This window comes from Streptomyces sp. MUM 203J (assembly GCF_022414595.1).
Classification (GTDB): Bacteria; Actinomycetota; Actinomycetes; order Streptomycetales; family Streptomycetaceae; genus Streptomyces.
The window spans coordinates 1-57192 of sequence record NZ_JADWYO010000022.1 but is presented as its reverse complement, the minus strand read 5'-3'; the positions used below and the strand labels follow the sequence as shown (position 1 = coordinate 57192).

Here is a 57192-nt window from a genome sequence, read left to right as displayed (position 1 = left end):
ACGGCCCGCGCACCGACCTGCGGACCTAGGACCAGCGGGGCATGGCGCCCGGCCGGGCGGGGCGACCAGACTGAGGGCATGGAGACACTGCCGCACAAGCGGCTCGACGCGTATCTGGGACGCATCGGGGCCGACCGGTCCGCCCCCGCCGACGAGGCCCTGCGGGAGCTTCAGACACGGCATCTGCGCACCGTGCCGTTCGAGAACCTCTCCATCCATCTGGGCGAGGACGTCTCGCTCGACGTCCCGGAGATCCTGCGCAAGCTCGTGGACCGGCGGCGCGGCGGGTTCTGCTTCGAACTCAACGGCGCGTTCGCGGCGCTGCTGCACACGCTCGGGTACGAGGTGGAGCTGCTTCAGGCCCGCGTCTACGACCGGGAGGGCCGCCTCGGCATCCCGTACGACCATCTCGCGCTGCGCGTGCGTGTCCCCGGGGGCGACGGCCGCGCCTGGCTCGCGGACGTGGGGTTCGGGGACCACAGTCACCATCCGCTCGACCTGGACGGACGCGACGACCAGAAGGACCCGGCCGGGGTGTTCCGGTTCGTGGAGAGCGGCGCCGACGGGGATCTGGACCTGCTCCGGGACGGAAGGCCGCGGCTCCGGCTGGAGCCACGGCCCCGTGCCCTGTCCGACTTCGCCGCCGCCTCCTGGTGGCACCGCACCTCGCCCGAGTCCCGCTTCACGCACGCGCCGGTCTGTTCGCTGCTCACCGCGCGGGGCCGGGTCACGCTCAGCGGGCGCCGCCTCGTCGTCACCGAGGACGGGGAGCGCACCGAGAGCGAACCGCACGACGACCGGGATCTCCTCGCCGTCTACCGCGACCGCTTCGGCGTTCACCTGGACCGGGTGCCGGTGGCCCTCCATCCTCGGGGGTGACCACCCCGCGCCCGCCGGCGCACGAACGACACGACACATGAAGGAGCGGGCCCCACGTGACACGGACCCCGACAGCCCCGACGGTCCCGGCCGTCCTGACCGTCCTCACCACCACCGACAGCGCGGCGAAGGCCGAGGCACTGGCCCGCGGCGCGGTCGAGGCGCGGGTCGCCGCGTGTGCGCAGGTCTCCGCGCCCGTGACCTCCGTCTACCGCTGGCAGGGCGCGATCGAGACCGCCGAGGAGTGGCAGGTGCTGTTCAAGACGAGCCAGGCGCGGTACGCGGCGCTGGAGGCGCACATCAGGGCCCGCCACGACTACGGCACACCCGAGATCATCGCCACGCCCGTGGTGCGCGGCAGCGCGGACTACCTGGAATGGGTCGGCCGGGAGACGACCGAGGCGTGACCGGGCTGCCGTTCTTCGTCTACGGAACGCTCCGGCCGGGCCTGACCAACCACGACGCATTCCTGCAGGGCCGCACCGCCGCCGAGGAGCCCGCACGGCTGCCGGGCGCCCGGCTCTACGACGGGCCCGGCTACCCCTACCTCCGCCTGGGCGGTACGGGCGAGGTGCGCGGCGAGCTGGTGTACCCGGCGCCCGGGCGGTACGGCGAGCTGCTCGCCGCACTGGACGGGCTGGAGGAGTACCTGGGGCCGCGCCATCCGCGCAACCTGTACGAACGGGAGGCCTGCGAGGCGGTCCGCCTCCGGGACGGGGGCACCGTGCGGGCCTGGGTGTACGTGGCGGCCGAGCGGGTGCCTCTCGGGCCGCCCGTCCCGGACGGCGACTGGCTCAGTCACCGACGGCGGACTCCAGACGGACCGCGCACACCTTGAACTCGGGCATCCGGGACGTCGGGTCCAGCGCCGGGTTCGTCAGGGTGTTGGCCCGCCCCTCCCCGTACCAGTGGAACGGCATGAAGACCGTGTCCGGCCGGATGCCGGACGTGATCCTGGCCGGGGCCACCGCCCGGCCGCGCCGGGACACGACCGCGACCGGCTCGCCCTCGGCCACGCCCACCCGCTCCGCGAGCCTCGGGTGCAGCTCGACGAACGGGCCTGGCGCGGCGGCGTTCAGTTCGTCGACCCGGCGGGTCTGAGCGCCCGACTGGTAGTGGGAGACGACCCGGCCCGTCGTCAGGACGACCGGGAACTCCTCGTCCGGTTCCTCCCCCGCCGGGCGGTGGGTGACCGGCACGAACCGGGCCCGCCCGTCGGGAGTGGCGAACCGGTCCAGGAAGAGGCGCGGCGTACCGGGGTGGCCCGGGCCGGGACAGGGCCAGAACACCCCGTCCTCCTCCGCGATGCGCCGGTAGCTGATCCCGGAGTAGTCGGCCAGGCCGCCCTCCGAGGCGCGGCGCAGCTCCTCGAAGACCTCCTCCGGGTCGGTCGGGAAGCCCTTCTCCCAGCCGAGCAGCCCGGCGAGCCCGTTCATCACCTCCAGGTCACTGCGGACGCCGTCCGGCGGGGTGATCGCCCGGCGGCGCAGCAGCACCCTGCCCTCCAGGTTGGTCATGGTGCCGGTCTCCTCCGCCCACTGCGTCACCGGCAGCACCACATCGGCCAGCGCCGCCGTCTCGGACAGCACCACGTCGGCCACCGCCAGGAAGTCCAGCGACCTCAGCCGCTCCTCCACATGCGCGGCGCGCGGCGCGGACACGACCGGGTTGGAGCCCATGAGCAGCAGGGCCTTCACGTCCCGGCCGAGCGCGTCGAGCAGTTCGTACGCGCTGCGCCCCGGCCCGGGCAGGATGCCGGGGTCGACGCCCCAGACGGCGGCCACGTGGGCGCGGGCCGCCGGGTCGTCGAGCTTGCGGTATCCGGGCAGCTGGTCGGCCTTCTGGCCGTGCTCGCGCCCGCCCTGGCCGTTGCCCTGGCCGGTGAGGCAGCCGTAGCCGGAGTGCGGCCGGCCCGGGCGGCCGGTGGCCAGGCACAGGTTGATCCAGGCACCGACGGTGTCGGTGCCCTTGGCCTGCTGCTCGGGGCCGCGCGCGGTGAGGACCATGGCGCTGTCGGCCTCGCAGAAGCGCCGTACCGTCTCGCGCAGCTGCGGCACCGGTACGCCGGTGATCCGTTCGACGAGCGCCGGCCAGTGGGACATGGCGGCGGCCCGCGCGTCCTCCCAGCCGGTGGTGCGCTCCCGCACGTACTCCTCGTCGACCCGCCCCTCCGCGACGACCAGGTGCAGCAGCCCGAGCGCCAGCGCCAGGTCGGTGCCGGGGCGAGGGGCGAGGTGCAGGTCGGCCTGCTCGGCGGTGCGGGTGCGTCGCGGGTCGACGACGATGAGCGTGCCGCCGTTCTCCTTCAGTTCGGTGAGGTAGCGCAGCGCCGGTGGCATGGTCTCGGCCAGGTTCGAGCCGACCAGGATCACGCAGCCCGCGCGTGGAACGTCCTCCAGCGGGAACGGCAGGCCACGGTCGACACCGAAGGCCTTCGTGTGCGCGGCGGCGGCGGACGACATGCAGAAGCGGCCGTTGTAGTCGATCTGCGAGGTGCCGAGGACCAGCCGGGCGAACTTGCCGAGGCTGTACGCCTTCTCGTTGGTGAGCCCGCCGCCGCCGAACACCCCGACCCCGTCGGGCCCGTACGTGTCCCGGGTGCGCCGCAGTCCGTCGGCGACGGCCCGCAGTGCCTCCTCCCAGGTCGCCGGTTCGAGCGCGCCTGTGGCATGGGATCGGATGAGCGGCCCGGTGAGCCGGACACGGGAGGAGAGCACGGCGGGCGCGGTGCGCCCCTTTCCGCACAGGGCGCCCCGGTTGACGGGGAAGTCCGTACGCTCCACGACCTCCACGCCGCCCTGCGGGTCCTGGACGGGCCTGAGGTTCATCCCGCACTGAAGCGCGCAGTACGGGCAGTGAGTGGGGGTGGGGGCCGGGGAGTTGTTGGCGGCGGCGAGCATGCCCCCGAGCGTGCGACGCGCGTGTTACGGCCACGGTCACCGCGTATTACGCGGCTGGTACGTCGCGCTCCGGCGGGGCGGCGTGGGCCGGTGAGCCCGGGGCTGCGCTCCCGGACCGGCGGTTCCCGGCCACCAGCGCCTCCCTCACCCCCGGCTCGCCGGGGCCCAGGAACACCGGGTCCCGCCGGACCGCGGCGTCCACCGCCGCCTTGCCCGCCGCGGCCAGCTCGCGGACCGCCCCGTAGTACCAGACGGAGTCGTGCGGCTCGGCGACCCCGACCCCGTACGAGTCGACGCCCGCCGCCTCGCAGAGGGTGACCGCCCGCTTGATGTGAAAGCCCTGGGTGACGAGGACCGCCCGGTCCACGCCGAAGATCCGCTTCGCACGGACACAGGAGTCCCAGGTGTCGAACCCGGCGTAGTCGCTGACGATCCGGCCGTCCGGGACACCCCGCCCGACGAGGTACGCGCGCATCGCGTCCGGCTCGTCGTACCCGGACCGCGAGTTGTCGCCCGTCACCAGGACGACCTTCGCCTTGCCCGTCCGGTACAGCTCGGCGGCCGTGTCGAGCCGGTGCGCCAGGTACGGGGTCGGGCGGCCGTCCCACAGTCCGGCGCCGAACACGACGGCGACGTCCCGGGCGGGCACGTCCGCGACGGTACGGAGGCGGGGCTCGGCGGTGAGATGTGTCCAGGTGGCGGGGGCGAGCGCCAGCGCGGACCCCAGCATGACGGCCTGCGTCAGGCGCCGCCGGGCGCGCCGGGTGCGCGGCACGAGCCGCCGTATGCCGTCCGGTACGCCCCGGGCCCTGTTCTCCCGCCGCATCGCGCTGCCCCCTCCTCCGTCGGGACGATGATCCCACCTGGTGTGTCACCCGTTCGGAACGCCCCGTCACGGGCCGCCCGTCACTGCTGTGAGCTGGGACGTTGGCGACGGGAGCGGCGGTTCCTGACATCACGTCAGCAGGCGGGGTGCGGCGTCGGCGCCTTTCCTCGGAGACACGGGCTCGCCAGTCGCGAGCCAGGAACAGCAGCACCCGTCCGGAGGAACCCCATGCGCTTCACTGCCCGCCCGCTGACCGGTACCGCGCTGGCGGTGCTGTGCCTCGGTGCCCTCGCCGTGCCGTCGGCGTACGCCGGTGACCACGAGTCTCTGGAGGTGTCCCCCGCCACCGCCTCACCGGGCACCACCGTCACCGTCAGCACCCGGGCGTGCGGGCCCAAGGGGCACGGCGTCGGTGACGCGCAGTCACTGGGCGCGGGCGACTTCAAGCTGCGGCCCGGCTCCCACAAGGAACTGGCGGTCGGCCGGTTCAAGGTGCCGGATCACGCCAAGCCCGGCACGTACGCGATCGGGGTGGCCTGCGACAACGGCAAGACAGCCAGCGGCGACCTGACGGTGGCCAAGCACCACGGAGGCGGCCACCAGCCCACCCGGGAGCCGGAGCGCGACTGGGGCCACGACCAGGGGCGGGACCAGGAACACGACGGGCCGCGCGGCCATGTGAAGACCGGCGTGGGCGGCAGCGTCGGTCCCGACACCACCAGGATCGCGGCAGGCGTCGCCCTGCTGGCCGCGGCGGCGGGCGGCGGCGTCTGGCTGCTGCGGCGTCGGACGACCGGCGGCTGAGGCGCCCGTCCGCTGCCCCCACACTCCCCGCCCCGCCGTGTGACCCCGAGACCGCGGCGGGGCGGGGGGACCCTCTCCCGAAGGACCCCTGGACGAGAAGGCCCGCCGTATGACCGGCTCCACCGACGCCCAGAGCAGGAGCAACAAGGGCTGGGGCATAGCCGTCGCGGCGTGCCTCGGCCTGTGGATGGTGCAGAGCGGGTCCGGTGAGGTGACCCCGCCGGCCCCGTCCGCCGCCGAGGCGTTCGCCGCCGGGCCGGGCTGGCACACGACGGCTGCCGCGGACCCACTGCCCGCGTCCGTGCCCGTACGGATCCGCATCCCGCGCATCGGTGTGGACGCCCCCGTCATCGGGCTCGGCCTGGGGCGCGACGGCAGTCTGGACGTCCCGCCCGCCGGGAACCGCAATGTGGCCGGCTGGTACGCGGACGGCACCCCGCCGGGCGCCGAGGGCACGGCGATCACGGCCGGGCACGTGGACGACGCGCGGGGTCCGGCCGTCTTCTACGCACTGGGCTCCCTGAAGAAGGGCGACCGGATCGAGGTGGACCGGCGCGACGGCCGCACCGCCGTGTTCACGGTGGACGCGGTGGAGGTGTACGACAACGACGCGTTCCCCGACCAGAAGGTGTACGGCCGGGCCCAGCGGGCGGAGCTGCGGGTCATCACGTGCGGGGGCGTGTACGCGCCGGGCGCGGGGTACCAGGGGAACGTCGTCGTGTACGCGCACCTGATCGGCGCGCGGTAGGGGTGGTCCCGCCGGGGACTCCTCCCCCGCCCCGTCCCTCCCGGAGCGGGTGCCCTCCCCGGGCCCTCACCGCGTCGGCGCCAGGGCGGCCGTAGGCCCCTCACCGGCCCCCGTCCGCTCCGCTGAGGTCAGCTTTCCCCCCGTGAAACACACCCGCACTCCCCGGGTAACACCGCCGACGCACGCTGCTGGGCATGAGCGAACGGATCGTGGTGGTGGGCGGAGGCACGGCAGGCGCACGCCTGGCCGAGCGGCTGCCTGTCACCCTGCTCGGCGAGGAGCCGCACGCCCCCTACAACAGGGTGCTGCTCGCGGACGTGCTGGCCGGCCGGTACGGGCCCGACGTGATCACGCTGCCGGCAGCCCGCGACGGGGCGGCCCGCCGCGGTGTGCGGGTGACCGGCATCGACCGGGAGACCCGCGAGGTGCGCTGCGCGGACGGGACGCGGGTCGCATACGACCGGCTGGTCCTGGCGACCGGGTCCAACCCGGTGCTGCCGCCGCTGCGCGGGCTGGCCGGGCAGCAGAGCCTCCCGGCCGGGGTGCAGGCGTTCCGGACGCTCGACGACTGTCTGGCGCTGGACGCGCTGGTGCGTCCCGGGGCGCGGGCCGCCGTGATCGGCGGCGGGCTGCTCGGGGTGTCCGCGGCACGGGCGCTGGCGGCGCGGGGCGCCGAGGTGGTGCTGGCCCAGCAGGGCGAGCACCTGATGGAGCGCCAGCTGGACCCGGACGCCTCGGAACTGCTGCGCGCGCATCTGGCGGGCCTCGGGGTGGAGGTGCACACCGAGTGCCGGGTGCGCGGGCTGAAGGTGGCCGACGGGGCGGTGACCGCCGTGGAGCTGGCCGACGGTTTCGTGCTGGACGCGGACCTGGTCGTGCTGGCCTGCGGGGTGCGCCCCCGGGTGGGTCTGGCCCTGGAGGCGGGGCTGGACGTGCGGCGCGGGATCGTCGTCGACGACGAGCTGCGCACCTCGGATCCGTACATCCACGCCGTCGGCGACTGCGCCGAGCACGACGGCCGGCTCTACGGGCTGGCGGGCGCCGCCCTGGAGCAGGCCGACGTCCTCGCCGAGCTGCTCCAGAGCCGCCCCGCCGCCTACCGGGGCACCCGCGCCCTGACCCGGCTCAGCCTGGACACCCTGGAACTGGCGGCGTTCGGGGAGGCCGTGCCGCAGCCGGGCGACGACACCGTACGACTGGCCGACGCGACCAGCGGGGCGTACCGGAAGGTCGTCGTCCGGGGGGACCGGCTGGTCGGCGGGGTCCTGCTCGGGGACCTCGGCGCGGTCGGCACCCTCGCCCGGGCGTGGGAGGGCGACGAGGCCCTCCCGGACGCTCCCCTGCTCCACCTGCTCACCCACGACGGAGGCTCCTGACATGCCGCACACGCCCGGGGCTGCGGACCCGAACCAGCCCACCATCGTCCTCGTCGGCCACGGCATGGTCGGCCAGCGCTTCCTGGAGGCCCTCGCGGAGCGCGGGGTGACCGCGCGGGCGCGGGTGGTCGTGCTGTGCGAGGAGCCGCGTCCCGCGTACGACCGTGTCCAGCTGACCTCGTACTTCTCGGGCAAGACGCCCGACGACCTGTCGCTGGTGCCCGAGGGGTTCATGACGGAGCACGGCATCGAGCTGTACACCGGCGACCCGGCGGTGAGCGTCGACCGTGAGGCCCGCACGGTCACCGCACGGTCCGGCGCGATCTTCCCGTACGACTCCCTCGTCCTCGCCACCGGCTCGTATCCGTTCGTGCCGCCCGTGCCGGGGAAGGAGGCGACGGGCTGCTTCGTGTACCGGACCATCGAGGATCTGCTGGCGATCGAGGAGTACGCGAAGGGCGCGAGGACCGGCGCGGTCGTCGGCGGCGGGCTGCTCGGTCTGGAGGCGGCGGGCGCGCTTAAGGGCCTCGGCCTGGAGACGCACATCGTGGAGTTCGCGCCCCGGCTGATGCCGGTGCAGGTGGACGAGGGCGGCGGCGCGGCGCTGCTGCGCACCATCGAGGGCATGGGCCTGTCCGTCCACACGGGCGTCGGCACCCAGGAGGTCGTCGCCGGGGACGGCGGGGCCGTGTCCGGGATGAAGCTGTCGGACGGCTCCGAACTGGCCACCGACCTGGTGGTGTTCTCGGCCGGTGTCCGCCCCCGCGACCAGCTGGGCCGGGACTGCGGTCTGGAGATCGGGGAGCGCGGCGGCATCGTCGTCGACGAGCGGTGCCGTACCTCCGACCCGGCCGTGTTCGCGATCGGAGAGTGCGCCCTCGCCGCCGACGGGAGGGTGTACGGGCTGGTGGCACCGGGGTACGAGATGGCGCTGACGGCAGCCGACACGATCACCGGGCAGGAGGCGTCCTTCACCGGGGCCGACACCTCCACGAAGCTGAAACTGCTGGGGGTGGACGTGGCGTCGTTCGGTGACGCGCACGGCACGGCCGAAGGCTGCCTGGACGTCGTCTACTCGGACTCGCGGTCGGGGATCTACAAGAAGCTGGTGGTGGCCGCGGACGGGGCACTGCTGGGCGGTGTCCTGGTGGGTGACGCGGACTCCTACGGGATGCTGCGTCCGCTGACCGGCTCGGTGCCGCCGGTGTCGCCCGAGCAGCTGGTGCTGCCCGCCGGGGCGGGCGCGCCGGCGGCACTGGGGCCGGAGTCGCTGCCGGACGACGCGGTGATCTGTTCCTGCCACAACGTCAGCAAGGGCGCGATCTGCGAGCACACGACGCTGCCCGAGGTGAAGAAGTGCACCAAGGCCGGTACCGGCTGCGGCAGTTGCGTGAAGGTGATCCAGCAGCTGCTGCCGAAGACCGGGGACGGCGGGCTGTGCGGCTGTTTCCCGAAGACGCGGCAGGAGCTGTACGAGATCGTGCAGGTGCTGCGCATCACCTCGTACGCCGAACTCCTCGACCGCTACGGGCGGGAGGAGGCGAAGGGCGGCGAGGGATGCGAGGTCTGCAAGCCGACGGTCGCCTCGATCCTGGCGTCCCTGTCGAACGGCTACATCCTGGACGGCGAGCAGTCGGCGCTCCAGGACACCAACGACCACTTCCTCGCCAACATCCAGAAGAACGGCTCGTACTCGATCGTGCCGCGCATTCCCGGTGGCGAGATCACCCCGGAGAAGCTGATCGTCATCGGTGAGGTGGCGAAGGACTTCGGGCTCTACACGAAGATCACGGGCGCGCAGCGGATCGACATGTTCGGCGCGCGGGTGGAGCAGCTCCCGGCGATCTGGGCGCGGCTGGTCGAGGCGGGCTTCGAGTCGGGGCACGCCTACGGCAAGGCGCTGCGGACCGTGAAGTCGTGCGTGGGCCAGACCTGGTGCCGCTACGGCGTACAGGACTCGGTGCGCATGGCGATCGACCTGGAGCTGCGCTACCGGGGCCTGCGGGCGCCGCACAAGCTGAAGTCGGCGGTGTCCGGCTGCCAGCGGGAGTGTGCGGAGGCCCAGGGCAAGGACTTCGGGATCATCGCCACCGCCAACGGCTGGAACCTGTACGTCGGCGGCAACGGCGGTGCCACGCCGCGCCACGCGGACCTGCTGGCCAAGGACCTGTCGGACGCCGAACTGATCCGTCTGATCGACCGGTTCCTCATGTACTACATCCGTACCGCCGAGCGGCTGGAGCGTACGGCTCCGTGGATCGAGCGGGTCGGCTTCGACCATGTCCGGGAGGTCGTGGTCGAGGACTCGCTGGGCATCGGTGAGGAGCTGGACGCGCTGATGGCCCGCCATGTGGCGGACTTCCGCGACGAGTGGGCGGAGACGCTGAACGACCCGGAGCGGCTGCGCCGGTTCGTGTCCTTCGTGAACGCCCCGGAGACCCCGGACCCGACGGTCCAGTTCGTGCCGGAGCGGGACCAGATGAAGCCGAACCTGACGATCCTCACCCTGGAAGGGGTCAGCGCCCGATGAAGCTCGAACTCTCCGCGCGGCCGGATGCCGACGAGTGGCTGCCGGTCTGCGACGTGGACGCGCTCACGCCCGGCAGGGGCATGGCGGCGCTGCTGCCGGACGGGCGGCAGGCGGCACTGTTCCGGGACCGGGCGGGACGGCTGTACGCGATCGACAACCGGGACCCGTTCACCGGAGCCCAGGTGCTGGCACGGGGGCTGATCGGGACGGTCGGCGGGCGGCCGTTCGTGGCGTCGCCGCTGCTGAAACAGCGCTTCGACCTGGAGACGGGGCGCTGCCTGGACGACGACGAGGTGACGGTCGCGGTGTTCCCGGTGCGGGCCGCCTGAGGGGGCGCGGACCGCGCGGGACCGGCGAGGCGGGCCGGGCGGGGGGCGCCCCGCCCGGTCGCTCGCGTGTCCGGCCCGTCCTGCGGCGGTCCCGGCGCGGTCAGCCCTGGGCCTGGCCGGCCTCCCGCATCTTCTCGACGTCCATCCAGACGATCTCCCAGATGTGGTGGTCCGGGTCCTGGAAGGAGCGGCTGTACATCCACTCCCCCATCTCCTGGGTCTGGTTGGCCGGGGAGCCGCCGGAGGCCAGAGCGGTGTCGACCAGTTCGTCGACCCGGGCGCGGCTGCCGGCGCTCAGCGCGATCATGGTCTCGCTGGTGGCGGCGTCCGCGATCCGCTTCTCGGTGAAGCTGCTGTAGAACGCCTCGGTCAGCAGCATCGCGAAGATCGTGTCGCTGAACACCAGGCAGGCGGCGTTCTCGTCGGTGAACTCGGGGTTGAAGGAGTAGCCGAGCTTGCCCCAGAACGCCTTGGTGGCCTCCAGGTCCTTCACCGGCAGGTTCACGAAGATCATCTGGTCGGTCATGGTGGTGCCCTTCCGTCGCTGTCGCGGTGGCTTACGGAGGGGTAGACCGGAGGCTGGACGGAAACTCATCGCGGCGGCCGAGGTTTTTCTCTCCGCCCGTACCACGGGTCAGCGGACCGTCCCGGGCGCCACCGGGGCCCGGTCCCGCGCCCGCGGGCGCCGCTGCTCGCGCATCAGTGACTGGGCGCCCCCGTGCAGCAGGGCCGCCCCCAGGGGCGTCAGGGTGTGCAGTACGGAGCTGCCCTGCCGCAGGGTGACGACCAGCCCCGCGTCCCGCAGCACACCCGCGTGCTGGCTGGCGGAGGCGAGCGAGACCCCGGCGCGGCGCGCCAGTTCACTGGTCGTACCGCCGTGGCCGATGGCCTTGAGCACGGCGGACCGCGTGTGGCCGACCAGCCGCCCCAGCGACCCGTCGGGTTCGACGGGCGCGGCCGGCGCCTCGGTGTGGGTCACCGGGTAGACGAGGACCGGCGGCAGTTCCGGGTCCCGGTACATCACCGCGGAGCCCCGGCAGAAGTACGAGGGCTGGAGCAGCAGCCCGCGCCCGTCCAGGTGGACGTCGCGGTCGACGGGGTAGTCCGCCTCCAGCACGGGCGACCGCCAGCGGAGCATCGGCGGCAGGGAGGCGAGCAGTTCCTCGGCGCCCCCGTCGAGCAGGGCCCGTCCGCGCACGGCCCGGTCGGCTTCGACGCGGGCCTGGATATACGTCCAGTAGGGCTCGACGGCGGCGCGGTGGTAGCCGCGCAGCGCCCCGAGGAGGCGGCTGAAGCCCTCTGGGCGCCCGTTCGCGAGCGCGGCCGTCCAGGAGGGCAGCGGGGCCGCCGCGGGACGCTCGGCGGCGAGCAGGGCCAGTTCGCCGTGTATCCGGTCGGACGGAGTGGCCCGCAGCGCCTCCAGGGCCGTGTCGAGGCCGTGCAGGCCCTGGGGCGGCGTCAGGAAGTCCGGGAAATAGCCGCGGGCCGGGACGAGCCCTCCCAGCAGCCGCGTTTCGCCGTTCAGCCGTGCACGGGTTTGGGAGCGCCATTCCCCGTAGACCAGCGCGCCCCGGCGGTCCCGCAAACGGTGAAAGCTGAGGACGGTTTCCCACAGCACGTCGGGCCGGGCAGCCATCCGGACCCCGGCGAGATCGGCACCGGTGAAATGTATACGAAGCACTGAACCCCCACCTGTTGCATCCGCAATCACCCCCCACCGATGAGTATGCATACCATCACAGGTTGTTACCACGGCATTTCAGCCACACTTGAAACCCATGGCCACAGGTGGGCCGGAACCGAAAAGCTGTACGGCGTCGGACAGGAAACCTTCAGGACCGAGGTGGCGTGTCGGAAGACCGTGGGGGGCTTCTCGCGCCCGGCGGCGGGCCTGAAAGGTTGCGGCTCTCCTGTCTGGCAGGGGTAATGGGGCGCGGTCGGCGGGTGGGGATCCGGTGGCCGCGCTCCGCCCATGTTTGCGGGCACCAAGACGGAGAATTGACGCGAAGTCACCCGTCGGTAAAAAGTCCGGTCTTCAACTTGCGAGAATTCAACCGGTCTTGTTTCAACAGGAACCTACAATTCCTGAAGTCCCGGCCCGGACGAAACAGCACGGGGCGGACACCTCCGCACAAGGTGTCCGCCCCGTCTTGGTGGAACCGGAGCCGCCGCCGATCGGTGAGGGTCGGGTGACAGACGGCGGCCCCGGTGGCCAAGGGGATGGCCGCCGGGTCGACCGGCGGCCCCGGGTGGGTCAGCGGCTGTCGCTGCCGGTGGCCTGGGCCGCGGCACGGCCGGCCTCCAGCCGGGCGACCGGGATCCGGAACGGCGAGCAGGAGACGTAGTCCAGGCCCACCTCGTGGAAGAAGTGCACCGACTCCGGGTCGCCGCCGTGCTCGCCGCAGACGCCGAGCTTGATGTCCGGGCGAGTGGCCCGCCCGGCCTCGACAGCCTGCCGTACGAGCGCGCCGACGCCGTCCTTGTCGATGGTCTCGAACGGGCTGACCCCGAAGATGCCCTTCTCCAGGTACGCGGTGAAGAAGCTGGCCTCCACGTCGTCCCGGGAGAAGCCCCACACGGTCTGGGTGAGGTCGTTCGTACCGAACGAGAAGAACTCGGCGGCCTCCGCGATCTGACCGGCGGTGACGGCGGCGCGCGGCAGCTCGATCATGGTGCCGAGGGCCAGCTTCAGCTCGACGCCGGTACGCCGCTGGACCTCCTCGATGACCTGCTCGGCCTCCTCGCGGACCAGCTCCAGCTCCTGCACGGTGCCGACCAGCGGGATCATGATCTCGGCGCGCGGGTCGCCCTTGGCGTCGATGCGCTCGGCGGCGGCCTCCGCGATGGCCCGCACCTGCATGGTGAACAGGCCGGGGATGACCAGTCCGAGGCGGACACCGCGCAGGCCCAGCATCGGGTTCTGCTCGTGCAGCCGGTGCACGGCCTGGAGCAGCCGCAGCTCGTTCTCGTGCGGCTCCTTCCGGGACTCCGCGAGGGCGACGCGCACGGACAGCTCGGTGATGTCGGGCAGGAACTCGTGCAGCGGCGGGTCCAGCAGGCGGACGGTCACGGGCAGGCCGTCCATGGCCTCGAACAGCTCGACGAAGTCCTTCTTCTGGAGCGGCAGCAGCGCCTGGAGGGCGTCCTCGCGCTCCTCCTCCGTGTCGGCCAGGATCAGCCGCTCGACGTACTGGCGGCGGTCGCCGAGGAACATGTGCTCGGTGCGGCACAGCCCGATGCCCTGAGCGCCGAACCGGCGGGCGCGCAGGGCGTCCTCGGCGTTGTCGGCGTTGGCGCGGACGCGCAGCCGGCGGCGGCGGTCCGCGTAGGCCATCATGCGGTGCACGGCCTCGACCAGCTCGTCGGCGTCGTCGGCACCGGCGTGCATCCGCCCCTCGAAGTACTCGACGACCGGCGACGGGACCACGGGTACCTCACCGAGGTACACGGTGCCGCTGGAGCCGTCGATGGAGATGACGTCGCCCTCTTCGACGACGTGCCCGCCGGGCACGGTCATCCGGCGGCGCTTGGTGTCGACCTCCAGCTCCTCGGCGCCGCAGACACAGGTCTTGCCCATGCCGCGGGCGACGACGGCGGCGTGCGAGGTCTTGCCGCCACGCGAGGTGAGGATGCCCTCCGCGGCGATCATGCCGTCCAGGTCGTCTGGGTTGGTCTCCCGACGGATCAGGATGACCTTCTCACCGGACCGCGACCACTTGACGGCGGTGTACGAGTCGAAGACCGCCTTGCCGACGGCCGCGCCCGGCGAGGCGGCGATGCCGCGGGCGACCTTCTCGCTCTTCGCCTTGTCGTCGAAGCGCGGGAACATCAGCTGCGCGAGCTGGGCGCCGGTGACCCGCTGGAGGGCCTCGGCCTCGTCGATGAGCCCCTGGTCGACCAGCTGGGTGGCGATCCGGAAGGCGGCGCCCGCGGTGCGCTTGCCGACGCGGGTCTGGAGCATCCACAGCTGGCCGCGCTCGATGGTGAACTCGATGTCGCAGAGATCCTTGTAGTGGTTCTCCAGCGTCTCCATGATCCCCATGAGCTGGTCGTACGACTTCTTGTCGATCGACTCCAGCTCCGCGAGCGGGACGGTGTTGCGGATACCGGCGACGACGTCCTCGCCCTGGGCGTTCTGCAGGTAGTCGCCGTAGACGCCCTGGTGACCGGAGGCGGGGTCACGGGTGAAGGCGACGCCGGTGCCGGAGTCCGGGCCGAGGTTGCCGAAGACCATGGAGCAGACGTTGACCGCGGTGCCCAGGTCGTGCGGGATGCGCTCCTGGCGGCGGTACAGCTTGGCGCGGTCGCCGTTCCAGGAGTCGAACACGGCCTTGATGGCCAGGTCCATCTGCTCGCGCGGGTCCTGCGGGAAGTCGCGGCCGGCCTCGGCCTTGACGATCTTCTTGAACCTGGTGACGAGCTTCTTGAGGTCCGCGGCCTCCAGGTCGGTGTCGACCGTGACCTTCTTGGCCTCCTTGGCCTTGTCCAGCGCCTCCTCGAAAAGGTCGCCGTCGACGCCGAGGACGGTCTTGCCGAACATCTGGATGAGGCGGCGGTACGAGTCCCAGGCGAAGCGCTCGTCGCCGGACTGCTTGGCCAGACCCTGGACGGACTTGTCGGAGAGCCCGATGTTCAGGACGGTGTCCATCATGCCCGGCATGGAGAACTTGGCGCCGGAGCGGACGGACACGAGGAGCGGGTTGTCGGCCTGTCCGAGCTGCTTGCCCATGGTCTTCTCGAGGGCGTCGAGGTGGGCGGTCACCTCGTCGCGCAGGGCGGACGGCTCGTCGCCGCTCTCCAGGTAGACCTTGCACGCCTCGGTGGTGATCGTGAAGCCGGGTGGCACCGGGAGACCGAGGTTGGTCATCTCCGCGAGGTTGGCGCCTTTACCACCGAGAAGGTCCTTGAGGTCCTTGTTGCCCTCGGTGAAGTCGTACACGAACTTCTGATCTTTGATTTCCGACACGGGTCTCGACTCCTCGAGGACTCGGTGGCTGCCCTGACGGCGAGGAACATACCCAGATCAAAGGCTTCTGGGTACGTACGCCTGCCTGTCGTACGGCCTTAACCGCCCGTCCGCCAGCGGATCGAAAGTTACGGACGGGTTGCTTCGTTAACCTGCGCCACTTCACGCCTTGAAGCATGGATCTTCAAAGGAGCGGGAGTAACGCTCACATGAGCGAAACGGAACCCCTTTGCGTTCAAGTCTTGAAGACATCAGTTCCTGGCACTCCGTGCCACCCTTCAATATCCGGAGTCGCCGTTAACGCGCTCATCTGAGCGCAACCCCTATCAGGGGTGGTGAGAATCACGCGCGCGGAGGCGCCCGCATCCCACGATCCGGACGCCCTCCGAGCCGCTTCCCCGGTACCCCTCCCACCCCGCCCGAACCCCGCCGGAGGAGCGGGCGGTGTCCTCGGCGACGTCGCGGCGCGCACGGGGCCGGAGTGCGGGGAGCCCGGGTCGCGGGCCCGTCTCCGCCGTGCCCCTCCCCGGGCCCGGGGCCCGCCCCGGCGCTCCCGGGTGGGCCGCACGAGGTGCCGGGTCCGTGGGCCGGACGACGGCGGGAGGACGCAGCGCGCCAGGACCGCACGACCGGGGCCGCAGCGGCCGTCGTGAGGAAGTGAACCCCCGGAGCACCCCGGCACCGCCCGCCGGGGGAGGGCGAGGCCCCCACGGCGGTTCAGCCTCCCGGGGCGGGGAGGCGACGCACGGCGCCGCCCTGCGGCAGCGCCGCGTCCGCACCGGACCGTGGACGGAGCGCGGGCCCCGCGGCGCGGGCGCGGGGCCCGCGCCGCGGGGCCCGGGCCGTACGGATCCGGTCTCAGCCGCCCGATGTGTCCTGTTCGGCGTCCTGGCTGACCGACGCGCAGTCGTACGGGTCCTTGAGCCAGCCGTCCGGGAGGACGACCCGGTTGTTGCCGGAGGTCCGGCCGCGGGGACCGTCCGCTCCGGCCGGCCATGCCTGCCCCAGGTCCAGTGCGCTCAGCTGAGCGCGCAGCTCGTCCAGGGACGAGGTCACCGCCAGCCGCTTCCGCATCTCGGAGCCGACCGCGAACCCCTTCAGGTACCAGGCCACATGCTTACGGAAGTCGATGACACCCCGCGCCTCGTCCCCGATCCACTCCCCCAGCAGCCGGGCGTGCCGCACCATGACGTCCGCGACCTCCCGCAGGGACGGCGCCGCCACCTCCCCCGTGCCGTCGAACGCCGCCACCAGGTCCCCGAACAGCCACGGACGCCCGAGGCACCCGCGCCCGACCACGACCCCGTCACAGCCGGTCCGGCGCATCATGCGCAGCGCGTCGTCGGCGCACCAGATGTCGCCGTTGCCGAGCACCGGTATCTCCGGCACATGCTCCTTCAGCCGTGCGATGGCGTCCCAGTCGGCGGTGCCGCCGTAGTGCTGGGCGGCGGTGCGCCCGTGCAGGGCGATGGCCGTGACGCCCTCCTCCACCGCGATCCGCCCCGCGTCCAGGAACGTCAGGTGGTCGTCGTCGATGCCCTTGCGCATCTTCATGGTGACGGGCAGATCACCCGCGTTGGTGACCGCCTCGTGCAGGATGGCCCGCAGCAGGGGCCGCTTGTACGGGAGGGCGGACCCGCCGCCCTTGCGGGTCACCTTCGGCACCGGGCAACCGAAGTTCAGGTCGATGTGGTCGGCCAGGTCCTCGTCCACGATCATGCGGACCGCCTTGCCGACGGTGACCGGGTCCACCCCGTACAGCTGGATCGAGCGCGGCGTCTCGCTCGCGTCGAAGTGGATCAGCTGCATGGTCTTCTCGTTGCGCTCGACCAGTGCCCGCGTCGTGATCATCTCGCTGACGAACAGCCCCTTGCCGCCGGAGAACTCCCGGCAGAGGGTGCGGAACGGGGCGTTGGTGATACCGGCCATGGGGGCGAGCACCACCGGCGGCTGCACGGTGTGCGGCCCGATGGACAGGGGGCTGAACGCGGTCATGCCCCCCATTGTCCCGTACGGCTGAGGCTCCCCCGCCGAGCCCGCCGACCCCGCCGACCCCGCCGAGCCCGCTGGTCCGCTCTGCCCGCGCGCCCGCCCGGCGTGCGGACCCGCCGGCCCGCGAGAGGCCCGGACCCCCTTCCGGGGGTCCGGGCCCAGGTCTCGTGCAGGAAGGCGGGTGTCAGTCCTTCTCTGTGCGCTCGCGCATCTTCCGGAGCAGCTCGGCCTTCTGGTCGGCGGCGGCCTTCTGGTGCCCGGCGCGGGCGGCGGGCGTGCCCTGCTGGTCCGCGCGGGACAGCTTCCTGCGCTGCCCGCCCACACCGAGCAGGTTGTTGCGGCTCTTGGCCATGGGGGTCTCCCCTCGTCGTGAGAAGTGGTTTCCGACAGTGGCTGGTGGCGTCTCACGGGCTGGTCAGGCCCGGCGCGCACCTCTCACTCGTAGATCGGGAGGTAAGAGAACATGTGCGGCACGCTACCGGGGCCGGGAGCGCCGAGCACCTGGTTTTCCCTCTGGATCCCTTGGTGATCATTTGGCCCCGCCATGGTCGTACTCCGGCCGTACGGCTGGCAGGCTTCCCCGCTGGACCGTACGGAAGATCCAGAACCATCCCGGGGGAACCCCATGACCGCTCAAGAAGCCCAGCCCGCCCTGCCCGCCGGCCCCGAAAGACCCGCGCCGCCGAAGCGCTCGGGAGGTGCCGCGGTGCTCGGCTGGGCGCTGACCATCAGCCTGAACGTGGTCGCCCCGGTCATCACGTACAACGTGCTGACCGAGGACCACGGCTGGAGCGAGTTCGCCGCGCTGCTCGTCAGCGGCGTCTGGCCGGTGGTGGACACCGCCGTCATGGTCGCCTGGCGCCGCAAGCTCGACGAGTTCGCCGTCGTCACGCTGGTCTTCCTGCTGATCACGGCCGTGGTCTCGCTGATCGGCCCGCACTCGGCCAGGGCCCTGCTGATCAAGGACTCGGGGGTCACCGGGCTGTTCGGCCTGCTGTGCCTCGGCACCCTGCTCGCGCCCCGGCCGCTGATGTTCTATTTCGGCCGCAAGTTCGGCACCGACGGCACCCCGGCGAGCACCGCCTGGTGGAACGGGATGTGGCAGTACGAGGGCTTCCGCTCGACGATGCGCACGATGACCCTGGTCTGGGGAGCCGCGTACGTCGCGGAGGCGGTGGTCCGGGTGGCACTCGTGTACGTGCTGAGCACCGGGACCATGGTGGCGGTCAGCCCCGTCCTGATCTACGGAGTGCTGGGCGCCCTCGCCGTGTGGACGGCCTGGTTCGGCAGGCGCCGGTCGGCCGAGGGACGCAGGCGCGCGGCGAGGGCGGCGGCCACGCCCACAGCGGCGTGACCGGGCGCACGGCATGAGGGAAGCCCCCGGTTCCGTCTCCGGGACCGGGGGCTTCGCCCGTCTTCGCCGCGGCCGCGGTGTCAGCAGCCGATGAGGCGGGACGCCAGGTAGCCCTCGACCTGGTCGAGGGAGACACGCTCCTGCTTCATGGTGTCGCGCTCGCGGACCGTCACCGCGTTGTCCTCCAGGGTGTCGAAGTCGACCGTCACACAGAACGGCGTGCCGATCTCGTCCTGGCGGCGGTAGCGGCGGCCGATGGCGCCCGCGTCGTCGAAGTCGATGTTCCAGTGCCGGCGCAGGTCCGCGGCGAGGCCCTTGGCCTTGGGCGACAGCTCCGGGTTGCGGGACAGCGGGAGCACGGCGACCTTCACCGGCGCCAGGCGCGGGTCGAGCCGCAGGGAGGTGCGCTTCTCCATCTTGCCCTTGGCGTTGGGCGCCTCGTCCTCGACGTACGCGTCCAGCAGGAAGGCCAGCATGGTGCGGCCGACGCCCGCGGCGGGCTCGATGACGTAGGGGGTCCAGCGCTCGCCGGCGTCCTGGTCGAAGAAGGAGAGGTCCTGGCCGGAGGCCTGCCCGTGGGCCGACAGGTCGTAGTCGGTGCGGTTGGCGACACCCTCCAGCTCGCCCCACTCGCTGCCGCCGAAGCGGAAGCGGTACTCGATGTCGGCGGTGCGCTTCGAGTAGTGGGAGAGCTTCTCCTTCGGGTGCTCGTACCAGCGCATGTTCTCCTCACGGAGACCCAGGCCGGTGTACCAGTTCCAGCGCTGCTCCATCCAGTACTCGTGCCACTGCTCGTCCTCGCCCGGCTTGACGAAGAACTCCATCTCCATCTGCTCGAACTCGCGGGTGCGGAAGATGAAGTTGCCCGGAGTGATCTCGTTCCGGAAGGACTTGCCCATCTGCGCGATACCGAAGGGCGGCTTCTTGCGCGAAGTCTGCTGGACCTGGGCGAAGTTGGTGAAGATGCCCTGCGCGGTCTCGGGCCGCAGGTAGGCGATGGAGCCGGTGTCCTGGGTGGGGCCGAGGTGCGTGGAGAGCAGGCCGGAGAACTGCTTGGGCTCGGTGAAGGTGCCCTTGTTGCCGCAGTTGGGGCAGTTCAGGTCGGTGAGGCCGTTCTCGGGCAGGCGGCCGTGCTTCTCCTCGTACGCCTCCTCCAGGTGGTCCGCGCGGAACCGCTTGTGGCAGGAGGTGCACTCGGTGAGCGGGTCGGTGAAGGTCGCGACGTGACCGGAGGCCTCCCAGACCTCGGTCGCGAGGATCACCGACGAGTCGATGCCGACGACGTCCTCACGGGACGTGACCATGTAGCGCCACCACTGGCGCTTGATGTTCTCCTTCAGCTCGACGCCGAGCGGGCCGTAGTCCCAGGCGGCGCGCTGGCCGCCGTAGATCTCGCTGCAGGGGTAGACGAAGCCACGGCGCTTGCTCAGGCTGACGATGGTGTCGATCTTGTCGGCGGCCACGGTGCTCTCTTCATTACGACGACGACTAATGGACAAGGTGCGGCGCGTGAGCGCCTGGTTGGGGGGTGACGGTCGGGAGACGGGCGAGCGAATGCCTCAGATTAGCGGCGTGCGCACCCTCAGGATCAAATCGGTGGGTGGTCGAGGCCACTTGGGACTGTTGTTGACAATCGTTTCCAGCAAAGTTGAAAATGACTGTCATGAACGTACGACGCTCCCTGTCCACCGCCTCCGTCGCCGGCGCCGCCGTCCTGGGCCTGGTCACCCTCTCCGCCTGCGGCGGTTCCTCCACCGCCGACGGCAAGAACAAGGACGGCAAACTGGACGTCGTCACGTCCTTCTACCCGATGCAGTTCCTGGCCGAGCGAATAGGCGGCGAGCACGTCGCGGTCAGCACCCTCACCAAGCCGGGCGCCGAGCCGCACGACGTGGACCTCACGGCTCGGCAGACCGCGGAGCTGCAGGACGCGGGTCTCATCCTCTACCTGCCCGGTGTCCAGCCCGCCGTCGACGACGCGATCAAGCAGGCCGACGTCAGGCACACGGTCGACGCGGCGGCGCTCACCACCCTCGAGAGCCACGGTGCCGGGGCCGACGGCCACGACCACGGCGGCGAGCACGCCGACGAACACGGCACCGACGAGCACGGCCACGAGGCCGAGGGCGACTCCGCCACCGGCGACCCGCACATCTGGCTCGACCCCGTGAAGTACGCCGAGGTCGCCAGGGGTGTCGGGGACTCCCTCGCCAAGGCCGACCCGGACCACGCGGCCGACTACCGGAAGAACGCCGCCGACCTGGCGAAGCAGCTCGACGCCCTGCACGCGAAGTTCGAGGAAGGGCTGAAGAACAGCGACACCAGGACGTTCATCACCACCCACTCCGCCTTCGGCTACCTGGCCGAGCGCTACGGCCTGGACCAGGAGGGCATCGCCGGTCTCGACCCCGAGTCCGAGCCGAGCCCCGCGCGGATCAAGGAGCTGCAGGACGTCGCCCGGCGCGACGGCGTCACCACCGTCTTCTTCGAGACGCTCGCCAGCGACAAGACCGCGAAGACCCTCGCCAAGGACACCGGTCTGAAGACGGACGTCCTCGACCCGCTGGAGGGAATCACCGACAAGTCCGCGGGCGCTGACTACTTCGAGGTCATGGAGGCCAACCTGGCCGCCCTGCAGAAGGCGCTCGGCGCCAAGTGACCCAGCCCGAGCCCGGGTCCCGGCCCGGCAACCCCTTGGAGGCACGGTGAGCAGCGAGCCCGTCATCTCCGTCGAGGCCGCCACGGCGGCGCTCGGCGCCCGTCCCGTGCTGCGCGGCATCGACTTCGGCGTCCGGCGCGGCGAGGTCGTCTCGCTACTCGGTGCGAACGGCTCCGGCAAGTCGACCGCCGTGCGGGCCGTGATCGGTCAGGTGCCGCTCACCAGTGGCCGGATATCCCTGTTCGGCACCGAGCTGCGCCGCTTCCGCGACTGGGCGCGGGTCGGTTACGTGCCGCAGCGCACCACCGCGGCGAGCGGGGTGCCGGCGACGGTGCGGGAGGTCGTCGCGTCCGGCCGGCTGTCCCGTACGAAGCTGAGGTGGCCCTCCCGGGCCGACCGGGCGGCCGTGGAGCGGGCCATCGAGCTGGTCGGGCTGGCCGACCGGGCCAGGGACGCGGTGTCCGCGCTGTCCGGGGGGCAGCACCAGCGGGTGCTGATCGCCCGGGCCCTCGCGTCCGAGCCCGAGCTGCTGATCATGGACGAACCGATGGCGGGCGTGGACCTGGCCAGCCAGGAGGTGCTCGCCGCGACCCTGCGGGAGCAGGTGGCGCAGGGCACGACCGTGCTGCTCGTACTGCACGAACTGGGGCCGCTGGAGCCGCTGATCAACCGGGCGGTGGTGCTGCGGGACGGCTGTGTCGTCCACGACGGTCCGCCGCCCCGGGCGGTCGGGCAGCACGCGCTGCCCGGCCACGACCACGTCCATCCGCACGCGGCCGACGAGCCGCTCCGTACGGGACTGCTGACCTGACCATGGAATTCCTCGACCACGCCTTCATGCAGCGGGCCCTCATCGCCGCGCTGCTGGTCGGCATCACCGCGCCCGCCGTCGGCATCCACCTCGTGCAGCGCCGTCAGGCCCTCATGGGAGACGGAATCGGCCATATCGCGCTCACCGGTGTCGGCCTCGGCTTCCTGATGAACACGAACCCGGTGTGGAGCGCCGCGCTGGTGTCGATCGCCGGTGCCGTGCTGATGGAGCTGATCCGGATGTACGGGCGGACGCGCGGCGACATCGCGCTGGCCCTGCTGTTCTACGGTGGCATGGCGGGCGGCGTGATGCTGATGAGCCTGTCCGACACGGGCTCCAACGCGAAGCTGGTGACGTACCTGTTCGGCTCGCTGTCGACCGTGTCCGATGAGGACGTGGTGGCGATCTGCCTGCTGGCGGCATTCGTGGTGGCGGTCTCCCTGGGGCTGCGGCGGCAGCTGTTCGCGGTCAGCCAGGACGAGGAGTTCGCGCGGGTCACCGGACTGCCGGTGCGGGCGCTGAACCTGCTGGTGGCGGTGACCGCCGCGGTGACCGTGACGGTCGCCATGCGGGTCGTTGGGCTGCTGCTGGTCAGCGCGCTGATGGTGGTGCCGGTGGCGGCGGCCCAGCAGCTGACACGGAGCTTCCGGGCGACGTTCGCGGGGGCGGTGCTGATCGGTGTGGCGGTGACGGTGACCGGGACCGTGACGACGTACTACCAGGACGTGCCTCCGGGCGCGACGATCGTGCTGCTGGCGCTCGGGGTGTTCGTGGCGCTGACCGCGCTCGCCACGCCGCTGGCCCGGCGCCGGGCCCGGGCCGCCGAGCGGGCGGCGGTGGCGCGGGAGGCCGCCGTACAGGGGGTGGACGACGTGCGGGTCTGAATCGGGCCTGGTGGGCACCCGGTGGGGGCCTGGCAGAATGGCCCGACGTCACACAGTGACGACGTGAGCGGGCCGAGGGCAAGGAGGCACCTGTGGTGACGGCAGGATCCGGCGTGCGCGGCCGGTCGACCCGGCAGCGCGCGGCCGTGGCGGCGGCGCTGGACGAGGTGGACGAGTTCCGCAGCGCGCAGGAGCTGCACGACATGCTCAAGCACCGTGGCGACTCGGTGGGGCTGACGACGGTCTACCGCACGCTGCAGTCGCTCGCGGACGCGGGCGAGGTGGACGTGCTGCGCACCAGCGACGGCGAGGCGGTGTACCGGCGGTGCTCCACGGGTGAGCACCATCACCACCTGGTCTGCCGCGGCTGCGGCAAGGCGGTCGAGGTGGAGGGCCCGGCGGTCGAGGAGTGGGCCGACACGATCGCGGCGCAGCACGGCTTCGTGAACGTCGCACACACCGTCGAGATCTTCGGCACCTGCGCGGACTGCGCCTCCCGCGCCTGAAGCGGCCCCCGGCCCCGGCCCCGGCCCGTCCCGGGCGTCCGCGCCGCCGCCTGCCGCGTGCGGCCTCGCCGCCATCGCGTCGCGGCGCGCCTGCGCCGGCGTGCGGGGGCACTCCGGGGGCTCACCCCCGCACGAGGCCCCTGCGAACCCGCGTCCCGTGGGGTCACCTCCCCGGGATCCCGGCCGCGCGCCTGCGGGGGATCACCCACCGCTGCGGCGGCCGCCTGTCGCAGGGCGACCACACGCGGATGGCACCGAACGGTACGCGTGGACACGGGCGGGACGAAACCGCCGGTTCGCCGGGCCGCGCACCGACAGGCACATCGGCACCGCCGACGGCCCCGGGCCGTCCCGGGGGCCGGGGAACGGCTCCGGCCCGACGGTGGACGAGAAGCTCATCGGCGCCCGGCGTGAGGCAACCGCGGACCACACCGCCCCGAAGCAGCCGCGCGCGTCACAGAAGCCTCGCGTGGCGGCCGAGGACCGCTCGCAAACGCTCGGCGCCCGGTTCCGTGAGGTTCCGCTTGGGCATGGTGAAGCCGGTCTCGGTCGGCCGCGCCCCGGACACCATGAAGTGCCGGTCCGTCTCCCTGTAGCCCGGCAGCCCGGTGGCCCGTTCCAGGCGACCGCGGTCGTGGTGTGCTGCCCGGCGCCGGTGACCCCGTCGTCGTCGGGCCTGATGCGAAACGTTGCTTCCCCGGCGCAGCACCTGTGCAGTCGGTGGGCCCGCCGGCGGGGCAGCAGGAGGAACAACAGCACGGCGAGGAACGCCGCGCCGATCAGCAGCGGGAAGCGGATCCCTCCCGCCCGTGGGCGTCACGTCGACGGCCGGCCACCGGAGGACGAACACCTCGGCCGCCAGGATCCGCTGCAGCCGGGCGCGCAGCGGGGGCCACGGCCCGGCGGGCGGCCGGCACAGGACGGAAGGCCCGTTTCACGGCACTGCCCTGTTCGGTCACGGCCCGCCCCTCGCTGTGCTCTGCGGCGGCGAGCCGTGATCGCAACGGCAGGCTCAGCCCTCGCCGTCCTCGGGGCCGCGACCCTCCGCCGGCAGTTCCTCGTTGGGGATCGCCCCGCCGAAGCGGCGGTCGCGGGAGGCGTACTCCAGGCAGGCCCGCCACAGATCGCGGCGGTCGAAGTCGGGCCAGAGGACGTCCTGGAACACCATCTCGGCGTACGCGCTCTGCCAGAGCAGGTAGTTGGACGTACGCTGCTCGCCGCTCGGCCGCAGGAACAGATCCACGTCCGGCATGTCCGGGTAGTACAGGTACTTCTGGATCGTCTTCTCGCTGACCTTCGACGGGTCGAGCCGCCCCGCCTTCACATCCGCCGCCAGCGCCTGCGCCGCGTCCGCGAGTTCGGCGCGACCGCCGTAGTTCATGCAGAAGTACAGCGTCAGCCGGTCGTTGTCCTTGGTCTGCTCCTGCGCGATCTGGAGTTCCTTCGCCACGGACTTCCAGAGCTTCGGCATCCGGCCCACCCAGCGCACCCGGATGCCCAGTTCGTCGAGCTGGTCGCGGGTCTTGCGGATGAAGTCGCGGTTGAAGTTCATCAGGAAGCGCACCTCGTCGGGCGAGCGCTTCCAGTTCTCGGTGGAGAAGGCGTAGAGGGAGATGCTCCCGACGCCCATCTCGATCGCGCCCTGCAGTACGTCCAGCACACGTTCGGCGCCGACCTTGTGGCCCTCGGTACGGGGCAGGCCCCGGTCCTTGGCCCAGCGGCCGTTGCCGTCCATGACGATCGCCACATGCCGCGGCACCAGCTCGCCGGGGATCTTCGGCGGGCGCGCGCCGGACGGGTGCGGCTCGGGGACCCGGTACTCGCGCCTGGAGCGCCCGAGGAATCCGCGTCGTGCGATGGCCATGCGGCTCACATCTCCTAGTTCTCTGCGTTCTCTGCCGTGCTGTCTACTTGTCCACGTAACGGAGCGAGCGCAGCCCGCGCTCCAGGTGCCAGTGCAGATAGGCGGACACCAGTCCGCTCCCCTCCCTGACGTGGCGCGGCTCGCACGCGTCCGCCGTCTTCCAGTCGCCGGTCAGCAGCGCGCTGAGCAGACCGACGGCCTCCGCAGAGGGTACGACGCTGCCGGGCACCCGGCAGTCCCCGCAGACGACTCCGCCCGCCGCGACGGAGAAGAACCGGTTCGGCCCGTGGATGCCGCAGCGGGCGCAGCTCTCGAAGGAGGGGGCGTAGCCGTTGACGGCGAGGGAGCGGAGCAGGAACGCGTCGAGGATCAGGCGCGGGGCGTGCTCGCCGCGGGCGAGGGTGCGCAGGGCGCCGACGAGGAGGAGGTACTGCTGGACTGCCGGTTCGCCCTCGTGGTCGGTGAACCGCTCGGCGGTCTCCAGCATGGCGGTGCCTGCGGTGTAGCGGTCGTAGTCGGTGACGATGCCGCTGCCGTACGCGGCGATGGTCTCGCTCTGCGTGCACAGCGGCAGCCCGCGCCCGACGAGTTCGCTGCCGCGCGCGTAGAACTGCACATCGACGTGCGAGAAGGGTTCGAGCCTGGCCCCGAACTTCGACTTGGTCCGCCGGACCCCGCGCGCGACGGCCCGCACCCGCCCGTGCCCCCGGGTGAGGAACGTGATGATGCGGTCAGCCTCCCCCAGCTTCTGGGTGCGGAGGACGATACCGTCGTCACGGAACAGGCTCATGGGCCCATTCTCCCGTACGGGGCGCGCACCCCGGCCGGGTGCCGCCGGGGGGAGACGGCAGGGACCCGGGGACCGGACCGGTGCGGCGGACCGGCGGCGACGAGCAGGACGGCGGCTCGCTCCCCGACCGCGCCGAGAGCCCCGAGCGGGGTCCCGGACCGCGGTCCGGGACGGCGCGGACGGGATGCCCGCGCACGGGCGGTGCGGTCTCCTCGGCGCACCGGCCGGAAGCCGGGAACAGCGCCCCCTGCACTGGGACGCCGACCCACAGACCCAAGGCCTGCTTCGGGAACTCATAAGATCCGCTTATGGGGTCATAGACGGGGGCCGGGTACCCGCGCTCTCGGGGCCTGTGTGAGGCTGGCGGGCAGAGAAGATCCACCTCCCGAAGGGAACCCTGCCATGCCCCGCCCCCTGCGGGTCGCGATCGTCGGCGCCGGTCCGGCCGGCATCTACGCCGCCGACGCGCTGCTGAAGTCCGAGGCCGCCACCGACCCGGGTGTCTCCATCGACCTGTACGAGCGCATGCCGGCGCCGTTCGGGCTCATCCGGTACGGCGTCGCCCCGGACCACCCGCGCATCAAGGGCATCGTCACGGCCCTCCACCAGGTGCTCGACAAGCCGCAGATCCGGCTGTTCGGCAACGTCGACTACCCGTCCGACATCACGCTGGACGACCTGCGGGCCTTCTACGACGCGGTGATCTTCTCGACCGGCGCCGACGCCGACCGTGCGCTGGACATCCCCGGCATCGAGCTGGACGGCTCGTACGGCGCCGCGGACTTCGTGTCCTGGTACGACGGCCACCCCGACGTGCCGCGCACCTGGCCGCTGCACGCGGAGAAGGTCGCCGTGCTCGGTGTGGGCAACGTGGCACTGGACGTGGCCCGGGTGCTGGCGAAGACAGCCGACGAGCTGCTGCCGACGGAGATCCCGGGGAACGTCCACGAGGGCCTGAAGGCCAACCGGGCCAAGGAGATCCACGTGTTCGGGCGGCGCGGCCCCGCCCAGGCCAAGTTCAGCCCCATGGAGCTGCGCGAGCTGGACCACTCGCCCAACATCGAGGTCATCGTCAACCCCGAGGACATCGACTACGACGAGGGCTCCATCGAGGCGCGGCGCTCCAACAAGCAGGTCGACATGGTCGCCAAGACCCTGGAGAACTGGGCCATCCGCGACGAGGGCGACCGGCCGCACAAGCTGTTCCTGCACTTCTTCGAGTCGCCCGCCGAGGTCCTCGGGGAGGACGGCAAGGTCGTCGGGCTGCGCACCGAGCGCACCGAGCTGGCCGGCGACGGCAACGTCAAGGGCACCGGCCGCTTCACCGACTGGGACGTCCAGGCCGTGTACCGGGCGGTGGGCTATCTGTCCGAGGAGCTGCCGAAGCTGCCGTGGGACGTCGCCTCCGGCACGGTGCCGGACGAGGGCGGCCGGGTCGTGCAGGGCGGCGAGCACGTCCAGTCCACGTATGTGACCGGCTGGATCCGGCGCGGCCCGATCGGCCTGATCGGCCACACCAAGGGCGACGCCAACGAGACGGTGGCGAACCTGCTGGAGGACCACCGCGAGGGGCGGCTGCACGCGCCCGAGGCGCCGGAGCCGGACGCGGTGACACGGTTCCTGGAGGACCGGGGCGTGCGGTACACGACCTGGGACGGCTGGTACAAGCTGGACGCCGCCGAGCGCGCGCTGGGTGAGGCCGAGGGCCGTGAGCGTGTGAAGATCGTGGAGCGGGACGAGATGCTGCGGGCCAGCGGCGTGGAGGGCTGACCCCGTCCCGTACGGGCAGGTCCCGAGGCGCGGGTGCCGTTCCGCTAGAACGGCGCCCGCGCCTCGTCCATGAGGCGGGCCGTGTCGTCCGGGCACAGCCTCAGCGCCTCGCCCACGGTGGTGAGCACCTCCCGCTCAGCCGGGATGTACGCCCCGTCCGCGAGGGCGATCCGCGCGCCCTGGAGGAGGATCGACTCGCGGCCCACGCCGGCGAGGTGCGGGGTCAGCGGGTCCAGCGCCTCGTGCAGTTCGATGGCGAGCGCGGCGCCGCACGGCCCCTCGGTACCGGCGACGAACCGCCCGGTGTCGGCGGCGAGCGCGTCGATGAGCCCGGTGAGGCTGTCGGGGGTGCAGTCCTCGTACCCGGCGGCCCGGACGGCCCCGACGGCGGTCCTCACGACGCTGGGAGACGCGGTGCCGCCGGCGGCCAGCACCGCGAGGGCCACGGTGTGCACGGCGTCCCGGAGCATCGCGGAGAAGCGGGCGGTGGTCGGCTGGTCGAGGGCTTCGGGCCCGAAGTGCTCGTGGCAGCCCGCGCACTCGATCACCGGCCCGGCGGCGCCCCGCGGCAGCAGCGGGACCCCGAGCAGGGTGAGTCTGCGGCGGCCGGTGCGGCGTCGGTAGTTGCGGTCCCCGCCGCAGCCGGGGCAGAAGAACTCCCCGTCGCCCACGGTGTGCCACGAGGTGTGTACGGAGCAAAGGCGGAGCTTTCGGCCGCGTGATCCGCGTGATCCCCGTGCTGGCTGCACGTCGCACCTCCAGACGCCTCGGCCACTGTGCCGATGTGCACGTGATGTTAGCCACATCGGTGATGTGCCGTCAGTACCTCGTCATGAGAACGCCACGGACATGGCCGAACCCCGTCCACGGTGGATGGACGGGGTTCGCGGGCCAAGGCCCGGCCGGATCAGCGCGCGGAGCGGTTGACCGCCGAGATGACCGCCTTCAGGGAGGCGCGGGTGGTGTTGGCGTCGATGCCGATCCCCCACAGCACCCGGCCGTCGATGGCGCATTCGATGTACGAGGCGGCCTGCGCGGAGGCGCCCTCACTCATCGTGTGCTCCTGGTAGTCCAGGACGCGGGCGTCGACCCCGACATGGGCCAGCGCGTCGACGAACGCCGAGATCGGGCCGTTGCCGGAGCCCGTGAGCACCGTGTCCGTGCCGTCCACGACCGCCTCGACGGTCAGGGTGTCCGTGCCGTCCTTGTCGGTGGTGGTCTGGCCGGAGCGCAGCTGGATGCGGCCCCACGCGTTGTCGGGGTTGGGCAGGTACTCGTCCTGGAAGACGGACCAGATCTCGGCCGGAGTGACCTCGCCGCCCTCGGCGTCGGTCTTGGCCTGGATGATCTTCGAGAACTCGATCTGCATCCGGCGCGGCAGTTCCAGCTTGTGGTCGTTCTTCAGGACGTACGCGATCCCGCCCTTGCCCGACTGCGAGTTGACGCGGATGACCGCCTCGTACGAGCGGCCGACGTCCTTCGGGTCGATCGGCAGGTAGGGCACCGCCCACTCGATGTCGTCGACGGTCTTCCCGGCGGCGGCCGCGTCGGCCTCCATCGCTTCGAAGCCCTTCTTGATGGCGTCCTGGTGGGAGCCGGAGAAGGCGGTGTAGACCAGGTCGCCCGCATAGGGGTGGCGCGGGTGGACCTCCATCTGGCTGCAGTACTCGGCGGTGCGGCGGACCTCGTCGATCTGCGAGAAGTCGATCTGCGGGTCGACACCCTGGGAGAACAGGTTCATGCCCAGGGTGACCAGGTCGACGTTGCCGGTGCGCTCGCCCTGACCGAACAGGCAGCCCTCGATCCGGTCGGCACCCGCCATCAGGGCCAGTTCGGCCGCGGCGACAGCCGTGCCGCGGTCGTTGTGCGGGTGCACGGACAGACACACGTGCTCGCGACGGGACAGGTTCCGGGACATCCACTCGAACCGGTCGGCGTGCGTGGAGGGGGTCGAACGCTCCACGGTCGCGGGCAGGTTCAGGATGATCTCACGACCGGCCTCGGGCTGCCAGACGTCCATGACGCCCTCGCAGACCTCCAGTGCGAAGTCCAGCTCGGTGTCCGTGAAGATCTCGGGGCTGTACTGGTAGCCGAAGACCGTCTCGTCGCCCAGGATCTTGTCTGCGTACTCCATCACCAGGCGGGTGCCGTCGACGGCGATCTGCCGGATGTCGTCCTTGGATCCGCGGAACACGACCCGGCGGAAGACCGGGGCGGTCGCGTTGTACAGGTGGACGGTCGCGCGGTGGGCGCCGCGCAGGGACTCGACGGTCCGCTCGATCAGGTCCTCACGGGCCTGGGTCAGCACGGAGATCGTCACGTCCTCGGGGATCGCGCCCCCCTCGATGATCGAGCGGACGAACGCGAAGTCCGTCTCGCCGGAGGAGGGGAAACCGACCTCGATCTCCTTGTAGCCCATGCGTACCAGCAGGTCGAACATCTCGCGCTTGCGGGCGGGCGACATGGGGTCGATCAGGGCCTGGTTGCCGTCGCGCAGGTCGGTGGAGAGCCAGCGGGGCGCCTTGGTGATCCGCTGCTCGGGCCAGGAGCGGTCGGGCAGTTCGACCTGTTCGTAGCCGCGGTACTTGTGGATCGGCAGGGCGGTCGGCCGCTGCGTGTGCGTCGCGTTGGTGACGGGCGTACGACGGCCGACGGGCTGGGCGGCAGGCTGGGACATCGCGTAGGGCTCCTCGGGTCCGACTGTGGGACGGCCGACTGTTCGAAGCAGCACCAGACTCCGCGGGGAGGGGGTCGGCCTACGACTACAGGCCCTCGCCGCGGCAGCTAAGGAGAAGCAGCCCGAAACGCATGATGTGCAGCAGCGTAGCCGAGTGCCGCCGGTGGCGGAGGTGCCGTATCAGTATGCGGGATTCCTGACCAGCAACCCCCAAAGCGTGACCTATCACTCCTTTTCGTCAATCCCTGTCGCGGGTGGTGACAGAGCGATGACAGAGTGCCACATTGCAAGGCATGACTCCTCTGCCGCGGTCACCGCACGCCTCCCCCGCCTTCTGCGGGATCGTCCCGCCCCACCTGCTGGACCGCCTGGCCCAGGCCCCGGACCCGGCCGTCGCCGGGGCGGCCCGCCGCACCCTGGTCGCGGACTCCGGACACCGCACCGGGCGCCGCCTCACCACCGTCACCGGCGTCCGTACGCTGACGCCGCCCACGCCCGCCGGTGCGCCGAGCCGGACCGTGTACGACGCGGAGCGCGGCACCCGGCTGCCGGGGCGGCAGGTGCGGGGCGAGGGCGACGAGCCGACCGCAGACGCGACCGTCAACCGCGCGTACGCGGGGCTCGGCGCGACGTTCGAGCTGCTGCTGGAGGCCTACGGCCGGGACTCCATCGACGGTTCGGGGCTGCCGCTGGACGCGACCGTCCACTACGGGCAGGACTACGGCAACGCCTTCTGGAACGGCGAGCGGATGGTGTTCGGGGACGGCGACGGGGAGATCTTCCGGGACTTCACGCTCCCGGTGGACGTCATCGCCCACGAGCTGGGACACGGCGTCACCCAGTACACCGCGAACCTGGCCTACTTCAGCCAGCCGGGCGCGCTCAACGAGTCGGTGTCGGACGTCTTCGGAACGCTGGTCAAGCAGCGCGTCCTGGGCCAGACCGCCGGGCAGGCCGACTGGCTGATCGGTGAGGGCCTGTTCACCGACCGGGTCGAGGGCACGGCCCTGCGCTCCATGAAGGCCCCCGGCACCGCCTACGACGACGACCTGCTCGGCAGGGACCCGCAGCCCGCGACCATGGAGGACTACGTCCACACGGGCCGCGACAACGGCGGCGTGCACATCAACTCCGGGATTCCCAACCACGCGTTCTACCTGCTGGCGACGGCGCTCGGCGGGTACGCGTGGGAGAAGGCCGGGCAGATCTGGTACGACGTGCTGACCGGCGGCAAGCTCAAGGAGACGTCCGACTTCGCGTCGTTCGCCCGGCTGACGGTGGCGGCGGCGCGGGAGCGTTACGGCGAGGGCGGGGCGGAGGACGAGGCGGTCGTGAAGGCCTGGTCGACGGTCGGGGTGCCCACCCGGTAGACAGGGACCATGCGGATCGCGGTACGGCGCACCGGAGGCTTCGCGGGTATCGAGCGGCGGGCGGAGGTCGACACGGCCGCCAGGCCCGACGCGGCCGGCTGGCACGCCCTGGCGGAGGCGGCCCTCGCGGGGACGGCCTCCGCGCAGGCCGCCGTCCCCGACGGGTTCAGCTACACGATCACGGTCGACGACCGCACGGTCCACTGCGCGGACCCGGGCCTGACGGACGCGCAGCGCATCCTGATCGCGCGGGTCCTGGGAGAGGGCGCCTAGGGGCACCCCCAGCACCCCGGCTTCCGCGAACGGAACGGCCGTCGCGGGGGCCGCCCCCGTGTCCCGCCTCCGGGCGGCTCCGTGCGGGGGCCGTACCGGGTCCGGACGGCCGCGTCGGCCTCCGGCGGGAGCTGTGGGCGCCGCTCAGAACCCCAGCTTCCGCAGCTGCCGCGGGTCCCGCTGCCAGTCCTTGGCGACCTTCACATGCAGGTCCAGGAAGACGGGAGTCCCGAGCAGGGCCTCGATGTGCTTGCGGGACTTGATGCCGACCTCCTTCAGGCGCTTGCCCTTGGGGCCGATGATGATGCCCTTCTGGCTGGGGCGCTCGATGTAGACGTTGGCGTGGATGTCCAGCAGCGGCCGGTCGGCCGGGCGGTCCTCGCGGGGCAGCATCTCCTCCACGACCACCGCGATGGAGTGCGGCAGCTCGTCCCGCACGCCCTCCAGCGCCGCCTCACGGATCAGCTCGGCCACCATGACCTGCTCGGGCTCGTCCGTGAGGTCGCCCTCCGGGTACAGCGCGGGGCCCTCCGGCAGCAGCGGGACCAGCAGGTCCGCGAGCAGGCCGACCTGCTTCTCACCGACGGCGGAGACCGGCACGATCTCCTGCCACTCGATGCCCAGCTCCTTGCCGAGCCGGTCGATCGCGATGAGCTGCTCGGCCAGCGTCTTGGAGTCGACGAGGTCCGTCTTGGTCACGATCGCGACCTTGGGGGTCTTCTTGATCCCGGCCAGTTCCTTGGCGATGAACCGGTCGCCCGGGCCCACCTTCTGGTCGGCGGGCAGACAGAAACCGATCACGTCGACCTCGGCCCAGGTCGTGCGCACGACGTCGTTGAGCCGCTCGCCGAGCAGGGTGCGCGGCTTGTGCAGCCCCGGCGTGTCGACGAGCACGAGCTGGGCGTCGGGGCGGTGCACGATGCCCCGCACGGTGTGGCGGGTGGTCTGCGGGCGGTTGGAGGTGATGGCGACCTTCTGCCCCACCAGAGCGTTCGTGAGGGTGGACTTGCCCGCGTTGGGCCGCCCGACAAAACAGGCGAACCCGGACCGGTGGACGCCTTCGGTTTCAACTTTACGCACGCTCATGCCCGCCATTCTCCCTGATCCAGCCACCCGCCACCGACAGTGCCCGCCCACAGTGCCCGCCGCCGCGGGCCGGGGCGGCGCCCCCTCAGCCCGCGGTGACGGTCGCCCGCAGTTCCGCGTCCGGCCCCGCGAGCAGCACCGGCGTGTCCGCGCCCCCCAGATCCCGCACCGCCGCCCGGTCCAGGTCGGCTACCGCCGCCGCCTCGGACACCACCGCAGCCGCCTCCAGCGACTTCGCCCCGCTCGCCACCGCCATCGCGACGGCGGTCTGCAGCGCGCTCAGCTTCAGGGACTCCAGTGCGACGGTCCCGGCGACGTACGTACGGCCGGTCTCGTCCCGCACCGCCGCGCCCTCGGGCACCCCGTTGCGGGCCCGTGCGCTGCGCGCCAGCGTGATGATCTTCCGGTCCTCGGGGTCAAGCCCGGTGCTCTGTGTCATGCCCCGAGCATAGATCGGGACCGGGATCAGCCGCGGTCCAGCCTCAGGCGCTCGGCCCGCGGCAGCCCCGCGACCACCAGGTCGTACGAGTCCTCGATCAGCTCCCGGACCAGCCGCTCGGGGAGGTCCCCGTCGACGGTGACGGTGTTCCAGTGGCGCTTGTTCATGTGGTAGCCGGGGGCGATCAGGGAGGGGTGCTCGGCACGGAGCCGTACCGCGTTCTCCGGCTCGCACTTCAGGTTCACCGTCAGCGGTGAGCCGTCCAGCGCGGTGAGCGCGAACATCTTCCCGGCCACCTTGAAGACGGACGTCTCCGGCCCGAACGGGAAGTCCTCCACCGCGTCGGCGAAGTCCAGGCAGAACGCCCGCAGCTGCTCCGGTGTCACTCCGCCTCCTCCTCCGGATGCGGCGGTACGGGCTCCGCCAGGACCGTCACGATCCGGTTGCGCCGCCCCGCCGGGGATTCGGCGGTGAGCCGCAGGAACCGGCCGTCCGGCAGATCCACCACCGCTGTCGCCCCGGCGATCGGGACCCGTCCCAGGGACTTGGCCAGCAGGCCGCCGACCGTCTCGACGTCCTCGTCGTCGTACGCGTCCAGGCCGAACAGCTCGCCCAGGTCACCGATGTCCAGCCGGGCCGTGACGCGGTAGCGGCCGTCCCCCAGCTCCTCCACGGGCGGCAGCTCGCGGTCGTACTCGTCCGCGATCTCCCCGACGATCTCCTCCAGGATGTCCTCGATGGTGACGATCCCGGCCGTGCCGCCGTACTCGTCGATGACGACGGCGACATGGCTGTGCTCCTGCTGCATCTCGCGCAGCAGATCGCCGGCGTTCTTCGTGTCGGGCACGAAGGTCGCGGCGCGCATGGCGGTGGACACCAGATCGCTCTCGGCGTCCCGGTTGATGTGCGTCTTGCGGACGAGGTCCTTGAGGTACACGATGCCGACGACGTCGTCCTCGTTCTCCCCGGTGACGGGGATACGGGAGAAGCCGGACCGCAGCGCGAGCGTGAGGGCCTGGCGGATGGTCTTGTACCGCTCGATGGACACCAGGTCGGTGCGCGGCACCATCACCTCGCGCACCAGGGTGTCGCCCAGCTCGAAGACGGAGTGCACCATCCGGCGCTCCTCGTCCTCGATGAGGGACTCCTGCTCGGCCAGGTCGACCATGGCGCGCAGCTCCGCCTCGGAGGCGAAGGGGCCCTTGCGGAAGCCCCTGCCAGGGGTCAGGGCGTTGCCGATGAGGATCAGCAGCTGCGGGACCGGACCCATGATCCGGGCCAGCGGCAGCAGCACGTACGCGGCGGCGGTGGCCGTGTTCAGCGGGTGCTGGCGGCCGATGGTGCGCGGCGAGACACCGACGGCGACGTACGAGACGAGGACCATCACGCCGATCGCGACGACCAGCGCGCTCCAGGTCTCCTCGAACTCCTCCAGGCACACGTACGTGACGAGCGCGGCGGCGGCCATCTCGCAGGCGACGCGCACCAGGAGGGCCACGTTCAGGTAGCGGGTGGGGTCCGAGGCGATCTGAGCGAGCCTGGCGGCACCGCGCCGCCCGTTCCGTACGGCCTCGGCCGCGCGGAAGCTGGAGACCCGGGCGATCCCGGCCTCGGCGGACGCGGCGAGCCAGGCGACGATCACCAGCGCGACCGCGCCGAGAACCAGTTGGGCCGTCATGGCGGTCAGGAGACGGTCGGCGCCGGGGAGGGGCCGGTGAGACCCCTCTCCGCGCGCCAGCCGTCGACGATCGCCGCCTGGAGCCCGAACATCTCGGCCTTCTCGTCGGGCTCCTCGTGGTCGTAGCCCAGCAGGTGCAGCACCCCGTGGACGGTGAGGAGCTGGAGCTCCTCGTCCATGGAGTGCTCCGTCGGGGCCTCGCGGCCCTGCTTCTCGGCCACTTCGGGGCAGAGCACGATGTCACCGAGGAGCCCCTGCGGGGGCTCCTCGTCGTCCTTGGCCGGCGGACGCAGCTCGTCCATCGGGAAGGACATGACATCCGTCGGGCCCGGCAGGTCCATCCACTGGATGTGCAACTGCTCCATCGCCTCGGTGTCGATGACGATCACCGACAGCTCGGAGAGGGGGTGGATGCGCATGCGCGTGAGCGCGTAGCGGGCGACGTCGAGGATGGCCTCTTCGTCGACCTCGGTGCCGGACTCGTTGTTGACGTCGATCGACATGGTGCTGTTCGGTCTACTTCCCGTTGCGGCTGTCGTACTTCTCGTACGCGTCGACGATACGGCCCACCAGCTTGTGCCGGACGACGTCGCGCGACGTGAGAAGTGAGAAGTGGACGTCGGGGACGCCTTCGAGGATCTCCCGGACCTGGCGCAGACCGCTCCTGGTCCCGTTGGGCAGGTCCACCTGCGTCACGTCACCAGTGATGACGATCTTCGAGTCGAAACCGAGCCGGGTGAGGAACATCTTCATCTGCTCGGGATTCGTGTTCTGCGCCTCGTCGAGGATGATGAACGCGTCGTTCAGGGTCCGGCCCCTCATGTACGCGAGCGGCGCGACCTCGATCGTCCCGGCGGCCATCAGGCGGGGGATCGAGTCCGGGTCCAGCATGTCGTGCAGCGCGTCGTAGAGAGGCCGCAGGTAGGGGTCGATCTTCTCGTAGAGCGTGCCCGGCAGGAAGCCGAGCCGCTCGCCCGCCTCGACGGCCGGCCGGGTCAGGATGATCCGGTTGACCTGCTTGGACTGGAGTGCCTGGACGGCCTTCGCCATCGCCAGGTACGTCTTTCCGGTACCGGCGGGGCCTATCCCGAAGACGATCGTGTGCTTGTCGATCGCGTCGACGTACCGCTTCTGGTTGAGCGTCTTGGGGCGGATGGTGCGTCCGCGGCTGGAGAGGATGTTCTGGGTGAGGACCTCGGACGGCGTCTCGACGGCCGCTCCCCCGGTCTCCTCCTTCAACATGGCGATGGACCGCTCCACGGCGTCCTCCGTCATCGGCTGCCCGGTGCGCAGTACCAGCATCATCTCGTCGAACAGGCGCTGGACGAGGGCGACTTCCGTGGCGTCGCCGGTGGCGCTGATCTCGTTGCCCCGGACGTGGATGTCGGTGTGCGGGAACGCGTTCTCGATCACACGGAGCAGCGCGTCACCCGAGCCGAGCACGGTCACCATCGGGTGCTTCGCGGGTACGGTGAAGTGGGCTCGTACCTGGTCTGTGGGTGTCTGAGTCATGGGCCGGCTCTCTGGCCTGCGCATACCTCCTGTTGCAGGGTTCTCGCCGCTCGACAACCTCTGGACTGTCCAGGGTACGGCGTCCGGCTGACAACGCTGAAGGCTTTTACGGCCGGAGGAGTCCGGGTGCGGCCCCGGGGTTCAGGCCGAGCGGCGGAAACCGATGGTGGGCACCGCCCTGCTCAGCGGTACGGGCCGGGCGGGGGCGGGCAGCAGGGCGTCGAGGAAGGAGTAGCGGCGCAGCGCGGCCGGGTCCTCGGTGGAGCAGCTCTGCGCGTACTGCCACCAGGCCGCGATCTCGACCCAGCCGGGTGCGGAGAGCGACCCGCCGAACTCCTGCACCGACAGCGCCGCCGTCAGCCCGGCGAACGCCAGACGGTCGTGGAGCGGCCAGCCCGCGAGGGTGCCGGTCAGGAACCCCGCGACGAACACGTCCCCGGCGCCCGTGGGATCCAGGGCGGTGACGTCGATGCCGGGCACCTCGGCGGTCTCGCCGGTGCCGCTGTCGACCGCGTACGCACCCTCGGGGCCGAGCGTGACCACCGCGAGCCTCACCCTGTCCGCGAGGGCGCGGGCGGCGGCGCGGGGACAGTCGGTACGGGTGTAGCGCATGGCCTCCTGGGCGTTCGGCAGGAAGGCCTCGCAGTGGGCCAGGTCGGGCAGCGCGGCCAGATCCCAGCGGCCGGTGTCGTCCCAGCCCACGTCCGCGAAGACCCGCGTGGAGCGCCGCGCGGCCTCGGCCACCCACGGCTCCTGACGGCCCGGCGCGAGGGAGACGACGGCGGCACGCGCGCGTGGCGGGCAGGACGGCAGGGCGCCCTCCGGGGGCGGGGCCTCGTGACCGTGGGACACCATGGTGCGCTCACCGTCGTAGGCCATGGAGACGGTCACCGGGGAGTGCCAGCCGGGCACGGTGCGCGACCGGGACAGGTCGATGCCCTCGCCGCGTGCCAGGGTGTCCCAGCAGTACTCGCCGTAGTGGTCGTCCCCGAACGCGGCGGCCAGTGAGGTGCGCAGCCCGAGCCTGGCGAGGGCGGTGGCCAGGTTGGCGACGCCGCCGGGGCTGGAGCCCATGCCGCGGGCCCAGGTCTCGGTGCCGCGGACGGGGGCGCTGTCGAGACCGGTGAAGATGATGTCGAGGAACACCGGGCCGGTCAGGTACACATCGCACTCCGGGTCCGAGGGAGTACGGAGCGTGCCCAGCGGGTCGACCCCGGCGGTGTGCTGACGCTTCGGCCGGTCTCCGGCGGGCCGTTCTCCGGCGGGGGTGGCGGATGTGGTCACGGTGGGCTCCCCGGTCGCGCGGTGCGGATGCGGTGCGGATTGACGACAGTCTGCCCGATTCCGGGCGGCGACGCGCTGTGATCACCGGGCTTCGGCGGGTGGGCCCCGTACAACTCACCGACGAGGCTCGTACGGAATGCGTAGCACTCGAGGAGGACCCGCGCCCGTACGGGGATGGACATCACGGATTCGATGGAACCCGCGCGCCGTCAGACCGTCTTGATCACCACCAAGTCGAACGATGAGGGTGCGAGATGACGGTTGGTCAGACAGAGCGGGTGCGGGTTCGGCCGGAGGCGCGCGGGAAGGCGGTCGCGCCGGAGTACCAGGGGGCCCTGGGCTCGCTGTCGGTGAACGCGTCGCTGACGGACGTCCTGGACAAGGGCGTCGGGGAACTGCGGGCGGCCGAGGCGTCCGGGGACCTTCGGGAGACGGCGCGGTGCGGACTCGCGGTGGCGGAGGCGTACCGGAGGCTGGGGCGGCACGCGGAGGCGGACCGGGCGTGGAAGGCGAGCTACCGGGCGGCGCGGGCGGCGGGTGAGACCGCAGCGATGGCCTGGGCGCTGTGGAGCGGCGGCACGCTGGCCCGGCAGCGGGGCGCGCTGCGGCTCGCGTACCGGCTGCTGCGGCTGGCCGCCGAACTGGGCGAGCGGGGCGGGGACATCGTCGTACGCGGCTATTCGCTGGCCGGGCTGGCCGAGACGGGCCGCATCCAGGGCGACTACGAAGCGGTCGGGGAGCTTCACGAGCAGCTTCTGGCGGAGGCCAGGCGGCGGGGCGAGGCGCGGCACACGGTGTGGGCGCTGGAGGGCATCGCGCAGATGCACCGGAACACCGGGGCCCACGACAAGGCGCTGGAACTGTTCGAAGAGGCCGCGGAGACCGCCGGGCGGGCCGACGACCAGCGCGGCAGGGCGTGGGCGCTGCGCGGAATAGCGGACGTGCTGTCGGTACGGGACGGGGACGTGGAGCGGGCGTTGGCGCTGCTGTCGGAGGCCGAGGAGACCTGCCGTGCCATGCGGCTGACCAGCGCGCTGGCCTACAACCACAAGATGCGCGGGAACGTCCTCTACCGGGCGTCCCGGTACGCGGAGGCCCGCGACATGTACGCCCTGGCGCTGGAGGAGTTCAGCACCATGGAGGAACCGCGCGGCACGGCCCTGTCCCGCCTCGGCCTGGTGAAGGCCCGGGCCCGGCTGGGCCGCGCCCCGTCGGAGACGGCCACCGAACTGGCCGCCCTCCGCGCCACTCTGGACCGCATAGGCCTGCATCACGCCCGTGACATGACCGACAAGGCCGCGGCCGAACTGGGCGTGGGCCCCCTCCCGGCGACCCGCGCGAACGGGGTGGCGGCCCCGGAGACGGCCACGGCCGCGGCGCGCCTGTCCACAGCGAACACGCGGGCGCTGGCGGGCGTGAACACCCGCCCCGAGAGGGCGCCGACGGCGGACGGGCCGGGTACGGACACGGACGGTGACACGGCGGTGCGGGTCCCGGCCGGACCCGCGGCGGACGGACCGGAGGCGGACGCGGACCGGGGTCACCCGCTACGGGTCCCCGCGGAGACCGCGGCGCAGGCACCGGGTGCGGAGCCTTCGGCGCAGGCGCAGGCAGGAGCCGGGGCGGCCGGGAACCGAGCGGCGGGCCTCCCGTCGGCGGGAGCGGACGCCCGCGCGGCCAGTGGTGACACGACACCGGCGGCGGACACCGGGGCGGAGGTGGCGCGGTGAGGACGCGAACCATGACGTCCCCGGCCGCTCCCCCGCCGGAGACGGGCCGGACAGCCACGCGCCCGGATGCCGTCACCCCCGCGGACCTGCCTGCCGGGCGCCTCGGGCGCGGAGACGGACCCGGCACCCCGGCCGGGGCGGCCGGCGGAGGGCTGCGAGGCGGCGCGGGCGGGCAGCCGGAGGGAACCGGCGTCCTCGGTGCGGGCGGTGGTGCCGTGCTTGCACGGTGCCGGGGGATGGTGCGGCCCGCGCTGGTGGAGGCGGTGGGGACGCTCCATCCCTGGACCGGGGAGATGGCGGCGTACGCGTTCGGGTGGAGCCGTACCGACGGCACCCCGGCGTCCGGGGCCTCCGAGGGCAAGGGGGTGCGGCAGGCGCTCGCGGTGCTGGGAGCCGAGGCGGCCGGGGCGGACGGCCGGGTCGCCGTCGCGGGCGCGGTGGCCGTGGAGCTGGTGCACGCGTTCTCGCTGCTGCACGACGACATCATGGACGGCGACGCCCTGCGGCGGCAGCGGGAGACCGTGTGGAAGGCGTACGGCACCGGGCCCGCCGTCCTCGCCGGGGACGCCCTGTTCGCGCTCGCCGTGCAGGCCCTGGCCGAGGCGCAGGGCCCGCACACCGGCGCGGCGGTACGGCGGCTGTGCGACACGCTGACCGCGCTGATGCGGGGCCAGTCCGAGGACCTGTGCTTCGAGCGCCGTCCCTGGACCGGGCCCGACGCCGTACGGCTGGACGCGTACCGGGCCATGGCGGAGGACAAGACGGGCGCCCTGCTGGGCTGCGCGGCGGCGCTCGGCGCGCAGCTGGCCGGGGCGCCCGCCGGGACGGTGGCCGCGCTGGACGCCGCGGGACGGCACCTGGGCGTGGCTTTCCAGGCGGTGGACGACCTGCTGGGCGTCTGGGGCGACCCGGCGGTGACCGGGAAGCCCGTGCACGGAGACCTGCGGCAGCGGAAGAAGACGTTCCCGGTGCTGGCCGCGCTGGCCCGTGGCGGCGCTCCCGCCCGCGAGCTGGCCGCGCTGCTGGAGTCGGACCGCCCCATGGCCGGGGCCACGGTGACCCGGGTGGCCACGCTGGTGGAGGAGGCCGGCGGGCGCGCCGCGGTCCTGGCGGAGGCTCGGGAACGGCTGGACGCGGCCCGCTCCTGCCTCCGCGGCGCGCCGCTCGCCCCCGGCGCGGTGCGGGACCTGGAGGCGCTGCTGGCCGTACTGGCGGACCGGGCGGTGTAGGCCCCGGCCACCGGGGCCGGGGCCGGGCGGGTCCTCCCGCGGTGTCCCTACCGCCGCTTGGGCAGCGGGACCCGTACGAGGTCCTGGGCGATGGTCAGTTCGCCGTCGAACCCGGCCGCCCGGGCCTGCCTCTCGAAGGCGGCCGGGTCGTGGTACCGCTGCGAGAAGTGGGTGAGGACGAGGTGGCGCACCCCCGCGTCCCGTGCCACGGAGGCGGCCTGGCCGGCCGTCAGGTGGCCGTGCTCGACGGCCAGCGTCTCGTCCTCGTCGAGGAACGTCGACTCGATGACCAGCATGTCGCATTCCTCGGCGAGGGCGTGGACGCCGTCGCACAGGCGGGTGTCCATGACGAACGCGAAGCGCTGCCCGCGCCGTTCCTCGCTGACGTCCTCCAGCCGTACCCCGCGCAGCTCGCCGTCCCGCTGGATGCGCCCGACGTCCGGCCCCTCGATGCCGTGCGCGGCCAGCCGCTCCGGCAGCATGCGCCGCGTGTCCGGCTCGGTGAGCCGGTAACCGTACGACTCGACGGGGTGGGAGAGCCTGCGGGCCTCCAGCGCGTACGCCTTCGTCCTGGCGACGACACCGTCGGCGGCGACGGGTGCCTCGTCGATCCGGGCCCGCTCGCGGTAGGCCGTGGCGTACCGCAGCCGCTCGAAGAACCTCCGCCCGCTCGCCGGGTAGTGCGCGGCGACGGGATGCGGGACCTGGTCCAGGTTGATGCGCTGGATCACCCCGGCGACGCCGAGGGAGTGGTCGCCGTGGAAGTGGGTGACGCAGATCCGGTGGATGTCGTGCGCGGCGACTCCGGCACGCAGCATCTGCCGCTGGGTGCCCTCACCGGGATCGAAGAGGAGTCCCTCGCCGTCCCAGCGGAGCAGGTAGCCGTTGTGGTTGCGGTGGCGTGTGGGCACCTGGCTGGCGGTGCCCAGCACGACGAGTTCGCGGACGGACACGGTGTCCTACCCGGGGGGCCACTCGAGGCCGCGCCCGCCGAGGACGTGGGCGTGCGCGTGCCAGACGGTCTGTCCGGCGCCGCTGCCGGTGTTGAACACCACGCGGTAGCCGCTGCCGTCGACCTTGTCGTCCGCGGCGACCTCACCGGCCTCGTGCAGGACGTCGGCGGTGATCCCGGGCTCGGCCGCGGCGAGGGAGGCCGCGTCCGGGTAGTGCACCTTGGGGATGACCAGCACGTGGGTCGGCGCCTGCGGGTTGATGTCACGGAAGGCGAGGGTCGTCTCGGTCTCCCGGACGATCGTCGCGGGCACCTCCCGCGCCACGATCTTGCAGAACAGGCAGTCGCTCTGCGGCTCTCCGGCCATGCGGACGGCCCTCTCTCGGCTCGGCTGACAGGTACGTACGTCCGTACCCTATCCGCCGGTCATCCCGGATCCACCGGGAACAGCGGCACCCCGGGCGCCCCGCAGGCCCGGGCCGTACCCGCGGGCTACTCAGGACCAGCGCCCCGTCCGCCCCAGCAGCAGCGCGGTGGCGGCCGTGCCCGCCGTGGAGGTGCGCAGCACACTGCGGCCCAGCCGGTACGGCCGGGCGCCTGCCTCCGCGAAGGCGGCGAGCTCGTCGGGCGAGACCCCGCCCTCGGGGCCTACGACCAGCACGATGTGGCCGTGCGCGGGGAGGCCGGCGGTGGCCAGCGGCTCGGATCCCTCCTCGTGCAGGACGGCCGCGAAGTCGGCGGACGCCAGCAGCTGGGCGACCTGCTTGGTCGTCATGGCCCCGGCGACCTCGGGGAAGCGGACCCGGCGGGACTGCTTGCCGGCTTCGCGTGCGGTGTTCCGCCACTTCGTCAGGGACTTCGCGCCCCGGTCGCCGCGCCACTGGGTGATGCAGCGGGCGGCCTGCCAGGGCACGATCGCGTCGGCCCCGGTCTCGGTCATCGTCTCGACGGCGAGTTCGCCCCGGTCGCCCTTGGGGAGGGCCTGGACGACGGTGATGCGCGGGTCGGGTTCCGGCTCCTCCCGGATCCCGGCCAGGTCCGTGACGACGAGCCGGTCCTTGCCCTCGGCCGCCTTGACGACACCCTCCGTCCAGCGGCCCAGCCCGTCGGTGAGGACCACGTCCTCACCGGGGGCGAGTCGCCGCACCGACACCGCGTGCCGCCCTTCCGGGCCCTCCAGGACGAATTCCGGCCCGGCGGGGACCTGCTCGACGACGAAGACGGGGGCGGTCATGACATACCTCTCAGGGACGGCGCCGCGAGGGCCGACCGGAGTTCGGAGTTGAGGACTTCGACGAGCCGCCCGGCGGGCAGTTCCCGGGCCAGCCGGTGGCCCTGCCCGGCCCACAGGGCCATGCCCTGGGGGTCACCCGCCTCGGCCGCGGCCTTGCGGACCGGGCTGGTGAGGTGGTGGACCTCCGGGTACGCGGCCGGGGCGTAGGGACCGTGTTCCCGCAGGAACCGGTTGACCAGGCCCCGGGCCGGGCGGCCGGAGAAGGCCCGGGTCAGCTCGGTACGGGTGAACAGCGGGTCGGTGAGGGCCCGCTTGTGGAGGGGGTGCCCCCCGGACTCGGGACAGGCCAGGAACGCGGTGCCGAGCTGTGCGGCGTCCGCGCCCCCGGCGAGGACGGCGGCGATCTGACTGCCGCGCATGATGCCGCCGGCGGCGATCAGCGGCAGCCGTACGGCTTCGCGGACGGCACCAAGCAGGGCGAGCAGCCCGGTGCCCAGGGCCCCGGGCCGGCTCTCGGGGTCGTCCCGGAAGACTCCCTGGTGGCCGCCCGCCTCGACGCCCTGCACGCACAGGGCGTCGGCCCCGGCACGCTCGGCGGCCAGGGCCTCGTCGGGAGTGGTGACCGTCACCACGGTCCGGGTGCCGACGCGGCCGAACGCCTCCAGCACCTCGGGGCCCGGGCACCCGAACGTGAAGGACACCACCGGCACGGGGTCGTCCAGCAGGATCGCCACCTTGGCGTCGTACCCGTCGTCGCGCCCCGCGTGGGGGTCACCGAGCCGCGTGCCGTACCAGGCGGCCTCCCCGGCGAGCTGCTGCCGGTACAGCTCGACGGCGGCGGCGGGGGGCTCGGTGCCGGCCGCCGCGCAGGAGCCGGTGCCCGTACCGGGCACCGGCTCCTGCGGCAGGAACAGATTGACCCCGAAGGCCCGGGAACTGAGCCCCCGCACCCGCTGGACCTCCTGGTACAGGCCGTCGGCCGTCTTGTACCCGGCCGCGAGAAACCCGAGCCCCCCGGCCTCGCCCACGGCGGCGGCCAGCTCGGGGCAGGACCCGCCGCCGGCCATAGGGGCCTGCACGATCGGAACCCGGCAGAGACCGCTCACCACGGAGGACATGCCCCGCATCCTGTCACGCCCCGGAGGGCCGGGCCGTTCCGCTGCGGGCAGCCCTTCCGCGGGGTGCCGGGGAGTCCCCTGCTCGAACGGGGCTGCGCGCCAGGGGGCGCGGGCACCACGGAACCACCGGCGGGGCGGGCCCGGCAGGCACGTCCGCCGCCGGTGTCCGGGAGCCCGGCGAGGCGGGGCCCCGCGGAAGGGGCCCGCCCCGCCGTGGCGACTCACCGCCCGTTGAACGCGTCCTTCAGCCGGGAGAACAGACCCTGCTGGCCCGGCGCGAACTGCCCCGTCGGCCGCTCCTCGCCCCGCAGCTTCGCCAGCTCCCGCAGCAGCCGCTCCTGCTCCGGGTCCAGCTTCTGCGGGGTCTGCACCTCGACGTGCACGATGAGGTCGCCGCGCCCACCGCCCCGCAGGTGCGTGACGCCGCGTCCGTGCAGCGGGATCGACTGACCGGACTGCGTGCCCGGCCGGATGTCGACCTCCTCCATCCCGTCCAGCGTCTCCAGCGGGCACTTCGTGCCCAGCGCCGCCGCCGTCATCGGAATGGTCACCGTGCAGTGCAGGTCGTCGCCGCGCCGCTGGAACACCGAGTGCGGCAGCTCGTGGATCTCCACGTACAGGTCACCGGCCGGGCCGCCGCCCGGGCCGACCTCGCCCTCACCCGCAAGCTGGATGCGCGTGCCGTTGTCGACACCGGCCGGGATCTTGACGGTCAGGGTCCGGCGGGACCGGATCCGCCCGTCGCCCGCGCACTCGGGGCACGGAGTCGGCACGACCGTGCCGAAGCCCTGGCACTGCGGGCACGGCCGCGAGGTCATGACCTGGCCCAGGAAGGACCGCGTCACCTGCGACACCTCACCACGGCCGCGGCACATGTCACACGTCTGCGCCGACGTGCCGGGCGCGGCGCCCTCGCCGGAGCAGGTGGTGCACACCACCGCGGTGTCGACCTGGATCTCCTTGGTCGTCCCGAAGGCGGCCTCTTCGAGCTCCACCTCCAGGCGGATCATCGCGTCCTGGCCGCGCCGCGTCCGCGACCGGGGACCGCGCTGGGATGTCGTGCCGAAGAACGCGTCCATGATGTCGGAGAAGTTGCCGAAGCCGCCCGCGCCGAAGCCGCCGGCGCCCCCGCCGGGTCCGCCGGCCGCGGAGGACATCGGGTCACCGCCGAGGTCGTAGACCTGCTTCTTCTGCGGGTCCGACAGCACCTCGTAGGCGGCGTTGATCTCCTTGAACCGCTCCTGCGTCTTCGGATCGGGGTTCACATCCGGGTGCAGCTCGCGGGCGAGCCTCCGGAAGGCCTTCTTGATCTCGTCCTGGGACGCGTCGCGGCGCACGCCGAGTACGGCGTAGTAGTCCGTGGCCACTTACGACTCCGCCAGGATCTGTCCGACGTAACGTGCCACTGCGCGTACCGCTCCCATCGTTCCGGGGTAGTCCATGCGGGTCGGTCCGACCACGCCGAGTTTCGCCACCGCCTCGCCGCCTGAACCGTAGCCCACCGCGACGACGGACGTGGAGTTCAGCCCCTCATGGGCGTTCTCGTGCCCGATGCGCACGGTCATCTTCGGGTCGGTCGCCTCTCCGAGCAGCTTGAGCAGCACGACCTGCTCCTCCAGTGCCTCCAGCACGGGCCGGATGGTCAGCGGAAAGTCGTGCCCGAAGCGGGTGAGGTTGGCGGTACCGCCGATCACCAGCCGCTCCTCGGTCTCCTCCACCAGCGTCTCCAGCAGGGTCGCCAGCACGGTGGAGACCGTCGCCCGGTCCTCCGTCCCGAAGGAGTCCGGGAGGTCCTGAACCAGTTCCGGCACGTCCGTGAAGCGCCGCCCGACGACCCGGCTGTTGAGCCGGGCCCGCAGGTCGGCGACGGAGGTCTCGCCGATCGGCGCGGGGCAGTCGACCATGCGCTGCTCCACCCTCCCGGTGTCCGTGATCAGCACCAGCATCAGCCGGGCCGGCGCCAGCGACAGCAGTTCCACATGGCGCACGGTCGACCGCGTCAGCGACGGGTACTGGACGACCGCCACCTGGCGGGTGAGCTGAGCGAGCAGCCGGACCGTACGGTGCACCACGTCGTCCAGGTCGACGGCGCCGTCCAGGAAGTTCTGGATGGCCCGGCGCTCCGGCGACGACAGCGGTTTGACCCCGGCGAGCCGGTCGACGAAGAGGCGGTAGCCCTTGTCCGTGGGGATGCGTCCGGCGCTGGTGTGAGGCTGGGCGATGAACCCCTCCTCCTCCAGTACGGCCATGTCGTTGCGGACCGTGGCCGGCGAGACGCCCAGTTGGTGACGCTCGGTGAGCGCCTTGGAGCCGACCGGCTCCTCGGTGCCGACGTAGTCCTGGACGATGGCGCGCAGCACCTCGAGTCTGCGTTCACTCAGCACGCGCGCACCTCCAGCTGGCTCCGGTCCCGGTCGACGTCTCCGTCCGACGTCTGCTGGCACTCACCATGCCCGAGTGCCAATCATCCCCGCCGCCAGTGTAAGGCGCCGAGTCCATGGCCTGGCAAGGCAAGGGCGCCAGATCACACCACACGACGGCCGAGCGCGCCAAGGAGGACGTCGCCGTATGGTCGCCGTATGGACGTGGATTGGGAAGGCTCCGGGTGGGAACGGCTCGCGGAGGGCGTGGGCCGTCGGCGGCTGCCCGTCTGGGACGCCACGGCCGGGCTCGTGGTGGGTCAGGAGGCGGCGCTGCTGTTCGACGCGGGCGCCACGCTGCGGGAGGGCGCGCGGCTGCGCGCCGAGGTGCAGGGGCTGCTGGGCGGCGGGCGGCGCGTGACGCATCTCGCACTGAGTCATCCGCACTTCGATCATGTCCTGGGCGCGGCGGCGTTCGCCGGGGCGCAGGTGTACGGGGCGGTCGGGGTGGAGGAGCTGCTGGTCAGGGACCGGGACGTGCTGCGCGCCGACGCGGTGCGGCACGGGGTGACGGAGGCGGAGGCCGCGGAGGCGGTGGACGTGCTGGTGCACCCGCACCACGGGGTGTGCGGCGAGTGGACGCTGGACCTGGGTGGCAGACAGGTGCTGCTGGCGAACGTGGGCCCGGGCCACACCGGCCACGACCTGGCACTGCTGGTGCCGGGACCGGGCGGGGGCGGGCCGGAGGTGGTGTTCTGCGGCGACCTGGTGGAGGAGTCGGGCGCCCCCCAGGCGGGTCCGGACGCCATCCCGTCCCGCTGGCCGGCCGCGCTGGACCGCCTGCTGGCCCTGGGCGGCGAGGAGGCGTCGTACGTCCCGGGCCACGGCTCGGTGGTGGACGCGGCGTTCGTACACGCCCAACGGGAGGAGCTGGCCCGCAGGTTCGCCGTGTCGTAGCGTGTGGCGGATGCGCCGTTACGACTCCGACCTCACCCCTCCGTGGAAGAAGCAGGCGCCGGCGCCGGAGGTCCCCGCCGAGCCCGACCTGGTCGTGGAGGAGGTCTCCACGGGCTTCTGCGGCGCGGTGGCCGGGTGTGAGGCGGGCACGGTGACGCTGGAGGACCGGTTCGGCAGGCACCGGGTGTTCCCGCTGGTCCCGCGCGGCTTTCTGCTGGAGGGGCGTACGGTCACGCTGGTACGGCCCCGGGGCGCGGCGCCCGTACGCCCGTCCCGTACCGCGTCCGGCTCGGTCGCCGTGCCGGGGGCACGGGCACGGGTGGCGCGGGCGGGGCGTATCTACGTGGAGGGCCGCCACGACGCCGAACTGGTGGAGAAGGTGTGGGGCGACGACCTGCGCGTCGAGGGCGTGGTCGTGGAGTACCTGGAGGGCGTCGACGACCTGCCCGCGATCGTGCGGGAGTTCCGCCCGGGCCCGGACGCGCGGCTTGGTGTGCTGGTGGACCACCTGGTGCCGGGTTCGAAGGAGTCCCGCATCGCCGCGTCGGTCACGGACCCGCACGTCCTGGTGGCGGGCCACCCGTACGTGGACGTGTGGCAGGCGGTGAAGCCGTCCGCCCTGGGCGTCCCGGCGTGGCCGGAGGTCCCGCGCGGCCAGGACTGGAAGACGGGCGTGTGCCGGGCCCTGGGCTGGCCACCGGACACGGGTGCCGCCTGGCGGCGCATCCTGGCTTCGGTCCACTCGTACAAGGACCTGGAGCCCGAGCTGCTGGGCAGAGTGGAGCACCTGATCGACTGGGTGACCGCACCGTAGGGCGTGGCCCTCAGTCCACCAGGTCCCGCACCACCGCATCCGCCAGCAGCCGCCCGCGCAGGGTGAGGACGGCACGCCCGTCCTCGTACGCCCCAGGCTCCAGCAGTCCGTCCCGCAGGGCCCGCCCGGCCGCGGCCAGGCCCGCTGGGCGCAGCAGCGACATGGCGCACCCCTCCCGCAGCCGCAGCTCCAGCAGCACCCGCTCCACGCGCCGGTCCTCGTCGGTCAGCACCTCGCGCCCCGCCCCGGGGGACCGCCCCTCCGCCAGCGCGCCCGCGTACGCGCCCGGGTGCTTGACGTTCCACCACCGCACGCCCCCCACGTGGCTGTGCGCCCCCGGCCCGGCGCCCCACCAGTCGGCGCCCCGCCAGTAGAGCTCGTTGTGCAGGCAGCGGCCCGCATCGGCGGTGGCCCAGTTCGACACCTCGTACCACTGGAAACCGGCCCCGGTGAGCACCGAGTCCGCGATCAGGTACCGGTCCGCGTGCACGTCGTCGTCGGTCATCGGCACCTCACCCCGCCGGATGCGGCGCGCGAGCTGCGTGCCCTCCTCGACGATCAGCGCGTACGCGGAGACGTGATCGGGCCCCGCGCCGATGGCCGCGTCCAGGGAGGCCCGCCAGTCGTCGTCACTCTCACCGGGGGTGCCGTAGATCAGGTCCAGGTTGACGTGCTCGAACCCGGCGGCCCTCGCCTCCGCGACGCAGGCCTCGGGGCGGCCGGGGGTGTGGGTGCGGTCGAGCACCTTGAGGACGTGCTGCCGCGCGGACTGCATTCCGAAGGAGATCCGGTTGAACCCGCCCTCACGGAGCGTCGCCAGGTACGCCGGGTCGACCGACTCCGGGTTGGCCTCGGTGGTGACCTCCGCGTCGTCCGCCAGCCCGAACTCCTCCCGCACGGCGTCCAGCATCCGTACGAGGTCACCGGCGGCCAGCAGCGTGGGCGTGCCACCGCCGACGAAGACGGTCCGGACGGGCCGGGGGTCGTCGCCCAGCACCTTGCGCGCGAGGCGCACCTCGTCCGTCAGGGTGTCGGCGTAGTTGTCTCGGGAGGCGAGCACGCCGCCGGAGCCGCGCAGCTCGGTCGCGGTGTAGGTGTTGAAGTCGCAGTAGCCGCAGCGGGTCGCGCAGTACGGCACGTGCAGGTAGAACCCGAGGGGCCGCTGCTCGGCCTCGCGCAGGGCGGACGGGGGGAGGGAGCCGTCCTGGGGCACGGGCTCGCCGTCGGGCAGTACGGAAGGCATGAGGTCCATTGTCCGTCACGCCGCCGGAAACCCCCGCCACGTGCGCGGCAGGGGTTGCGGCGGCGGGAGAGCCCTGCCCGTCAGGCCTCCCGGGCGCCCTCGTACATCTCCTCGATGAGGTCCTTGTACTCCCGCTCCACGACCGGCCGCTTCAGCTTGAGGCTGGGGGTGAGTTCACCGTGCTCGACGTCCAGGTCGCGCGGCAGCAGGCGGAACTTCTTGACCGTCTGCCAGCGCTGGAGGCCCTCGTTGAGCCGGTCCACGTACCCCTGGACCAGGTCCTTGACCTGCTGGGTGGCGACGAGTTCCGCGTACGTCTTCCCGGCCAGTCCGTGCTCGGAGGCCCAGCCCTGGAGGGCGGGCTCGTCGAGCGCGATGAGGGCGGTGCAGAAGTTCCGGTCGGCACCGAGGACGACGAGGTTGGAGACGAACGGGCAGACGGCCTTGAAGGAGCCCTCGATCTCGGTCGGCGCGATGTACTTGCCGCCGGAGGTCTTGAACAGGTCCTTCTTGCGGTCGGTGATCCGCAGGTAGCCGTCGGGGGACAGCTCCCCGATGTCGCCGGTGTGGAACCAGCCGTCCGGCTCCAGGACCTCGGCGGTCTTGTCCGGCAGCCCGTGGTAGCCCTCCATGATGCCGGGGCCGCGCAGCAGGATCTCGCCGTCCTCGGCGATCCGGACCTCGCAGCCGGGCAGCGGCTTGCCGACGGTGCCGGTGCGGTAGGCCTCGCCGGGGTTCACGAAGCTGGCGGCGCTGGACTCGGTCAGGCCGTACCCCTCCAGGATGTGGATTCCGGCGCCCGAGAAGAAGTAGCCGATCTCGGGGGCGAGGGCGACGGACCCGGAGATGGCGGCGCGCAGCCGCCCGCCGAAGGCCTCACGGAGCTTGGAGTAGACGAGAGCGTCCGCGATCTTGTGCTTGGCGGTGAGGCCGAAGGGGGCGGTGGCCTTGCCGGTGCGGCGGAAGCTGTCCTGGGTGACCTTGGCGTACTCCCGGGCGACGCCCGCCGACCACTGGAAGATCTTGTACTTGGCGGGGCCGCCCGCGCGGGCCTTGGCGGCGACGCCGTTGTAGACCTTCTCGAAGATGCGGGGGACGGCCGCCATGTAGGTGGGCTGGACCACCGGCAGGTTCTCGATGATCTTGTCGATCCGGCCGTCGACTGCGGTGACGTGACCGACCTCGATCTGGCCGGAGATGAGCACCTTGCCGAAGACGTGCGCGAGCGGCAGCCACAGGTACTGGACGTCGTCGGGGAGGAGGAGGCCGGTCCCGGCGATGGCCTTGGCCATGTACGACCAGTTGTCGTGCGGGAGGCGTACGCCCTTGGGGCGGCCGGTGGTGCCGGAGGTGTAGATGAGGGTGGCGAGCTGGTCGGCGGTGATCGCGGAGACCCGGTCCTTGACGGCCCCGGGGTGCTTCTCCAGGTAGGCCTTGCCGCGCCGCTCCAGGTCGTCGAGGGTGAGGACCCAGCCTTCCGGGTCGCCCTCGGCGGGTTCTGCGGCAGAGGGGTCCAGCACGACGACGTGGTGGAGCTGCGGAAGGTCCGCACGGTGCTCGCGGGCCTTGGCCAGCTGGGCGGCGTCCTCCGCGAGAAGGACGCGGCTCTCGGAGTCGGCCAGGATGAACGAGGCCTCGTCGGCGTTCGTCTGCGGGTAGACCGTGGTGGTGGCGGCGCCCGCACACATGACGGCGAGGTCGCAGAGGATCCACTCCACACGGGTGGCGGAGGCCAGGGCGACCCGCTCCTCGGGCCGGACGCCGAGGTCGACGAGACCGGCGGCCATGGCGTAGACGCGGTCGGCGGCCTGTCCCCAGCTGAGCGACCTCCAGGTGTCGGGCCCCTGGCCGGAGGCCGAGGGCACCGGGTAGCGAAAGGCCTCGGCGTCTGGGGTCTTTGCCACGCGCTCAAGGAAGAGGGCCGCCACGGAGGGCGGCCGGTTCTCGATCTGGGTCTGGATGTCGCTCACGGCGTCCTCCGGTGGGCCGACCGGCTGTTTAACTCGCGAGTAACCGCGAGCGGGATCAGGTTAGAGCGCCGGGGCGCGCTGCGTAAGGGGCTGAGGTCGGGTGGTTCATACCCGGTTCATAACGACTGCGGACCCGTGACGAACGGCCCGGAGCGCCCGCCCGTCATCCGGACGAGCGCTCGCGGACCGGCATACCGCCGTCCTACTTCTTGTCCTTGCCGGCGGACTCGTCGCTGGACAGCACCGCGATGAAGGCCTCCTGCGGGACCTCCACGGAGCCGACCATCTTCATCCGCTTCTTGCCTTCCTTCTGCTTCTCCAGCAGCTTCCGCTTACGGGAGATGTCACCGCCGTAGCACTTGGCGAGGACGTCCTTGCGGATGGCGCGGATGGTCTCGCGGGCAATGACCCGGGACCCGATGGCCGCCTGGACGGGCACCTCGAAGGCCTGCCGCGGGATCAGCTCCCTGAGCTTGGCGACGAGCCGCACGCCGTACGCGTACGCCTGGTCCCGGTGGGTGATCGCCGAGAAGGCGTCGACCTTGTCGCCGTGCAGCAGGATGTCGACCTTGACGAGGTTCGCGGACTGCTCGCCGGTGGGCTCGTAGTCGAGCGACGCGTACCCGCGGGTCTTCGACTTCAGCTGGTCGAAGAAGTCGAAGACGATCTCCGCGAGAGGAAGGGTGTAGCGGATCTCGACCCGGTCCTCGGAGAGGTAGTCCATGCCGAGCATGGTGCCGCGGCGGGTCTGGCACAGCTCCATGATCGAGCCGATGAACTCGGAGGGCGCGAGGATCGTGGCGCGCACGACCGGCTCGAACACCTCCTGGATCTTGCCCTCGGGGAACTCGCTCGGGTTGGTGACCGTGTGCTCGGCGCCGTCCTCCATGATCACGCGGTAGACCACGTTGGGGGCGGTGGCGATCAGGTCGAGGCCGAACTCACGCTCCAGCCGCTCACGGATGACGTCGAGGTGCAGCAGGCCGAGGAAGCCCACGCGGAACCCGAAGCCGAGCGCGGCCGAGGTCTCCGGCTCGTACACCAGGGCGGCGTCGTTGAGCTGGAGCTTGTCGAGGGCCTCACGCAGCTCCGGGTAGTCGGAGCCGTCGAGCGGGTAGAGGCCGGAGAACACCATCGGCTTGGGGTCCTTGTAGCCCCCGAGCGCCTCGGTGGCGCCCTTCGCCTGGCTGGTGATCGTGTCGCCGACCTTGGACTGGCGGACGTCCTTCACACCGGTGATGAGGTAGCCCACCTCGCCCACGCCGAGGCCGTCGGCGGCGAGCATCTCCGGGGAGTTGGTGCCGATCTCCAGCAGCTCATGGGTGGCGCCGGTCGACATCATGCGGATGCGCTCGCGCTTGTTGAGCTGGCCGTCGACGACCCGGACGTACGTGACGACGCCGCGGTAGGAGTCGTACACGGAGTCGAAGATCATCGCGCGGGCGGGGGCGTCCGCGACACCGACCGGGGCGGGGACGTCCCGGACCACACGGTTCAGGACCGCGTCGACGTTGAGGCCGGTCTTGGCGGAGACACGCAGCACGTCGTCGGGGTCGCAGCCGACCAGGTTCGCCAGCTCCTCGGCGAACTTCTCCGGCTGAGCGGCCGGGAGGTCGATCTTGTTGAGGACCGGGATGATCGTGAGGTCGTTCTCCATCGCCAGGTAGAGGTTGGCGAGGGTCTGGGCCTCGATGCCCTGGGCGGCGTCGACCAGCAGGATCGTCCCCTCGCAGGCGGCGAGCGAACGCGACACCTCGTACGTGAAGTCCACGTGACCGGGGGTGTCGATCATGTTGAGGATGTGGGTCGTCCCCTGGTGCTCACCCTCGGTGGGCGCCCAGGGAAGACGGACCGCCTGGGACTTGATCGTGATGCCGCGCTCGCGCTCGATGTCCATGCGGTCGAGATACTGAGCGCGCATCTGCCGCTGCTCGACCACTCCGGTGAGCTGGAGCATCCGGTCGGCAAGGGTCGACTTGCCGTGGTCGATGTGCGCGATGATGCAGAAGTTGCGGATCAGTGCCGGGTCGGTACGGCTCGGCTCGGGCACGTGGCTGGGGGTCGCGGGCACGCAGGGTCCTGATTCTCGAGACTCCGGGCGGGCTCGCCGGGTCTCTGCTCGGTCTACTCGGGTCTACGTCGGGTCGTTACGCAGCCTCCATGGTCCCACGGACGGCGACGAGCGCCCGGTTTGGGATGCCCTGAAGGCTGCTGGTAGCTTAGGTAGCTGTGTCTCGTGCACCCTCTCAGCGTGGGACACGGCTGAAAAATCCTTACGAACCTGAAAAGGCTCTTTCGTGGCGAACATCAAGTCCCAGATGAAGCGGATCAAGACCAACGAGAAGGCGCGCCTGCGTAACAAGGCCGTCAAGTCGTCGCTCAAGACCGCGATCCGCAAGACCCGCGAGGCCGTTGCCGCGGGTGACGTCGAGAAGGCCACCGTGGCCCTGCGCGACGCCAACCGCAACCTCGACAAGGCGGTCTCGAAGGGCGTCATCCACAAGAACGCGGCCGCCAACAAGAAGTCGGCGCTCGCGACCAAGGTTGCCGCTCTCAAGGGCTGAAGCACCAGCCATCCGGGGGTGACCCCGGAACCGGCTCGGCGCGCCGGGGTTGACGCCCCGGAGTGACGGACCGGACGACTTGATCGCCGGGCGGGGTCCAGCGGGCCCTCTCAACCACGCTCCCGACCGGCACCCCGAGCCCGTACGCGGCCTGCGTTCGCCACGCGGGTACGGGCTCACACACGCGTAGCCCGGAGGCCCCGGTCGCCGTCCTTCCCCAGGACACCGACCGGGGCCTCCGGCCTTCCGCCGCGCGGCAGCCCGCTGGATGCGGGGGCGGGCGCCCCCAGGCGCGGTGAACGGGGTCTGGGGCGGGGCCCCGGTCACGGAAGGGGACGGGCCGGGCGGGAAGAGGGCAGGGGACGGGAAAGAGCCCGCCCGGCATTCCCCCGTGGCCGGCCGACCGCACCTCAGCACCGGTCCCCGGCTCCCCCGTCCTCAGTGCCGCACCCTCAGCGCCGTGCCCGCGCAGCCCGTGCGATCGCCACAACCGCCTTCTCCAACGCGTACTCCGGGTCGTCGCCCCCGCCCTTGACCCCCGCGTCCGCCTCCGCGACCGCCCGCAGCGCGACGGCGACGCCGTCCGGCGTCCACCCCCGCATCTGCTGCCGCACCCGGTCGATCTTCCAGGGCGGCATACCCAGCTCCCGCGCCAGATCGGCGGGACGCCCCCCGCGGGCCGAGGACAGCTTGCCGATGGCCCGCACTCCCTGCGCCAGAGCACTGGTGATCATCACGGGCGCGACTCCTGTGGAGAGCGACCAGCGCAACGCCTCCAGCGCTTCCGCCGCCCGCCCCTCCACGGCCCGGTCCGCGACATTGAAGCTGGACGCCTCGGCCCGGCCCGTGTAGTAGCGCCCGACGACCTTCTCGTCGATGGTGCCGTCCACATCGGCAGTGAGCTGAGCGACCGCGCTGGCGAGTTCCCGCAGGTCGCTGCCGATGGAGTCGACCAGCGCCTGGCACGCCTCGGGGGTCGCCGAGCGCCCCAGGGCCCGGAACTCCTGCCGTACGAAGGTCAGCCGCTCGGCGGGCTTCGTGGTCTTGGGACAGGCGACCTCGCGGGCCCCGGCCTTACGCGCTGCGTCCAGCAGCCCCTTGCCCTTGGCACCCCCCGGGTGGAGGAGCACCAGGGTGATCTCCTCCACGGGCGCGGCGAGGTACGCCTTGACGTCCTTGACGGTGTCCGCCGAAAGGTCCTGAGCGTTGCGCACGATCAGCACCTTGCGCTCCGCGAACAGCGAGGGGCTCGTCAGTTCCGCGAGCGTACCGGGCTGGACCTGGTCGGCGGTGAGGTCCCGTACGTCGGTGTCGGCGTCAGCGGAGCGTGCCGCCGCCACCACCTGCCGGACGGCGCGGTCCAGGAGCAGGTCCTCCTGCCCGACCGCGAGCGTGACGGGAGCGAGCGGATCATCGGTCGTCTTCTTACTGGCCATCCCCCTCAGCATCCCACGCCCCACCGACACGAGGGCCCGACGCCCGCACGCGGCGCCCGCCGGTCCCCTCCCCTACTGCTCCTCCCTCCAGCCCTCCCATTTCGCCGCGAAGGCGTCCAGGTCCTCCGGGGACAGCCGGGCGGCCGGGTCCTCGACCACCACCAGCCACTGGGCGTCCTCGGCATCGTCCTCACCGGCCAGGGCGTCCCGCACCAGCAGCGGCTCCTCGTCCAGCCGGTACTGGTCGGCCAGCGCCTCGGCCGCCTCCTCCGCCGCGTCGCGGTCGGGCAGTACCAGCACATGCCGCACGTCGTCCACGTCGTCCCTGCCGTCGTACTCGTCGTTCACACCCCCATTGTGGGAGAGGGAGAGGGAGAGGGAGAGGCCACTCCCCCGCCTACCGGCCGGCCCGCCGCACCTCGGGGTCGACGGCCCGGGCCTCGGCGACGGGCCGGTGGATGTGGATCCGCCCGTCGAGCGCACATCGAGGGCCGGAGCACGGCGCACCCGCCGCGCCGTTCGCCGGTGCGTGGCGGACCCGCCGCCCCGGTCGCGGCAGACCGCGCCCGGCCGACCGCCGACCTCGTGCGACTCCGACGTCGCGTCGCCCCGGACCGTCAGGAGGCGGTCCCGGCGCGCTCAGGCCATCGGCGCACCGCCGAACTCCCTGCCGTGGCGGGCCCGCACCTGCCCGAGGTGCGCGGCGTCGCTCCGATCGCGGTACCTCTCGCCGCCACCGGTCCGGTGCCGCTGCTCACCGGCGCGGTCACCCGCGCCCTGGCCGCGACGGTCACGGGGACAGGGACGGTCACCGGCGCCCTGGTCCGCCTCACCTCGGCAGTCTTCCCGACACGGCGCCGCCTCGGGCCCGGGTCGTCCATCGGCTGACGGCTCAGACGAACCTAGTGCTGTGACCGCATAGGTTCGCCGGGTTGGTGGCTTCGCCCCGATATTCTGCACGGCGTGATCAACTCATACGCGAGTTCGGACGATGCTGAGGTTGCGATAGCTGGGGCACGTGCCGGAGCGGACGTGGTGCGCAACATGTACGGCCAGCGGCTCACTCGCATTGACAAGGGCGCCGGTGACTTCGCCACCGCGGCCGACGTGGAGGCCGAGGAGACGATCCTCGGCGTCATCCGTACCGCTCGGCCCGATGACGCGGTTCTCGGCGAGGAAGGCGGGCAGCAGGGTGCGGCCGACGCTGTGCGCCAGTGGTTGGTGGATCCTTTGTGCGGCACGCTGAACTACGCCGTCGGCAACATGCTGGTGGCCGTC

The 57192-nt window shown here is 72.2% G+C and carries 52 protein-coding genes and 1 pseudogene; 23 read left to right on the top strand and 30 right to left on the bottom strand.

Features of this window, described 5'->3' with window-relative positions; genetic code table 11:
* Positions 1–78 precede the first annotated feature (78 nt).
* The 3 genes from I3F58_RS14095 to I3F58_RS14085 are packed head-to-tail and all read left to right on the top strand — an operon-like array spanning position 79 to position 1717.
* Positions 79–879: an arylamine N-acetyltransferase gene (locus I3F58_RS14095; RefSeq protein WP_240108822.1), complete on the top strand. Its 801-nt coding sequence runs from the start codon at positions 79–81 to the stop codon at positions 877–879.
* A 56-nt stretch (positions 880–935) separates the two neighbouring features.
* Entirely contained in the window at positions 936–1286 is a 351-nt protein-coding gene (cutA, locus tag I3F58_RS14090; RefSeq protein ID WP_240108774.1) for a divalent-cation tolerance protein CutA, read from the top strand.
* Positions 1256–1717, top strand: coding sequence for a gamma-glutamylcyclotransferase family protein (locus I3F58_RS14085; RefSeq protein ID WP_240108773.1), 462 nt, complete (start codon positions 1256–1258; stop codon positions 1715–1717). Before cutA ends, I3F58_RS14085 begins: the two co-directional genes overlap by 31 nt.
* Here I3F58_RS14085 and I3F58_RS14080 read toward each other — a convergent pair.
* Positions 1674–3779, bottom strand: coding sequence for a molybdopterin oxidoreductase family protein (locus I3F58_RS14080; protein ID WP_240108771.1), 2106 nt, complete (start codon positions 3777–3779; stop codon positions 1674–1676). The genes I3F58_RS14085 and I3F58_RS14080 overlap by 44 nt on opposite strands.
* A 46-nt stretch (positions 3780–3825) precedes the next feature.
* A complete protein-coding gene (locus tag I3F58_RS14075) occupies positions 3826–4605 on the bottom strand; it encodes a vancomycin high temperature exclusion protein (RefSeq protein ID WP_240108769.1) in 780 nt (259 codons plus the stop codon).
* Between the two features lie 228 nt (positions 4606–4833).
* Here I3F58_RS14075 and I3F58_RS14070 point away from each other — a divergent pair, with 228 nt between their 5' ends.
* The 5 genes from I3F58_RS14070 (at position 4834) to nirD (ending at position 10392) form a co-directional block, all read left to right on the top strand.
* A complete protein-coding gene (locus I3F58_RS14070; protein ID WP_240108768.1) occupies positions 4834–5409 on the top strand; it encodes a hypothetical protein in 576 nt (191 codons plus the stop codon).
* 109 nt (positions 5410–5518) lie between these two features.
* Positions 5519–6157: a class F sortase gene (locus I3F58_RS14065; RefSeq protein ID WP_240108767.1), complete on the top strand. Its 639-nt coding sequence runs from the start codon at positions 5519–5521 to the stop codon at positions 6155–6157.
* 194 nt (positions 6158–6351) lie between these two features.
* Positions 6352–7533 carry an NAD(P)/FAD-dependent oxidoreductase gene (locus tag I3F58_RS14060; protein ID WP_240108766.1) on the top strand — a complete coding sequence of 394 codons (1182 nt, stop codon included), beginning with the start codon at positions 6352–6354 and terminating at the stop codon, positions 7531–7533.
* A 1-nt stretch (position 7534) separates the two neighbouring features.
* Positions 7535–10063 carry a nitrite reductase large subunit NirB gene (gene nirB, locus I3F58_RS14055; protein ID WP_240108765.1) on the top strand — a complete coding sequence of 843 codons (2529 nt, stop codon included), beginning with the start codon at positions 7535–7537 and terminating at the stop codon, positions 10061–10063.
* A complete protein-coding gene (gene nirD / locus I3F58_RS14050) occupies positions 10060–10392 on the top strand; it encodes a nitrite reductase small subunit NirD (RefSeq protein ID WP_240108764.1) in 333 nt (110 codons plus the stop codon). Before nirB ends, nirD begins: the two co-directional genes overlap by 4 nt.
* A gap of 100 nt (positions 10393–10492) precedes the next feature.
* Here the strand turns inward: nirD and I3F58_RS14045 are convergent, their stop codons facing one another.
* The 5 genes from I3F58_RS14045 to I3F58_RS14025 all read right to left on the bottom strand — a co-directional run bounded on the left by I3F58_RS14045 (position 10493) and on the right by I3F58_RS14025 (position 17702).
* Positions 10493–10918 (bottom strand): VOC family protein, encoded by a 426-nt coding sequence (locus I3F58_RS14045; protein ID WP_240108763.1) that lies wholly within the window; start codon positions 10916–10918, stop codon positions 10493–10495.
* A gap of 108 nt (positions 10919–11026) precedes the next feature.
* Positions 11027–12073, bottom strand: coding sequence for a helix-turn-helix transcriptional regulator (locus I3F58_RS14040; protein WP_240108762.1), 1047 nt, complete (start codon positions 12071–12073; stop codon positions 11027–11029).
* A 573-nt stretch (positions 12074–12646) separates the two neighbouring features.
* A complete protein-coding gene (ppdK, locus tag I3F58_RS14035) occupies positions 12647–15358 on the bottom strand; it encodes a pyruvate, phosphate dikinase (protein WP_240108761.1) in 2712 nt (903 codons plus the stop codon).
* Positions 15359–16216: 858 nt separating this feature from the next.
* A complete protein-coding gene (gene dusB, locus I3F58_RS14030) occupies positions 16217–17353 on the bottom strand; it encodes a tRNA dihydrouridine synthase DusB (RefSeq protein WP_240108760.1) in 1137 nt (378 codons plus the stop codon).
* A gap of 181 nt (positions 17354–17534) precedes the next feature.
* A complete protein-coding gene (locus I3F58_RS14025; RefSeq protein WP_240108759.1) occupies positions 17535–17702 on the bottom strand; it encodes a DUF6243 family protein in 168 nt (55 codons plus the stop codon).
* 273 nt (positions 17703–17975) lie between these two features.
* On the opposite strand from I3F58_RS14025, the gene I3F58_RS14020 reads away from it, so the two are divergent.
* The gene (locus tag I3F58_RS14020; RefSeq protein ID WP_240108757.1) at positions 17976–18704 is read left to right on the top strand and encodes a VC0807 family protein; all 729 of its coding nucleotides are present in this window, start codon (positions 17976–17978) and stop codon (positions 18702–18704) included.
* 80 nt (positions 18705–18784) lie between these two features.
* Here the strand turns inward: I3F58_RS14020 and I3F58_RS14015 are convergent, their stop codons facing one another.
* Complete coding sequence (locus I3F58_RS14015; RefSeq protein WP_240108756.1) at positions 18785–20167, bottom strand: glycine--tRNA ligase; 1383 nt, start codon at positions 20165–20167, stop codon at positions 18785–18787.
* Positions 20168–20367: 200 nt separating this feature from the next.
* On the opposite strand from I3F58_RS14015, the gene I3F58_RS14010 reads away from it, so the two are divergent.
* The 4 genes from I3F58_RS14010 (at position 20368) to I3F58_RS13995 (ending at position 23564) form a co-directional block, all read left to right on the top strand.
* On the top strand, positions 20368–21363 hold the full coding sequence (locus I3F58_RS14010) for a metal ABC transporter substrate-binding protein (RefSeq protein ID WP_240108755.1): 996 nt from the start codon (positions 20368–20370) through the stop codon (positions 21361–21363).
* 46 nt (positions 21364–21409) lie between these two features.
* A complete protein-coding gene (locus I3F58_RS14005; RefSeq protein ID WP_240108754.1) occupies positions 21410–22174 on the top strand; it encodes a metal ABC transporter ATP-binding protein in 765 nt (254 codons plus the stop codon).
* Positions 22171–23058 (top strand): metal ABC transporter permease, encoded by an 888-nt coding sequence (locus tag I3F58_RS14000; protein ID WP_374207968.1) that lies wholly within the window; start codon positions 22171–22173, stop codon positions 23056–23058. Before I3F58_RS14005 ends, I3F58_RS14000 begins: the two co-directional genes overlap by 4 nt.
* A 92-nt stretch (positions 23059–23150) precedes the next feature.
* The gene (locus I3F58_RS13995; protein ID WP_240108752.1) at positions 23151–23564 is read left to right on the top strand and encodes a Fur family transcriptional regulator; all 414 of its coding nucleotides are present in this window, start codon (positions 23151–23153) and stop codon (positions 23562–23564) included.
* Between the two features lie 1012 nt (positions 23565–24576).
* Here I3F58_RS13995 and I3F58_RS13990 read toward each other — a convergent pair.
* Positions 24577–25422, bottom strand: coding sequence for an isoprenyl transferase (locus I3F58_RS13990; protein ID WP_240108821.1), 846 nt, complete (start codon positions 25420–25422; stop codon positions 24577–24579).
* Positions 25423–25471: 49 nt separating this feature from the next.
* Entirely contained in the window at positions 25472–26218 is a 747-nt protein-coding gene (gene recO / locus I3F58_RS13985; RefSeq protein ID WP_240108751.1) for a DNA repair protein RecO, read from the bottom strand.
* A 402-nt stretch (positions 26219–26620) separates the two neighbouring features.
* Here recO and I3F58_RS13980 point away from each other — a divergent pair, with 402 nt between their 5' ends.
* Complete coding sequence (locus I3F58_RS13980) at positions 26621–27988, top strand: FAD-dependent oxidoreductase (protein WP_240108750.1); 1368 nt, start codon at positions 26621–26623, stop codon at positions 27986–27988.
* 44 nt (positions 27989–28032) lie between these two features.
* On the opposite strand, the gene I3F58_RS13975 is transcribed toward I3F58_RS13980, so the two are convergent.
* Positions 28033–28737, bottom strand: coding sequence for a TerB family tellurite resistance protein (locus I3F58_RS13975; protein ID WP_308355010.1), 705 nt, complete (start codon positions 28735–28737; stop codon positions 28033–28035).
* Between the two features lie 158 nt (positions 28738–28895).
* Entirely contained in the window at positions 28896–30665 is a 1770-nt protein-coding gene (gene leuA / locus I3F58_RS13970; RefSeq protein WP_240108748.1) for a 2-isopropylmalate synthase, read from the bottom strand.
* 293 nt (positions 30666–30958) lie between these two features.
* On the opposite strand from leuA, the gene I3F58_RS13965 reads away from it, so the two are divergent.
* On the top strand, positions 30959–32035 hold the full coding sequence (locus I3F58_RS13965) for a M4 family metallopeptidase (RefSeq protein WP_240108747.1): 1077 nt from the start codon (positions 30959–30961) through the stop codon (positions 32033–32035).
* A 9-nt stretch (positions 32036–32044) separates the two neighbouring features.
* Positions 32045–32308 carry a protealysin inhibitor emfourin gene (locus tag I3F58_RS13960; RefSeq protein WP_240108745.1) on the top strand — a complete coding sequence of 88 codons (264 nt, stop codon included), beginning with the start codon at positions 32045–32047 and terminating at the stop codon, positions 32306–32308.
* A gap of 144 nt (positions 32309–32452) precedes the next feature.
* Here the strand turns inward: I3F58_RS13960 and era are convergent, their stop codons facing one another.
* The 7 genes from era to I3F58_RS13925 form a co-directional block, all read right to left on the bottom strand.
* Complete coding sequence (gene era, locus I3F58_RS13955; protein WP_240108744.1) at positions 32453–33403, bottom strand: GTPase Era; 951 nt, start codon at positions 33401–33403, stop codon at positions 32453–32455.
* A gap of 76 nt (positions 33404–33479) precedes the next feature.
* Positions 33480–33833 (bottom strand): cytidine deaminase, encoded by a 354-nt coding sequence (locus I3F58_RS13950; RefSeq protein WP_240108742.1) that lies wholly within the window; start codon positions 33831–33833, stop codon positions 33480–33482.
* Between the two features lie 26 nt (positions 33834–33859).
* The gene (locus I3F58_RS13945; protein WP_240108741.1) at positions 33860–34219 is read right to left on the bottom strand and encodes an MmcQ/YjbR family DNA-binding protein; all 360 of its coding nucleotides are present in this window, start codon (positions 34217–34219) and stop codon (positions 33860–33862) included.
* Positions 34216–35511 carry a hemolysin family protein gene (locus tag I3F58_RS13940; RefSeq protein ID WP_240108740.1) on the bottom strand — a complete coding sequence of 432 codons (1296 nt, stop codon included), beginning with the start codon at positions 35509–35511 and terminating at the stop codon, positions 34216–34218. The genes I3F58_RS13945 and I3F58_RS13940 overlap by 4 nt, the downstream gene beginning before the upstream one ends.
* A 5-nt stretch (positions 35512–35516) precedes the next feature.
* Entirely contained in the window at positions 35517–36014 is a 498-nt protein-coding gene (gene ybeY / locus I3F58_RS13935) for an rRNA maturation RNase YbeY (RefSeq protein WP_240108739.1), read from the bottom strand.
* A gap of 13 nt (positions 36015–36027) precedes the next feature.
* Entirely contained in the window at positions 36028–37023 is a 996-nt protein-coding gene (locus tag I3F58_RS13930; protein WP_240108738.1) for a PhoH family protein, read from the bottom strand.
* Between the two features lie 141 nt (positions 37024–37164).
* Complete coding sequence (locus I3F58_RS13925) at positions 37165–38226, bottom strand: PfkB family carbohydrate kinase (protein WP_240108819.1); 1062 nt, start codon at positions 38224–38226, stop codon at positions 37165–37167.
* Between the two features lie 335 nt (positions 38227–38561).
* On the opposite strand from I3F58_RS13925, the pseudogene I3F58_RS13920 reads away from it, so the two are divergent.
* Positions 38562–39677, top strand: a pseudogene (locus I3F58_RS13920) (tetratricopeptide repeat protein); the annotation flags it as partial.
* A gap of 596 nt (positions 39678–40273) precedes the next feature.
* Positions 40274–41266 carry a polyprenyl synthetase family protein gene (locus I3F58_RS13915; protein WP_240108736.1) on the top strand — a complete coding sequence of 331 codons (993 nt, stop codon included), beginning with the start codon at positions 40274–40276 and terminating at the stop codon, positions 41264–41266.
* Between the two features lie 47 nt (positions 41267–41313).
* Here the strand turns inward: I3F58_RS13915 and I3F58_RS13910 are convergent, their stop codons facing one another.
* From I3F58_RS13910 to hrcA, 6 genes are all read right to left on the bottom strand, one after another.
* Complete coding sequence (locus I3F58_RS13910) at positions 41314–42219, bottom strand: ribonuclease Z (RefSeq protein ID WP_240108735.1); 906 nt, start codon at positions 42217–42219, stop codon at positions 41314–41316.
* A 6-nt stretch (positions 42220–42225) separates the two neighbouring features.
* Positions 42226–42585, bottom strand: coding sequence for a histidine triad nucleotide-binding protein (locus I3F58_RS13905; RefSeq protein ID WP_240108734.1), 360 nt, complete (start codon positions 42583–42585; stop codon positions 42226–42228).
* Between the two features lie 129 nt (positions 42586–42714).
* Complete coding sequence (locus I3F58_RS13900; RefSeq protein WP_240108732.1) at positions 42715–43452, bottom strand: 16S rRNA (uracil(1498)-N(3))-methyltransferase; 738 nt, start codon at positions 43450–43452, stop codon at positions 42715–42717.
* The gene (locus tag I3F58_RS13895; protein ID WP_240108731.1) at positions 43449–44570 is read right to left on the bottom strand and encodes a nitronate monooxygenase; all 1122 of its coding nucleotides are present in this window, start codon (positions 44568–44570) and stop codon (positions 43449–43451) included. The genes I3F58_RS13900 and I3F58_RS13895 overlap by 4 nt, the downstream gene beginning before the upstream one ends.
* A gap of 221 nt (positions 44571–44791) precedes the next feature.
* A complete protein-coding gene (gene dnaJ, locus I3F58_RS13890; protein ID WP_240108729.1) occupies positions 44792–45937 on the bottom strand; it encodes a molecular chaperone DnaJ in 1146 nt (381 codons plus the stop codon).
* Positions 45938–46954 (bottom strand): heat-inducible transcriptional repressor HrcA, encoded by a 1017-nt coding sequence (gene hrcA, locus I3F58_RS13885; RefSeq protein WP_240108728.1) that lies wholly within the window; start codon positions 46952–46954, stop codon positions 45938–45940.
* Positions 46955–47149: 195 nt separating this feature from the next.
* On the opposite strand from hrcA, the gene I3F58_RS13880 reads away from it, so the two are divergent.
* Entirely contained in the window at positions 47150–47887 is a 738-nt protein-coding gene (locus tag I3F58_RS13880) for an MBL fold metallo-hydrolase (protein WP_240108727.1), read from the top strand.
* Positions 47888–47897: 10 nt separating this feature from the next.
* A complete protein-coding gene (locus I3F58_RS13875; RefSeq protein WP_240108726.1) occupies positions 47898–48701 on the top strand; it encodes a DUF3097 domain-containing protein in 804 nt (267 codons plus the stop codon).
* Between the two features lie 10 nt (positions 48702–48711).
* On the opposite strand, the gene hemW is transcribed toward I3F58_RS13875, so the two are convergent.
* From hemW to lepA, 3 genes are all read right to left on the bottom strand, one after another.
* Positions 48712–49944 carry a radical SAM family heme chaperone HemW gene (hemW, locus tag I3F58_RS13870; protein ID WP_240108725.1) on the bottom strand — a complete coding sequence of 411 codons (1233 nt, stop codon included), beginning with the start codon at positions 49942–49944 and terminating at the stop codon, positions 48712–48714.
* Between the two features lie 80 nt (positions 49945–50024).
* A complete protein-coding gene (locus I3F58_RS13865; RefSeq protein ID WP_240108724.1) occupies positions 50025–51914 on the bottom strand; it encodes a long-chain fatty acid--CoA ligase in 1890 nt (629 codons plus the stop codon).
* A gap of 202 nt (positions 51915–52116) precedes the next feature.
* Positions 52117–53985, bottom strand: coding sequence for a translation elongation factor 4 (gene lepA, locus I3F58_RS13860; protein ID WP_240108723.1), 1869 nt, complete (start codon positions 53983–53985; stop codon positions 52117–52119).
* 226 nt (positions 53986–54211) lie between these two features.
* Between lepA and rpsT the strand changes: the two genes are divergently transcribed.
* The gene (gene rpsT, locus I3F58_RS13855; protein ID WP_240108721.1) at positions 54212–54478 is read left to right on the top strand and encodes a 30S ribosomal protein S20; all 267 of its coding nucleotides are present in this window, start codon (positions 54212–54214) and stop codon (positions 54476–54478) included.
* Between the two features lie 452 nt (positions 54479–54930).
* Here the strand turns inward: rpsT and holA are convergent, their stop codons facing one another.
* Positions 54931–55914 (bottom strand): DNA polymerase III subunit delta, encoded by a 984-nt coding sequence (gene holA / locus I3F58_RS13850; RefSeq protein ID WP_240108720.1) that lies wholly within the window; start codon positions 55912–55914, stop codon positions 54931–54933.
* Between the two features lie 72 nt (positions 55915–55986).
* Positions 55987–56232, bottom strand: a complete 246-nt coding sequence (locus I3F58_RS13845; protein ID WP_240108817.1) for a hypothetical protein — start codon at positions 56230–56232, stop codon at positions 55987–55989.
* A 267-nt stretch (positions 56233–56499) separates the two neighbouring features.
* Here I3F58_RS13845 and I3F58_RS13840 point away from each other — a divergent pair, with 267 nt between their 5' ends.
* Both I3F58_RS13840 and I3F58_RS13835 read left to right on the top strand, forming a co-directional pair.
* Positions 56500–56802, top strand: a complete 303-nt coding sequence (locus I3F58_RS13840; protein WP_240108718.1) for a hypothetical protein — start codon at positions 56500–56502, stop codon at positions 56800–56802.
* A gap of 75 nt (positions 56803–56877) precedes the next feature.
* Positions 56878–57192: inositol monophosphatase family protein (locus tag I3F58_RS13835; RefSeq protein ID WP_308355009.1), on the top strand; the 315-nt coding region annotated here is incomplete at its 3' end.

Coding starts and splice junctions, on each gene's coding strand:
- I3F58_RS14045 (WP_240108763.1), bottom strand. CDS start 10,918: ATGACCGACCAGATGATCTTCGTGAACCTGCCGGTGAAGGACCTGGAG.
- I3F58_RS14080 (WP_240108771.1), bottom strand. CDS start 3,779: ATGCTCGCCGCCGCCAACAACTCCCCGGCCCCCACCCCCACTCACTGC.
- leuA (WP_240108748.1), bottom strand. CDS start 30,665: ATGTCCCAGCCTGCCGCCCAGCCCGTCGGCCGTCGTACGCCCGTCACC.
- nirD (WP_240108764.1), top strand. CDS start 10,060: ATGAAGCTCGAACTCTCCGCGCGGCCGGATGCCGACGAGTGGCTGCCG.
- I3F58_RS14095 (WP_240108822.1), top strand. CDS start 79: ATGGAGACACTGCCGCACAAGCGGCTCGACGCGTATCTGGGACGCATC.
- I3F58_RS13900 (WP_240108732.1), bottom strand. CDS start 43,452: ATGACCGCCCCCGTCTTCGTCGTCGAGCAGGTCCCCGCCGGGCCGGAA.
- I3F58_RS13980 (WP_240108750.1), top strand. CDS start 26,621: ATGCCCCGCCCCCTGCGGGTCGCGATCGTCGGCGCCGGTCCGGCCGGC.
- I3F58_RS14075 (WP_240108769.1), bottom strand. CDS start 4,605: ATGCGGCGGGAGAACAGGGCCCGGGGCGTACCGGACGGCATACGGCGG.
- I3F58_RS14085 (WP_240108773.1), top strand. CDS start 1,256: ATGGGTCGGCCGGGAGACGACCGAGGCGTGACCGGGCTGCCGTTCTTC.
- I3F58_RS13965 (WP_240108747.1), top strand. CDS start 30,959: ATGACTCCTCTGCCGCGGTCACCGCACGCCTCCCCCGCCTTCTGCGGG.
- I3F58_RS13895 (WP_240108731.1), bottom strand. CDS start 44,570: ATGTCCTCCGTGGTGAGCGGTCTCTGCCGGGTTCCGATCGTGCAGGCC.
- I3F58_RS13950 (WP_240108742.1), bottom strand. CDS start 33,833: ATGACACAGAGCACCGGGCTTGACCCCGAGGACCGGAAGATCATCACG.
- I3F58_RS13930 (WP_240108738.1), bottom strand. CDS start 37,023: ATGACTCAGACACCCACAGACCAGGTACGAGCCCACTTCACCGTACCC.
- I3F58_RS13940 (WP_240108740.1), bottom strand. CDS start 35,511: ATGACGGCCCAACTGGTTCTCGGCGCGGTCGCGCTGGTGATCGTCGCC.
- I3F58_RS14070 (WP_240108768.1), top strand. CDS start 4,834: ATGCGCTTCACTGCCCGCCCGCTGACCGGTACCGCGCTGGCGGTGCTG.
- I3F58_RS14065 (WP_240108767.1), top strand. CDS start 5,519: ATGACCGGCTCCACCGACGCCCAGAGCAGGAGCAACAAGGGCTGGGGC.
- I3F58_RS14020 (WP_240108757.1), top strand. CDS start 17,976: ATGACCGCTCAAGAAGCCCAGCCCGCCCTGCCCGCCGGCCCCGAAAGA.
- I3F58_RS13880 (WP_240108727.1), top strand. CDS start 47,150: ATGGACGTGGATTGGGAAGGCTCCGGGTGGGAACGGCTCGCGGAGGGC.
- nirB (WP_240108765.1), top strand. CDS start 7,535: ATGCCGCACACGCCCGGGGCTGCGGACCCGAACCAGCCCACCATCGTC.
- I3F58_RS13915 (WP_240108736.1), top strand. CDS start 40,274: ATGGTGCGGCCCGCGCTGGTGGAGGCGGTGGGGACGCTCCATCCCTGG.
- I3F58_RS13875 (WP_240108726.1), top strand. CDS start 47,898: ATGCGCCGTTACGACTCCGACCTCACCCCTCCGTGGAAGAAGCAGGCG.
- I3F58_RS13905 (WP_240108734.1), bottom strand. CDS start 42,585: ATGGCCGGAGAGCCGCAGAGCGACTGCCTGTTCTGCAAGATCGTGGCG.
- holA (WP_240108720.1), bottom strand. CDS start 55,914: ATGGCCAGTAAGAAGACGACCGATGATCCGCTCGCTCCCGTCACGCTC.
- I3F58_RS14010 (WP_240108755.1), top strand. CDS start 20,368: ATGAACGTACGACGCTCCCTGTCCACCGCCTCCGTCGCCGGCGCCGCC.
- dusB (WP_240108760.1), bottom strand. CDS start 17,353: ATGACCGCGTTCAGCCCCCTGTCCATCGGGCCGCACACCGTGCAGCCG.
- recO (WP_240108751.1), bottom strand. CDS start 26,218: ATGAGCCTGTTCCGTGACGACGGTATCGTCCTCCGCACCCAGAAGCTG.
- I3F58_RS14025 (WP_240108759.1), bottom strand. CDS start 17,702: ATGGCCAAGAGCCGCAACAACCTGCTCGGTGTGGGCGGGCAGCGCAGG.
- hemW (WP_240108725.1), bottom strand. CDS start 49,944: ATGCCTTCCGTACTGCCCGACGGCGAGCCCGTGCCCCAGGACGGCTCC.
- era (WP_240108744.1), bottom strand. CDS start 33,403: ATGGCGGGCATGAGCGTGCGTAAAGTTGAAACCGAAGGCGTCCACCGG.
- ybeY (WP_240108739.1), bottom strand. CDS start 36,014: ATGTCGATCGACGTCAACAACGAGTCCGGCACCGAGGTCGACGAAGAG.
- I3F58_RS14060 (WP_240108766.1), top strand. CDS start 6,352: ATGAGCGAACGGATCGTGGTGGTGGGCGGAGGCACGGCAGGCGCACGC.
- I3F58_RS13960 (WP_240108745.1), top strand. CDS start 32,045: ATGCGGATCGCGGTACGGCGCACCGGAGGCTTCGCGGGTATCGAGCGG.